Source organism: Almyronema sp. (genome assembly GCF_052168255.1).
Taxonomy (GTDB): domain Bacteria; phylum Cyanobacteriota; class Cyanobacteriia; order Phormidesmidales; family Phormidesmidaceae; genus Sphaerothrix; species Sphaerothrix epifaneia.
Genome location: NZ_JBQLZL010000074.1, coordinates 1 through 57,002 on the forward strand (window position 1 = coordinate 1; position 57,002 = coordinate 57,002).

The 57,002-nt window shown below is 51.2% G+C and carries 52 protein-coding genes (1 of these 52 running past the window's edge); 27 read left to right on the forward strand and 25 right to left on the reverse strand.

The window, feature by feature from the left end; genetic code table 11:
• Window positions 1-650 precede the first annotated feature (650 nt).
• From ACTS3T_RS16390 to ACTS3T_RS16405, 4 genes are all read left to right on the forward strand, one after another.
• Complete coding sequence (locus ACTS3T_RS16390) at window positions 651-932, forward strand: 4a-hydroxytetrahydrobiopterin dehydratase (protein ID WP_462935276.1); 282 nt, start codon at window positions 651-653, stop codon at window positions 930-932.
• A 300-nt stretch (window positions 933-1,232) separates the two neighbouring features.
• Window positions 1,233-2,750 (forward strand): iron uptake porin, encoded by a 1,518-nt coding sequence (locus ACTS3T_RS16395; RefSeq protein WP_462935263.1) that lies wholly within the window; start codon window positions 1,233-1,235, stop codon window positions 2,748-2,750.
• Window positions 2,751-3,066: 316 nt separating this feature from the next.
• Entirely contained in the window at window positions 3,067-4,611 is a 1,545-nt protein-coding gene (locus ACTS3T_RS16400) for an iron uptake porin (protein WP_462935264.1), read from the forward strand.
• Window positions 4,612-4,792: 181 nt separating this feature from the next.
• Window positions 4,793-6,853, forward strand: coding sequence for an FAD-dependent oxidoreductase (locus ACTS3T_RS16405; RefSeq protein WP_377964943.1), 2,061 nt, complete (start codon window positions 4,793-4,795; stop codon window positions 6,851-6,853).
• 57 nt (window positions 6,854-6,910) lie between these two features.
• Here ACTS3T_RS16405 and ACTS3T_RS16410 read toward each other — a convergent pair whose 3' ends face one another.
• Both ACTS3T_RS16410 and ACTS3T_RS16415 read right to left on the reverse strand, forming a co-directional pair.
• Window positions 6,911-8,200, reverse strand: a complete 1,290-nt coding sequence (locus ACTS3T_RS16410; RefSeq protein ID WP_377964941.1) for a glucose-1-phosphate adenylyltransferase — start codon at window positions 8,198-8,200, stop codon at window positions 6,911-6,913.
• Between the two features lie 171 nt (window positions 8,201-8,371).
• On the reverse strand, window positions 8,372-9,721 hold the full coding sequence (locus ACTS3T_RS16415; protein WP_377964939.1) for a serine hydrolase: 1,350 nt from the start codon (window positions 9,719-9,721) through the stop codon (window positions 8,372-8,374).
• Between the two features lie 296 nt (window positions 9,722-10,017).
• Here ACTS3T_RS16415 and gatA point away from each other — a divergent pair, with 296 nt between their 5' ends.
• Together gatA and ACTS3T_RS16425 are read left to right on the forward strand one after the other, a co-directional pair.
• Complete coding sequence (gene gatA / locus ACTS3T_RS16420) at window positions 10,018-11,478, forward strand: Asp-tRNA(Asn)/Glu-tRNA(Gln) amidotransferase subunit GatA (protein ID WP_377964937.1); 1,461 nt, start codon at window positions 10,018-10,020, stop codon at window positions 11,476-11,478.
• 60 nt (window positions 11,479-11,538) lie between these two features.
• Window positions 11,539-12,381 carry an alpha/beta hydrolase gene (locus ACTS3T_RS16425; protein ID WP_377964935.1) on the forward strand — a complete coding sequence of 281 codons (843 nt, stop codon included), beginning with the start codon at window positions 11,539-11,541 and terminating at the stop codon, window positions 12,379-12,381.
• A gap of 26 nt (window positions 12,382-12,407) precedes the next feature.
• Here ACTS3T_RS16425 and ACTS3T_RS16430 read toward each other — a convergent pair whose 3' ends face one another.
• The 4 genes from ACTS3T_RS16430 to ACTS3T_RS16445 form a co-directional block, all read right to left on the reverse strand.
• Window positions 12,408-12,713, reverse strand: coding sequence for an urease subunit beta (locus ACTS3T_RS16430; RefSeq protein ID WP_377964933.1), 306 nt, complete (start codon window positions 12,711-12,713; stop codon window positions 12,408-12,410).
• Entirely contained in the window at window positions 12,710-13,777 is a 1,068-nt protein-coding gene (locus tag ACTS3T_RS16435) for a S41 family peptidase (RefSeq protein ID WP_462935265.1), read from the reverse strand. Before ACTS3T_RS16435 ends, ACTS3T_RS16430 begins: the two co-directional genes overlap by 4 nt.
• Window positions 13,778-13,782: 5 nt before the next feature.
• A complete protein-coding gene (ureA, locus tag ACTS3T_RS16440) occupies window positions 13,783-14,085 on the reverse strand; it encodes an urease subunit gamma (protein ID WP_377964929.1) in 303 nt (100 codons plus the stop codon).
• Window positions 14,086-14,192: 107 nt separating this feature from the next.
• Complete coding sequence (locus ACTS3T_RS16445) at window positions 14,193-16,172, reverse strand: protein kinase domain-containing protein (RefSeq protein ID WP_377964927.1); 1,980 nt, start codon at window positions 16,170-16,172, stop codon at window positions 14,193-14,195.
• A 289-nt stretch (window positions 16,173-16,461) separates the two neighbouring features.
• Between ACTS3T_RS16445 and ACTS3T_RS16450 the strand changes: the two genes are divergently transcribed.
• Together ACTS3T_RS16450 and rppA are read left to right on the forward strand one after the other, a co-directional pair.
• Complete coding sequence (locus tag ACTS3T_RS16450; RefSeq protein WP_377964925.1) at window positions 16,462-17,664, forward strand: Coenzyme F420 hydrogenase/dehydrogenase, beta subunit C-terminal domain; 1,203 nt, start codon at window positions 16,462-16,464, stop codon at window positions 17,662-17,664.
• Window positions 17,664-18,371, forward strand: coding sequence for a two-component system response regulator RppA (gene rppA / locus ACTS3T_RS16455; RefSeq protein ID WP_377964923.1), 708 nt, complete (start codon window positions 17,664-17,666; stop codon window positions 18,369-18,371). The genes ACTS3T_RS16450 and rppA overlap by 1 nt, the downstream gene beginning before the upstream one ends.
• Here the strand turns inward: rppA and ACTS3T_RS16460 are convergent, their stop codons facing one another.
• Window positions 18,372-18,686, reverse strand: coding sequence for a hypothetical protein (locus ACTS3T_RS16460; RefSeq protein WP_377964921.1), 315 nt, complete (start codon window positions 18,684-18,686; stop codon window positions 18,372-18,374).
• A gap of 283 nt (window positions 18,687-18,969) precedes the next feature.
• Between ACTS3T_RS16460 and psb28 the strand changes: the two genes are divergently transcribed.
• Both psb28 and thyD read left to right on the forward strand, forming a co-directional pair.
• Window positions 18,970-19,353: a photosystem II reaction center protein Psb28 gene (gene psb28, locus ACTS3T_RS16465; protein WP_377964919.1), complete on the forward strand. Its 384-nt coding sequence runs from the start codon at window positions 18,970-18,972 to the stop codon at window positions 19,351-19,353.
• A gap of 41 nt (window positions 19,354-19,394) precedes the next feature.
• Window positions 19,395-20,321, forward strand: a complete 927-nt coding sequence (thyD, locus tag ACTS3T_RS16470) for a thylakoid membrane protein ThyD (protein WP_377964917.1) — start codon at window positions 19,395-19,397, stop codon at window positions 20,319-20,321.
• 96 nt (window positions 20,322-20,417) lie between these two features.
• Here thyD and ACTS3T_RS16475 read toward each other — a convergent pair whose 3' ends face one another.
• Window positions 20,418-21,530, reverse strand: coding sequence for an S-layer homology domain-containing protein (locus tag ACTS3T_RS16475; protein ID WP_377964961.1), 1,113 nt, complete (start codon window positions 21,528-21,530; stop codon window positions 20,418-20,420).
• Window positions 21,531-21,759: 229 nt separating this feature from the next.
• Window positions 21,760-23,196 carry an HTTM domain-containing protein gene (locus tag ACTS3T_RS16480; protein ID WP_377964915.1) on the reverse strand — a complete coding sequence of 479 codons (1,437 nt, stop codon included), beginning with the start codon at window positions 23,194-23,196 and terminating at the stop codon, window positions 21,760-21,762.
• A gap of 524 nt (window positions 23,197-23,720) precedes the next feature.
• On the opposite strand from ACTS3T_RS16480, the gene ACTS3T_RS16485 reads away from it, so the two are divergent.
• Window positions 23,721-23,948, forward strand: coding sequence for a hypothetical protein (locus tag ACTS3T_RS16485; protein ID WP_377964913.1), 228 nt, complete (start codon window positions 23,721-23,723; stop codon window positions 23,946-23,948).
• A gap of 33 nt (window positions 23,949-23,981) precedes the next feature.
• Here ACTS3T_RS16485 and ACTS3T_RS16490 read toward each other — a convergent pair whose 3' ends face one another.
• A complete protein-coding gene (locus ACTS3T_RS16490; protein WP_462935266.1) occupies window positions 23,982-25,418 on the reverse strand; it encodes an FAD-binding domain-containing protein in 1,437 nt (478 codons plus the stop codon).
• Between the two features lie 383 nt (window positions 25,419-25,801).
• Between ACTS3T_RS16490 and ACTS3T_RS16495 the strand changes: the two genes are divergently transcribed.
• The gene (locus ACTS3T_RS16495; RefSeq protein ID WP_377964909.1) at window positions 25,802-25,987 is read left to right on the forward strand and encodes a DUF4278 domain-containing protein; all 186 of its coding nucleotides are present in this window, start codon (window positions 25,802-25,804) and stop codon (window positions 25,985-25,987) included.
• Window positions 25,988-26,117: 130 nt separating this feature from the next.
• Window positions 26,118-26,276, forward strand: coding sequence for a hypothetical protein (locus ACTS3T_RS16500; protein WP_377964907.1), 159 nt, complete (start codon window positions 26,118-26,120; stop codon window positions 26,274-26,276).
• A gap of 90 nt (window positions 26,277-26,366) precedes the next feature.
• On the opposite strand, the gene ACTS3T_RS16505 is transcribed toward ACTS3T_RS16500, so the two are convergent.
• The 4 genes from ACTS3T_RS16505 to trxA are packed head-to-tail and all read right to left on the reverse strand — an operon-like array spanning window position 26,367 to window position 28,545.
• Window positions 26,367-26,912 (reverse strand): NUDIX hydrolase, encoded by a 546-nt coding sequence (locus tag ACTS3T_RS16505; protein WP_377964905.1) that lies wholly within the window; start codon window positions 26,910-26,912, stop codon window positions 26,367-26,369.
• A gap of 56 nt (window positions 26,913-26,968) precedes the next feature.
• Window positions 26,969-27,454 (reverse strand): 2-amino-4-hydroxy-6-hydroxymethyldihydropteridine diphosphokinase, encoded by a 486-nt coding sequence (folK, locus tag ACTS3T_RS16510; protein ID WP_377964959.1) that lies wholly within the window; start codon window positions 27,452-27,454, stop codon window positions 26,969-26,971.
• 17 nt (window positions 27,455-27,471) lie between these two features.
• Entirely contained in the window at window positions 27,472-28,188 is a 717-nt protein-coding gene (locus tag ACTS3T_RS16515; RefSeq protein WP_377964903.1) for a nucleotidyl cyclase domain-containing protein, read from the reverse strand.
• A 39-nt stretch (window positions 28,189-28,227) separates the two neighbouring features.
• A complete protein-coding gene (trxA, locus tag ACTS3T_RS16520; protein WP_377964901.1) occupies window positions 28,228-28,545 on the reverse strand; it encodes a thioredoxin in 318 nt (105 codons plus the stop codon).
• Between the two features lie 111 nt (window positions 28,546-28,656).
• Between trxA and fabG the strand changes: the two genes are divergently transcribed.
• The 5 genes from fabG to ACTS3T_RS16545 all read left to right on the forward strand — a co-directional run bounded on the left by fabG (window position 28,657) and on the right by ACTS3T_RS16545 (window position 34,530).
• Window positions 28,657-29,415: a 3-oxoacyl-[acyl-carrier-protein] reductase gene (fabG, locus tag ACTS3T_RS16525; protein ID WP_377964899.1), complete on the forward strand. Its 759-nt coding sequence runs from the start codon at window positions 28,657-28,659 to the stop codon at window positions 29,413-29,415.
• Between the two features lie 128 nt (window positions 29,416-29,543).
• Window positions 29,544-31,742, forward strand: a complete 2,199-nt coding sequence (locus ACTS3T_RS16530) for a PAS domain S-box protein (protein WP_462935267.1) — start codon at window positions 29,544-29,546, stop codon at window positions 31,740-31,742.
• A gap of 184 nt (window positions 31,743-31,926) precedes the next feature.
• Complete coding sequence (locus tag ACTS3T_RS16535) at window positions 31,927-32,463, forward strand: hypothetical protein (protein WP_377964895.1); 537 nt, start codon at window positions 31,927-31,929, stop codon at window positions 32,461-32,463.
• Window positions 32,450-33,130: an energy-coupling factor transporter transmembrane component T family protein gene (locus tag ACTS3T_RS16540; RefSeq protein ID WP_377964893.1), complete on the forward strand. Its 681-nt coding sequence runs from the start codon at window positions 32,450-32,452 to the stop codon at window positions 33,128-33,130. The genes ACTS3T_RS16535 and ACTS3T_RS16540 overlap by 14 nt, the downstream gene beginning before the upstream one ends.
• A 5-nt stretch (window positions 33,131-33,135) precedes the next feature.
• The gene (locus ACTS3T_RS16545) at window positions 33,136-34,530 is read left to right on the forward strand and encodes an ABC transporter ATP-binding protein (protein ID WP_462935268.1); all 1,395 of its coding nucleotides are present in this window, start codon (window positions 33,136-33,138) and stop codon (window positions 34,528-34,530) included.
• Between the two features lie 30 nt (window positions 34,531-34,560).
• On the opposite strand, the gene ACTS3T_RS16550 is transcribed toward ACTS3T_RS16545, so the two are convergent.
• The 8 genes from ACTS3T_RS16550 to ACTS3T_RS16585 form a co-directional block, all read right to left on the reverse strand.
• Entirely contained in the window at window positions 34,561-35,454 is an 894-nt protein-coding gene (locus ACTS3T_RS16550; RefSeq protein ID WP_462935269.1) for a DUF4349 domain-containing protein, read from the reverse strand.
• Window positions 35,455-35,810: 356 nt separating this feature from the next.
• Window positions 35,811-36,011: a hypothetical protein gene (locus ACTS3T_RS16555; protein ID WP_377964887.1), complete on the reverse strand. Its 201-nt coding sequence runs from the start codon at window positions 36,009-36,011 to the stop codon at window positions 35,811-35,813.
• 192 nt (window positions 36,012-36,203) lie between these two features.
• Entirely contained in the window at window positions 36,204-37,619 is a 1,416-nt protein-coding gene (locus ACTS3T_RS16560; protein ID WP_377964885.1) for a low-complexity tail membrane protein, read from the reverse strand.
• Window positions 37,620-37,625: 6 nt separating this feature from the next.
• On the reverse strand, window positions 37,626-40,670 hold the full coding sequence (infB, locus tag ACTS3T_RS16565; protein ID WP_377964883.1) for a translation initiation factor IF-2: 3,045 nt from the start codon (window positions 40,668-40,670) through the stop codon (window positions 37,626-37,628).
• A 338-nt stretch (window positions 40,671-41,008) separates the two neighbouring features.
• A complete protein-coding gene (locus ACTS3T_RS16570; protein ID WP_377964881.1) occupies window positions 41,009-41,272 on the reverse strand; it encodes a YlxR family protein in 264 nt (87 codons plus the stop codon).
• Window positions 41,262-42,746, reverse strand: coding sequence for a transcription termination factor NusA (gene nusA / locus ACTS3T_RS16575; protein ID WP_377964879.1), 1,485 nt, complete (start codon window positions 42,744-42,746; stop codon window positions 41,262-41,264). The genes ACTS3T_RS16570 and nusA overlap by 11 nt, the downstream gene beginning before the upstream one ends.
• Before the next feature lie 91 nt (window positions 42,747-42,837).
• Entirely contained in the window at window positions 42,838-43,305 is a 468-nt protein-coding gene (rimP, locus tag ACTS3T_RS16580; RefSeq protein WP_377964877.1) for a ribosome maturation factor RimP, read from the reverse strand.
• Window positions 43,306-43,459: 154 nt separating this feature from the next.
• On the reverse strand, window positions 43,460-44,902 hold the full coding sequence (locus ACTS3T_RS16585; protein WP_377964875.1) for a hypothetical protein: 1,443 nt from the start codon (window positions 44,900-44,902) through the stop codon (window positions 43,460-43,462).
• A 129-nt stretch (window positions 44,903-45,031) separates the two neighbouring features.
• Here ACTS3T_RS16585 and ACTS3T_RS16590 point away from each other — a divergent pair, with 129 nt between their 5' ends.
• A complete protein-coding gene (locus ACTS3T_RS16590; protein ID WP_377964873.1) occupies window positions 45,032-45,928 on the forward strand; it encodes an alpha/beta fold hydrolase in 897 nt (298 codons plus the stop codon).
• A gap of 309 nt (window positions 45,929-46,237) precedes the next feature.
• A complete protein-coding gene (locus tag ACTS3T_RS16595; protein ID WP_377964871.1) occupies window positions 46,238-46,417 on the forward strand; it encodes a hypothetical protein in 180 nt (59 codons plus the stop codon).
• Window positions 46,418-46,821: 404 nt separating this feature from the next.
• Here the strand turns inward: ACTS3T_RS16595 and ACTS3T_RS16600 are convergent, their stop codons facing one another.
• Window positions 46,822-47,313 (reverse strand): Spy/CpxP family protein refolding chaperone, encoded by a 492-nt coding sequence (locus ACTS3T_RS16600; RefSeq protein WP_377964870.1) that lies wholly within the window; start codon window positions 47,311-47,313, stop codon window positions 46,822-46,824.
• Window positions 47,314-47,530: 217 nt separating this feature from the next.
• On the opposite strand from ACTS3T_RS16600, the gene ACTS3T_RS16605 reads away from it, so the two are divergent.
• The 6 genes from ACTS3T_RS16605 (at window position 47,531) to ACTS3T_RS16630 (ending at window position 55,051) form a co-directional block, all read left to right on the forward strand.
• Entirely contained in the window at window positions 47,531-48,844 is a 1,314-nt protein-coding gene (locus ACTS3T_RS16605) for a sensor histidine kinase (RefSeq protein ID WP_377964868.1), read from the forward strand.
• Entirely contained in the window at window positions 48,841-49,479 is a 639-nt protein-coding gene (locus tag ACTS3T_RS16610) for a response regulator transcription factor (protein ID WP_377964866.1), read from the forward strand. The genes ACTS3T_RS16605 and ACTS3T_RS16610 overlap by 4 nt, the downstream gene beginning before the upstream one ends.
• Entirely contained in the window at window positions 49,476-50,747 is a 1,272-nt protein-coding gene (locus ACTS3T_RS16615; protein WP_377964864.1) for an efflux RND transporter periplasmic adaptor subunit, read from the forward strand. The genes ACTS3T_RS16610 and ACTS3T_RS16615 overlap by 4 nt, the downstream gene beginning before the upstream one ends.
• 10 nt (window positions 50,748-50,757) lie before the next feature.
• Window positions 50,758-54,003, forward strand: coding sequence for an efflux RND transporter permease subunit (locus ACTS3T_RS16620; protein ID WP_377964862.1), 3,246 nt, complete (start codon window positions 50,758-50,760; stop codon window positions 54,001-54,003).
• Window positions 54,004-54,069: 66 nt separating this feature from the next.
• Window positions 54,070-54,498 (forward strand): DUF4359 domain-containing protein, encoded by a 429-nt coding sequence (locus tag ACTS3T_RS16625; protein WP_377964860.1) that lies wholly within the window; start codon window positions 54,070-54,072, stop codon window positions 54,496-54,498.
• Window positions 54,499-54,856: 358 nt separating this feature from the next.
• Window positions 54,857-55,051, forward strand: coding sequence for a heavy-metal-associated domain-containing protein (locus tag ACTS3T_RS16630; protein WP_377964858.1), 195 nt, complete (start codon window positions 54,857-54,859; stop codon window positions 55,049-55,051).
• A 393-nt stretch (window positions 55,052-55,444) separates the two neighbouring features.
• Here the strand turns inward: ACTS3T_RS16630 and ACTS3T_RS16635 are convergent, their stop codons facing one another.
• Window positions 55,445-56,248 carry a tetratricopeptide repeat protein gene (locus tag ACTS3T_RS16635; RefSeq protein ID WP_377964856.1) on the reverse strand — a complete coding sequence of 268 codons (804 nt, stop codon included), beginning with the start codon at window positions 56,246-56,248 and terminating at the stop codon, window positions 55,445-55,447.
• A 175-nt stretch (window positions 56,249-56,423) separates the two neighbouring features.
• Window positions 56,424-56,750, reverse strand: a complete 327-nt coding sequence (petJ, locus tag ACTS3T_RS16640; RefSeq protein ID WP_377964854.1) for a cytochrome c6 PetJ — start codon at window positions 56,748-56,750, stop codon at window positions 56,424-56,426.
• 141 nt (window positions 56,751-56,891) lie between these two features.
• Between petJ and ACTS3T_RS16645 the strand changes: the two genes are divergently transcribed.
• Window positions 56,892-57,002 carry the 5' portion of a PCP reductase family protein gene (locus ACTS3T_RS16645; protein ID WP_377964852.1) on the forward strand. 63 nt of this gene lie beyond the right edge of the window, so only the first 111 of its 174 coding nucleotides appear in the window; it begins with the start codon at window positions 56,892-56,894; the stop codon falls past the right edge of the window.

The following is a 57,002-nucleotide window of genomic DNA, read 5'->3' on the forward strand; positions in this document are numbered from 1 at the left end:
TGGCACCGACCGACCAACCGCATGAGAAGTTTGTATTCCCCGAAGAGGTACTGCCTCGCGGTAATGCGCTCTAACGTAACAACGCTTTAGTAGAAAGCACGGCTAACGCCGTGCTTTTTTGCTTAATCGATAGATTAATTGGCGAATTTTGGGAATAAACTCCAATTTTTTCCTCTTTGCCCAGTCAAATCAAGGTTGGTTGTGTTACCTTAGCTTTAGTAGCTTAGCTGATAGATACTAAGCTGCTATAGAAGTTAAAAATAACCGTTTAGGGAATAAGGAGGTGATGCCCATGCAAGATAGTAGTAAACGCGTGGGTCTCCAGGTTGAGGTAAGCCGGCTGTGTGCCGGGGCTGTTCGCTAACAGTCAGTTCCTCGGATCTCTTCTGAGATCTTCTTGTGAAACTGGTTGTTGGAGATCCTTCCGGCAGTCTGGTTTCAACCTGAGACCCGCTACACCGCTCCCATTCTATGAAAGTGAGGATTTCCAAGCTTTCCCCGAATGGGAGCGGATAGTTTTTTAAATTACAGATAGCCAACCATTTAATAATTTATCAGTCAACCATCTTTGTACTTTAAAAACTACTGATACTACAGTTTTTTTGAGATTCTGGAATTTTAGTCGCTTTGGTTGTAGTTTGGCGAGCAAAATGACAACTGTACTGACAGAAGCCCAAGTCCAAGAGAAAGCAGCAAAACTTCAAAACTGGATTATTGAAGGTAAAACAATTAAGACCGTCAGAACGTTTAGTGACTTTGTCGAAGCTATCAACTTTATCAACAAGCTAGTAGAACCTGCTGAATCAGCTTGTCATCATCCCGATTTAGCTATTTCTTACAACCAAGTTACTATTACGCTGACGAGCCACGATGCGGGTGGCCTGACTGAAAAAGATTTTGAAATGGCAGATCTTATCTCACAACTCAAGTAGCCTCAGGCATCTTTAGGTTTAGTTGCAAATTTAATAGCTTACTAGGCAGCCGAGACGTTTAAGCAAGCGTCTCGGTTTTTTATTGCGGGTATATGCAGATAAAGCTTGGCTCTTCCACAGTAGGGACTCAGGTTAACGGCTACTTAACAACTTTTAGAGCAGTACTTAAACCAACTCTCAGCACAAGCTCATCTAAGTCAAAAGTACCTCTTTTACTATTCAGCTGAGCCGAAAGATTCGTCTGTATGGCGTGTTCTAAGGGCGAACTAGCTTGTCAATAAAGTGTGAGGAAAAGGGGACATGACTCAATGGATACGGACGTCTTTAATAGCTAACTCCACAGCAGCGAGTGTTGTACTTGCAGTGGTCGGTGCTGGTACTGCTGTTGAGACGGCTAATGCCTCGGTTCTTGATCAGGTTTCTGGTTACTCCAGTGAGTCCGTTCAGCTAGCTCAGGTAACCAGCGTTTCTGAACTTTCTGACGTGCGCCCGACTGATTGGGCTTACACTGCTCTGCAGCGCTTGGTTGAAGAGTATCGCTGTATTGAAGGTTATCCTAACCGCACGTTCCAAGGTAACCGGGCGATGACTCGTTATGAGTTTGCGGCTGGTTTAAATGCTTGCTTGGATACCATCGTGCAACTGATTGGTGGTGGCGACGTTGACACCAACGATTTAGCAACCATTCGCCGCTTGCAAGAGCAGTTCCAAGCTGAACTAGCCACGCTACGGGGTCGTGTAGATGCCTTAGAAGCTGATGTAGCTGAACTCGAAGCTAATCAGTTCTCTACCACCACAAAATTGCGTGGTGAGGTCAATGCTAATGTTGTTGTACCCTTTGATGATTTTGAGGATGTTGAAGACGCCACGATCTTCAATGCTCGCGCTCGCTTGAACTTCGATACTAGCTTCACGGGTGAAGACCGCTTGCGGATTCGCTTTCAAACAGGCACGGGAGCTGCTGGCTTGGGAAGTGAGGCGCTTGGCTTCCAGGGTACGGGGTTTGAAGATGCAGCTAGTAACAACAGCAACCAGTTCCGGGTTGATGACTTTTTCTATCAGTTTCCAGTAGGCGATCGCATTGAAGTTATTGTGGCTGCTAATAGTATTCGCGGTGACAACTTTGTGACCTCAACAATTGTTCCTTTCGATGGCCCCGGCGTTCTAGATGCCAATGAGCCTAATATCTATGAATTTGATATGGGCGGCAGCGCTGGAGCGGGGATTAGCATCTCGCTCACCGATAGCCTCTTCTTTGATGCAGGTTATTCTTATGACGAAGAAGAAGGCTCTAATCCTCAGATTGGTGCTTTTGCCGCAAATGAACAAAGTTATATCGGCCAGCTTAGCTTTCTAAGCGATGGCCTGCTCGATTTGGCTTTTGTCTTTATGCGAGGCAATGATGGCGACGACGACAATGGAGTGGGTGGAGCTGTTGGTGTTCAGAGCTTTACTAACACTTTTGGAGGTTTAGCCAGTCTAGACTTCGGCCGATTTATTCTGGCAGGCTACTTTGCTTACCATGAATCTGAAGAAGACTTGGGTGCAGGTTTTGATGATGACACGATCTCCTTTCAAGCAGGCGTTGCCTTACCTGATTTGTTCTTGGAAGGTGATTTGTTAGGTATTTATGGAGGATTAGCACCCACTTATGTAGATGATGCTGATCCAATCTATATCGAAGGCTTTTACGAAGTGCCTGTTAGTGACTACCTAACGATTACGCCTGCCGTCATCTATCTAGATGGTGATGGTGTCACTGATGCCGATGACCAAGAAGGTTTGTTTGGCGCTGTCCGAGCGACTTTCACTTTCTAAAACCTTGACTTTAGCAGGGAGCAATCCATTGCCCCTGCTAGAGTCCCTAAGGCTGCTGTTGAGCTAGGCTCAAGCCACAGATCTGTTTGTGGAACTCACGCTTTTGCAGTAACGTCCAATATTTCTAGCTGAGCATCTAGCTAGCCTTAGTTAGATCTGCTAATATCAGCTTGAGGGCAGTGAGCTATGCCTGAGGTAATAGCCTTGGGTCATATTTCTACTGCATAGGATAGGGATTAAGTTTCAAATCCTTCTGATACTCTTGTCCGAAGGATGTCAATTTTCCCCTTATTCAGGTGTGAGGAAAAAGGTAAAAATGTCTAAACTACTGTGGAAGTCTTTATTGGCTAGCCCAGCAGCAGTTGGTGCAGCACTTGTAATGTCTAGTGCTGGCTTTGCCGCTGAAACTGCTGAAGCAGCTCCTGTCTCTGTGGATGCCCAAGAAACCGCTTCGGTTCTCGATCAGGTTTCTGGTTACTCCAGTGAGTCCGTTCAGCTAGCTCAGGTAACCAGCGTTTCTGAACTTTCTGACGTGCGCCCGACTGATTGGGCTTACACTGCTCTGCAGCGCTTGGTTGAAGAGTATCGCTGTATTGAAGGTTATCCTAACCGCACGTTCCAAGGTAACCGGGCGATGACTCGTTATGAGTTTGCGGCTGGTTTAAATGCTTGCTTGGATACCATCGTGCAACTGATTGGTGGTGGCGACGTTGACACCAACGATTTAGCAACCATTCGCCGCTTGCAAGAGCAGTTCCAAGCTGAACTAGCCACGCTACGGGGTCGTGTAGATGCCTTAGAAGCTGATGTAGCTGAACTCGAAGCTAACCAGTTCTCCACCACCACCAAATTGCGTGGTGAAGTTTCGGCTAACGTTGTTGTTCCCTTCGATACTGCTGAAATCGGTGGAAACGACATTGAAGACTCTACTATCTTCAACGCCCGGGCACGCTTGAACTTCGATACCAGCTTCACGGGTGAAGACCGCTTGCGGATTCGCTTTGAAACCGGTACGGGTGATGATGGTTTAGGCCAAGACATTGGCTTCACTGGTTTTGAAGATGCGGCTGGTAACAATAGCAACCAGTTCCGTGTTAACGACTTCTACTATCTCTTCCCGGTTGGCAATCGTATTGATGTAATCGTCGCAGCCAACAGCATCAAGACCGATGACTTTGTTACCTCTACCATCGTTCCTTTTGACGGTGCTAGCGTAGCTGACATGGGTGGCCCTGTTCTCTACGACTATGACATGGGGGGTAATGCTGGTCTAGGCGTTAGCATCGCTTTGACTGATAGCATCGTATTTGATGCTGGTTATTCCTTTGATGATGCTCAAGGTTCTAACCCTGAAATTGGTATCTTTGGTGCAAATGATCAAAGCTACATCGGTCAGCTTAGCTTTTTGAGCGATGGCTTCCTGGATGCGGCTCTCGTTTACATGCACGGTAGCAACGAGGGTGGTGAAAACTACACCGATACCTATGGGGGTCTACTTAGCTTAGACTTCGGTCGCTTCATCTTAGGTGGTTACTTTGCTTATCACGAAGATGATGATAACAATGACGATACTTCCTTTATGGGTGGTATTGCTCTACCCGATCTCTTTGCTGAAGGCGATGAGTTAGGGGCTTACGCAGGCATCCTACCGGATAATGCGATTGGTGATGTCGGTCCTATTGCAGGGATACCCGATAGTGAAGATCCGTTTTATGCTGAGATCTACTATGGCATTCCTATCAGCGAGTACCTGACCATTACACCTGCTGTTATCTACCTAGACGGTGATTTGCAAGGTCTTGGTGGTGGCGACGATGATGAAGCTCTGTTTGGGGCTATTCGTGCGCTATTTACCTTCTAGAAATCTAGCTCAGTACTACTTAGCTGCATAAGCTGACAAAGCCCTGCCTAGTGCAGGGCTTTTTTGTATCAAAAATATGGCTTACAGCTTAGTTGAAATCTATTCCTTTTATAGAAAATCTTCACAGGCTACTAGCGGTTTCTATAGCTTAAGCTAGTCACAGCGTGTTTATGAGAGCTACATGACTCAGTATTCTTTCAGAAAGAAGCTGACGGGAGTATTGGCAATCGTCTTCGCTACAGCGTTTTGCCCAACCACTTCTGCTTCAGCCCAATCAACTAACCCCATTTTAGAAACCTTGCCTCGTCTGCCAGACGAGACGGTTGAGTGCGAGGTCTTGATTGTGGGGGGTGGCTTAGCGGGTACGGCGACGGCTTATGAAAGCTTACTGGCAGGGCGAACCGTATGTTTGACTGAAATTACCGACTGGGTCGGAGGGCAGCTAACTTCTCAAGGCACTTCTGCTTTAGATGAAGCGAGGCGACAGCGTCAACTGCTATTTTATTCTCGGGGATACAAAGAGCTACGCGATCGCATTGAGCGTTTCTATAAGATTCTCAATCCCGGTAGCTGTTGGGTGAGTGTCTCTTGTTTTATTCCTGAAGATGCTAATACAATTTTGTCGCGACAGCTAGCCGATGCAGCCCGCCGGGGTAAAGGTACCCTGAAGTGGTTTCCGGCGACTGTGGTTAAAGATTTGGATCTTAGCCTCGACGGCAGCATGATTGAAAGTGCGATCGCTATTCAGCACAGTCCGGCTGCGGCGTCGGTGCAGATGAATGTCAATCCACTTTCCTATGTCATAGAAGATGCCTATAGCTACGAAGATTCGTCGTTGCTCAGCAAAAAAATTATTCAGTTTGTTCCTCAAGTCACGGAAAGCAATGGCCCTGCGGATTGGTATGTGGTAGAAGCGACTGAAACGGGCGAAGTGATTGCCTTAGCTGATGTGCCTTGGCGCGTAGGGCTTGATCCGCGATCTTATCTCAATCCGTCTTCTCCGGTAACCAGCCAAGATCCTTACTGTACCCAAGGGTTTACCTACACGTTTGCAATGGAGCAGACGGCGGAGCCACAGCCGCAGACAATGCCGCCTTACTATCCGCAATACGAGCCTTACTATAGTTATGAGCGCGATCGCGGCGAAGACTTTAACTACTTTGATTTTGTTTTCACGTATCGTCGGATTTGGAGTCCTAAACCTCGACCTGAAGCCCAAATTTTTGGCGTTGCTGTGCCGCAACCTAATGACATCTCCATGCAAAACTGGACATGGGGTAATGACTATCGTCCGGGTACCGCCGCAGACAATTTGATTTATACCGAAGAGCAACTGCAAGAACTTGGCCAGCTCGAACCCGGTGGCTGGCTGGGGGGGCTACGCACCGAAACGCTACGCCGCGGAGAAGAAAATGCCTATGGCTATTACTACTGGCTGGTGGCGGGTACGACTGACTCTCAACTTGGTGATGGCGTCAAGCAACCCCATCCTAATCATCGTTTTCTAGCTGGTTTTGATTCGCCTATGGGCACAGCTCACGGCTTGTCGAAATACCCTTACATTCGAGAGGCGAGGCGAATTATTGGCCGACCAGCCTATGGCTATCGTGAAGGGTTTGCCATCAACGAAATTGATTTTTCTTGGGCAGATTTTCGTGCAGAGTATTATCAAAACTTGCCACCAGAGCTTTACCAAGATTTGTGGCGGGCGCTGGCTGGGTTAAATACGATTGCAGCCATTGAACAAAATCTTTCGCCAGAGCAAATTGAACGGCGATCGCGATCGCATATTTACCCCGACTCGGTTGGAATTGCTCAATACGCAATCGACTTTCATCCCTGCATGAGCGCTTCTCCACCCGAAGCCCCTGGTAACACCGAACGCGCTGGTGTGCGCCAAGCTCATGGGCAAGCTTACCCAGCTCAGATTCCGCTGCGATCGATGATTCCGCAAAATGTTGACAACCTGTTAGTAGCTGGTAAAAGTATTGCCACTAGCACAATTGCAGCCGCGGCTTATCGAGTACATTCCTTTGAATGGTCGGTAGGAGCTGCCGCCGGGACGACGATTGACTTTGTGCTTGATGAAGGCATTTTGCCTTATGAACTGGTCGATAACTTGCCTTTGGAAGAACCGCAGCTAGAGCGCTTACAGCAGCGTTTAAACCAAAACGGTAATCCCACTGCTTTCCCCAACACTTCAATCTTTAACGAAAATTGGGACGATTGGCGACCTTGGTAATTTGCCGCTGTCTGTAGTGGCGTGGTAAGTCATGCCACTACAGTTAACAGCTAACGCTTAGATAATCATGCCATCTGGAATAACGGCGTTTTTCAGCACCACAACGATACCGCTGCGGATATAAAACCCTAGATCTTCTCGCTCTGCTTCTTCAATATTTTCTTTATTGACGATTTTGACATTGCGACCAATCCGGGCATTTTTATCCACGATGGCGCGTCGCAAAATGGTTCCTTCGCCAATACCCATTGGAATTTTGCCGCGCGTTAGATGCTGGCTACTCTCTGACATGGGTTCGTAGTAGTCGGCACCCATAAGCAAAGAATTTTCAATCACACAGTCGGAGCTAATGCGCTGCCGTAGACCAATAACGGAGTGTTCAACTCGGCAGTTTTTTAGAATACAGCCTTCACCGATAATAGATTCAGTGACATGGCAATCTAGCAGCTTGCTGGGGGGAAGATACCGCGATCGCGTATAGATCGGAGCGTCTTCGTGATAGAAGCTGAAAGCGGGCTGGGGTTGATGAGTAAGCGCCAAATTGGCATCATAAAAAGCTTCGATGGTACCAATATCTTCCCAATAACCATCGAATAGATAAGCTTGAACGTTATAGTCTTTAGAAGAATTTGGAATAATTTCCTTACCGAAGTCCGTTTGCTCCATTGAGCGCTTCAGTAAATCAACCAGCACTTGCTTCTTGAACACATAGATCCCCATCGAAGCAATGTAGGGCTTCTCTCTGGCTTGCTCAGGGGTTAAACCCAACGTTGAGGTATCTACCTGCATTTGCCTCAAGGCATCTCCCTTAGGCTTTTCTGAAAAATCGACGACTCGTCCAGTCGAATCGATCTTCATGAGTCCAAAGCTAGAAGCTAGCTTTTCTCCGATTGGGACAACCGAAAGCGTCATATCGGCGTTGGTGCTGCGGTGGCGCTCAATAAAGAGGCGATAGTCCATCCGGTAAAGATGATCCCCAGAGAGGATGAGGTATTCATCGACATCCCACGCCTCAAACATCCATAGGTATTTACGGACGGCGTCAGCGGTTCCCTGAAACCAACCTGGATTTTCGGGGGTTTGCTGAGCGGCCAGTACTTCTACAAAACCGTCGCTAAACTGAGAGAAATTATAAGCTCTGGCGATATGCCGATTCAGCGATGCCGAGTTGAACTGGGTTAAAACATAAATTTTAAGAATTTCTGAGTTAATACAGTTGCTGACGGGTATGTCGATTAATCGATATTTACCAGCCAGAGAAACTGCGGGTTTTGCCCGATATTTTGTCAGGGGATAAAGGCGGGTGCCGGCACCTCCACCCAAGATGATCGATAATACTCTTTTCACAAAAAACCTCTCAAACTGCCAGTCATATCCCGACCCATTCATCTTAAGTGTGAAGCTGGGAGCGCCAGTTTGCAAGAGGTATTAGATATAAATCTTCAGACGGAGTTTTAAATGTCAGCCAAAACACATCGCCGGAGACAACAGGCGATGGTTTGGCATTCATGTGTACTATTAAGGGCTAAGTTGACGACCTGTTGGTACTAAGTGCCCTTTTTGCAAAATGTGGCTGATCACAGCTTTGATCGTGTCTCGCAACGCTCGCTGATTTGCGCTGTAGTCAATAGTAACGGTCATGATGTAGCGCTCGTCATCGACCTTGAAGGCCAGCACGGTACCAATAACCTTAGAATTTTGCCCTAGCTTTTCTCCAATCCAGTGGACGCGTTTGTTGTTGAGTTCATTGATGGCGGCGTAGCCAAACTCCCAATCATATTGACCCACCAGTGCGTCTAAAATTTCTTCGTCGCCGGGATGCTGAAATAGGTAAATTTGCCGCATCATCTCGGTCAGCTCGTTGGCGGTCATGCGGTTAGGAATAGAACCCGCGTTGGCAGGATAAGTAGAATCGCCTACGAGTTTGTAGTCTACAAACAAGGTATTAAAACCGCGATCGCGAAAGGTTTGGTTAATAGCGTCTCGTCCGATGTAGTCGATTAGCTGGTTAGTGGCAATGTTGTTGCTTTCTTTGATCATGCGAGCCATGACTTCTCGCAAGGGGTACTCGCGATCGACAAAGATTTTGGCTCCGTTGGCATTTTCGGTAAAATTGCCGGGATCAATATAAATTTTGCTATCCAAATCAATGTTTTCTTGAGTGACCTTTTGCATTAAGGCCACTGCAATAGGAAGCTTAATCAGACTAGCCGGACTAGCCGGGGGTACGTCGCCCTGAAAATCGCGACATTCGCCATCGATGTGGCAAAGCGTAATGCGAATAGCTTCTGGGCGGTCTGTTGCTGCGGCAATCTCTTGGAGAAAACCGGACTCGGCTTGATCGACCTTGTCGGCAACAACCTCAACAATCTGCTGATACTCTTGCGCTTTGGCGGTAGCCTGCTCAGTGATGACTGAATCGGCTGGAATACTGTTAAGCTGGGCGATCGCTGCTTGCCAGAGAAATTCTTCTTGCTGTAAAGCCTGCCGGGTTGCCTGCCCTGTTTGGCGAGTTTGAAGAGCCTGCTCAGCTAGCTCAAGGGCGCGGCGGTAATCAGCCTCGGCTTCTTCTTCTAGGCGAATGCGACGAGAAAGGCGCTGGGTCAATTGGGCGATCGCGACGTAAGGTGACAGCGCCCCTGTTTCTTGAGGGCGCTGTAGTTTGGGCAACGCCGTCAATTCAACATTGAGGCGATCGCGCATTTGATAGAGCTGATCGAGTGAGTCTACTTGTTTGATTCGATCTAGCAGCGGGTGAGAAGACAATTCATTAGGAGCCAGTGCGGTTGATGAGCGTAGGGTAACTAAACCGAGGGTCAGGGCTACAGTATTGGCAATCACAGCAATGGAAAACCAGGCAGCTCGCATACACTACCTCAGGGGGCAAAGGGAACAGCAATAAAACTTAAACTCGACTCTACACTAATTCTTAGTAACTGCATCGTGATGTTTGGATGGATACGAATTGTGAATCTAACCTATTTTTTAATCTCAGTTCTACTCTCTTGGGGATGAATAGTAACGACTTCTGTGGGTTCAAAACAGAGAGAGTTGTGTAGGGCGGCAACGAGGGGTTTGCTAAGGACTGCCCATTTCTGACGTGGGAACCTATACTGATAGCTTGAGGTCAAACGCCGCCTGTTAAGTCTAGCTAAGGAGATTGCATGTCATCTATCCGCGAGTTGCATCAACAGCTCACGAATAAGGAGCGCTCTGCTGTCGAAATTACCCAGTCTTATTTGGAGCGGCTGCAAGCACTAGAACCCCAGCTTCACAGCTTTTTAGCGGTGACCGCTGACAAAGCCTTAACGCAGGCTCATCAGGTTGATGCCAGGATTGCCGCTGGTGAAGCAATTAGTCCTTTAGCGGGCATTCCGATTGGACTCAAAGATAACCTGTGTACCCAAGGCGTTCGCACAACCTGCGGCTCCAAAATCTTGCAAAATTTTGTGCCGCCTTATGAATCGACAGTGACCCAGCGACTTGCCGCAGCGGGGGCTATCTGCCTCGGTAAAACAAATTTAGACGAGTTTGCCATGGGCAGCTCGACCGAAAATTCTGCCTATCAGCTCACAGCCAACCCGTGGGATCTAGCAAGGGTACCGGGGGGGTCGTCGGGGGGGTCAGCCGCAGCAGTGGCGGCTGAACAATGTGTGGTTGCGCTTGGCTCAGATACGGGTGGTTCGATCCGGCAGCCAGCCGCCTTTTGTGGGGTCGTCGGTTTGAAGCCAACTTATGGTTTGGTTTCTCGCTACGGACTGGTGGCTTATGCGTCTTCGCTTGACCAAATTGGCCCTTTGTCGCGCACGGTTGAAGACTCTGCTATTTTGCTGCAGGCGATCGCTGGCTATGACCCTAAAGACTCTACCAGCCTCAAAGTTGAAATTCCTGACTATGTCAAAGCGCTCAAGCCGACCCTCGATCGTCGGAGCCGTCGTCGGATTGGCGTGATTAAAGAAACCTTTGGCAGTGGGCTAGATCCCGTGGTAGAGGCAGCTGTCAAACAGGCGATTGAACAGCTACAAGAACTCGGTGCTGAAATTCAGGTGATTTCTTGCCCGCAGTTTCGCTACGGATTGCCGACCTACTACATCATTGCTCCTTCAGAAGCGTCTTCTAACCTGGCACGCTACGACGGCGTCAAGTATGGGCTGCGGGCAGACGATACCAATTTGCTCTCGATGTATACCAAAACCCGGGCTGAGGGCTTTGGTAGCGAAGTTAAACGCCGCATTATGATTGGTACCTACGCGCTCTCAGCCGGCTACTACGATGCTTACTACCTCAAAGCTCAAAAGGTGCGGACGCTCATTAAGCAAGACTTTGAGAAAGCTTTTAGTCAGGTAGATGTGCTGGTGTGCCCTACCACGCCGACAACCGCCTTCAAAGCGGGGGAAAAAACAGACGACCCCCTCAGCATGTACCTTTCGGACTTGATGACGATTCCTGTCAATTTGGCTGGATTGCCCGGTTTAAGCCTTCCCTGTGGATTTGACGCGCAAGGTTTGCCGATTGGTTTGCAGCTGATCAGTAACGTGCTGAGAGAAGATTTGCTGTTTGAAGTGGCCTATGCATACGAGCAGGCAACCGAGTGGCATAAACAGAGTCCCAAATTAGACATTTGAAAGGTGGCTCGGTAGAAGCTCTGCTGCAGTCTTTGGCTTTCTGAGTTTTGATAAAAGCGCGTGATTGTTAACTGGCGTACTTTATTGATTGGCCTGGGGATAGGGGCGATCGCCTATGGCTTAGCGGCTACGCTGCTGTGGTGGCGACAATCGCGCTATATTTTCTTTCCGGTGCAAGAACTCGAGGTTACGCCAGCTGCGCTCGCGCTCGCATTTGAAGAAGTCTGGCTGACGGTAGATAGCCTTGAGGATACAAAAATTCATGGCTGGTGGATCCCGACAACAGCCCCTTTGCCATTAGGAACCCTGCTTTATCTGCATGGCAACGGTGAAAATATTGGCGCTAATTTAGGCTTAGCCCATCGGTTTCAGCAACTGGGCTTTTCAGTATTTTTGTTTGACTACCGGGGTTACGGACTCAGCCAGGGGGCATTTCCGAGCGAACAGCGGCTCTATCAAGATGCAGAGGTCGCATGGCAATATGTGACGCAGGTTCGCCAGGTACCGCCTGAACAAGTGTATCTGTTTGGCCATTCGCTCGGGGGGGCGATCGCAATTGAACTTGCCACCCGCCAGCCCCAGGCAGCCGCCTTGATTGTGCAAAGCTCCTTTACTTCCATCCCAGCAATGGCTCAGCGTACTTTTTACGCCAAGCTATTTCCGGTTGATTTTTTGCTCAGTCAACGCTTTGATTCGCTGAGTAAAGTTGCCAAACTACAAATGCCGGTTTTCTTTATTCATGGCCTAGCAGATGTTAGCGTTCCACCAGAAATGAGCCAGCTTTTGTATCAGGCGGCGGCTGAGCCTAAACAGCTTTGGCTGGTACCCCAAGCCACCCACAACAACGTCGCTGAGGTGGCAGGAGAAACGTACGAGCAAAAGATTCGACAGTTTTTGCCATAGCGGTTTGGCCTGTAGGCGCAAAGGGGCTACAGAGGGCCTTCGATTTGGGCGTTGAGGCCGTAGACTTCGCGACTGCCCGCCAAGGCTACAAGGGTGACTGTTCGTTCGTCGCCCGGTTCAAAACGAACGGCGGTTCCGGCTGGGATGTCAAGCCGCATTCCTCTCGCTTGCTGCCGTTCAAAGGCAAGCGCAGCGTTAACTTCATAAAAATGAAAATGAGAACCGACCTGAATGGGGCGATCGCCTGTGTTGGCCACCGTTAAGGTGACGGTGTCGCGCCCCGCATTGAGTTCAATCTCACCTGTTTCTACCCACAATTCACCCGGAATCATGCCCGACCTCCTATTCGAGTAATTAAAGCTTGACGTTGCTCGTTTAGCTCTCGCTCAACCCGATAGAGCGACTGCCTGAGTTCTCGTTCGTAGCTGCCTGTTGGCTGTGTCTCTAACAGCTTTTGCAAAGCGAGTAAGTGAGCCGTTTTAGGAGCCAATTCACTGGGAACTTTGACATCCGGCAGTATTCCTGTTCCTTCCCAATTGGTTTGGGTGACAGGGTTAATAGCGCGACCCGTAGGCACAAATAGCCAGAAATGGTCGTTGATTCGCTGGCCGACGCCGGGGTTAGCACCGCCACGGGTTGTTTCTCCTACAACGGTAATTCGCTCTAGAACTTTGAGATTGTAAGTAAACTCTTCGGCTGCTGAAAACGTTGTTTGGCTGGTGAGGACGTAGACGGGCTTTTGCAGGTAGCGTTTGCTGGGCAAATAGGGAATTGTCCACCATTGCTGGGTTTTGTTGTCGGTGCGCCAGTACAAATCGTTGAGGTGAAGGGGGGGATATTCCGGCAGCAGATAGCTACACAGCAGGGCAACCATGGCGGGTGAACCGCCGCTGTTGTGCCGCAGATCGATAATTAGCGCATAGGTGTGGCTTAAAAACTGCATCGCCGCGATCGCCGTTTCGCCCGCAAATTCGGGTGGCTCAAAGCCGTAGAGTTCTAAATAGCCGACGTTACCTGCTAGCCGCTCTACTCGATTGAAGTCAAAATTGCGCAGACTGCTGAGGTGTCGCTGCTGGGCTAGTTCTGCCGGAGTTGGTTCTGTATTTGGCGCTAAGTGAGGCAGCGGTTCGGGGCTGTAGTAAAGGCGCAAATGGCGATCGCCGCTGAGTTCTTGTAGTTGAGTTGTCAATATCTCAGCTAGCTGGCTAGCACTTTGAATTTCGCTATAGTTGCCTGTCGCTAAGCGATCGCGGATGGCTTGCTGTAGCGTTACTGCTACCGTCTCAAACACATAGGTTTCTAGCTGGGTAAGAACACCCTGGAGAACCTCGTGACATAGGGCTGGATTGAGAGGCTGATCGCCCTCATTTGGCAGATCTGGGGAAAGATCGCTCATCATGTTCACTGAATCGGGTTATGCACAGTCACTAGCTTAGTGCCATCGGGGAACGTCGCTTCTACCTGTACTTCATGAATCATTTCAGCCACCCCCTCCATGACGTCGGCACGGCTAAGTAGCGTCGTCCCGTAGCTCATCAGCGCTGCAACTGTCTGCCCGTCTCTAGCGCCTTCTAAAATAGCGGCTGAGATATAGGCAACAGCTTCAGGATGATTGAGTTTGAGTCCCCGGTTTTTACGGCGTTCTGCTAACAGAGCAGCGGTAAAAATCAGTAGCTTGTCTTTCTCCTGGGGCGTTAACTGCATAGCGGCTCAGCGTGGATGAACAGCAACTAGATTAGCGGCAATTCGCCCGTTGCCGACGTAATTGCGGATAGCTTTTAGCTTTGCTTCGGGTTTGCCTGACATCCGCCTCAAATGTTTTGCCAAATTTTGACGGTTTTGTCTGCACTAGCGCTAGCAATGTACTGACCACTGCGATGAATCGCGACGGCAGTAACGGCTCCGGTGTGGGCAGACAAGCTATGTTTGAGGTTGCCTGTTTGGGCATCCCAAATTTTGACTGTACCATCGCGGCTACCGCTGACAACCGTAACGCTATCAGGGGCGATCGCGACGGCATTAACCTCCTGGGTATGGTCGCTCAGGGTGTGAATCAGCCCACCTGAAGCCATACTCCACAACCGCACTGTTTTGTCTTTGCTGGCGCTGGCAATCAGCTTGCCGTTGGGGGCGATCGCTACCTGGCTCACCGAGTTGAAATGCCCCGAAAAAGCCCGCACCATTACCCCTTGCTGTAAATTCCAAAGGCGCACCTTATTGTCTAAGCCACCGCTGACTAGAAAGCGTTCATCTGGGGTAATCACCACCGACTTGATCATGCCTGCTGATCCCGTCAAGCTTTTGATCAGCGTGCCTCTATCTAACTTCCAGAGTTTGATGGTGCGATCGTCACTGCCACTGGCTAGCAGCCAACCGTTAGCCCCAATGGCGACGGCATTAACGTCTCGAATGTGGCCCTTAATGGTTTGCAGCAGTTCCCCTGTCGCTAAATTCCACACTTTGATAGTATCGTCATCGCCACAGCTAGCTAAGACCTGTCCTCCCGGACTGATGACCACTTCGTTGACACCGCGAGCATGACCCGCCAGGTTTTCTAGCATGGCTCCTGTTTGCAAGTTCCACAGCCGAATGGTGTCATCCAAGCTGCCACTTGCCAGAATCGGGGTTTTAGGATTAAACGCAATTGTCGTTACCCAAGAGCTATGACCGCTCAGCGTCCGGACACAGCGCCAACCACGAGGCGCTAAAGGGCGTTTGCCCACCGACTGACTGGCGGGCGTACCGCCGCTATAGGCGGGCGAAATGCTAGGGGGTTGGCTGGGAGGACGTGAGGAGGTGCCGCCTGGTCTAGAAGGGGGGGCACTAGGAGGTGAAGAAGTGGAGATTTTGCCTTCAGGATGCTGTCTGACCCAGCCCGGAACAGCCCCTTCTAAGGAAGGTAGCCCCCGTAAATCCGTCAGCACGTCTTGGGCAGAAGCATAGCGATCGCTGATGAGATCTTTAACCAGCCGATCTAAAACGTTGCCAAGCTGCGGACTCACCTTCAAATTGTTTTGTTGCAAGGCTTCTCGCCACATCCAGCGGCCTTCTAGCGGGCTGTAAAGCCTTTCCGGCTTAACGCCAGTGAGCAAGTGCAGGCAGGTCGCACCCAGGCTGTAAAGGTCGCTGCTGGGATAGGCTTGGCCGCCGCGAAGTTGCTCAATAGGGGCGTAGCCTTCAGTGCCGATGCGGGTACCCGGTTCGTGCAAAATGGTTTCGCTAAACTGTTTGGCAACGCCAAAATCGATTAAAACCAGCTTGTTATCGACCTGACGGCGAATAATGTTGGAGGGCGTAATATCCCGGTGAATAATGTTGCGTTCGTGGACAAACTGTAGCACCGGGAGCAAGTCTTCTAATAGCGATCGCACGCCAGCTTCGTCTAAGGTGCCGCGACGGCGCATTTCTTGCAGCAGCGTTTTGCCATCAATCATCTGCTGCACCAAATACAAATATTGATCTTGCTCAAAATAAGCCATCAGCGTTGGGATTTGCGGATGCTCACCCAAATCATGCAGGCGTTCGGCTTCTTGCTGAAAAAGCTGAATGGCTTTGTCTAGAGATTTAGTGCCCTGAGCCTGGGGCGCAAACTGCTTCAGCACACAGTAACTATTCAGGCGATCGCGATCTTGAGCCAGATAAGTCCGTCCAAAACCGCCTCGACCAATTAGCTTAATGGGGCGGTAGCGGCCTCTGAGATCGGTAATGATGGGTGTGTTGCAGCACTGACAGTTCCCAGCCGCATCTGGGTTTATCGGTTGAGCACAGTTAGGATTTAGGCAGCAAATCATCTCTGGCAGTGCAAAGAAAGGAATGTTGGCGAAGTTTATTAAATTTCTTTTTAGTTTATGGACTAACCGCTATGGGTTCATTGATTTCGAGTGATTGCCAGACTGTTTGTCGTCACGCTAGAGGACGAGATAGATCACACCTTCAGGCTAGGCTCAAAGTCTGGCGATTCAGCGCTCAAATCCCAACCTCAATGCTCAGCATTTCTTTACAAAAAGTAGAAGTCGAACACTCAGGAAAACGCTTGCGGTAAGGTGATCATAAACTGATTTTGAGAAAGCTCTGCATAAGATGACCTTGGCGCACCCCCATCCCTCCCATCAAAAGGCTAAAGCTCTTCGTCCGGGGGCCAGACGCCCCGCAAAGGAACTCTGTAGTGAATGTGGCCTTTGTGATACTTACTATATTCATTACGTCAAAGAAGCCTGCGCTTTTCTAAATCAGCAGGTGGCTGAACTTGAAGCTGTCACCCACGGTCGTAGCCGCAATTTAGAGGTGTCCGACGATCTTTATTTCGGCGTCCATCAAGACATGATGGCCGCGCGTAAACAGCAGCCGATTGCCGGGGCGCAGTGGACTGGCATTGTCAGCGCGATCGCGATTGAAATGTTAACGCAGGGGTTAGTAGAAGGCGTCGTCTGTGTGCAGAATACAGCGGCTGATCGCTTCCAGCCCCTGCCCGTTATTGCCAAAACTCCCGAAGAAATCTTGGCTGCCCGGGTTAACAAGCCCACGCTGTCGCCTAACCTTTCGGTGCTAGAGCAAATTGAGCAGTCGGGTCTGAAGCGCCTGCTGGTGATTGGTGTAGGTTGCCAAATTCAAGCCTTGCGGGCTGTTGAGCAAAAGCTAGGTTTAGAAAAGCTCTATGTGTTGGGTACGCCCTGCGTAGACAACGTCACCCGGCAGGGGCTACAAAAGTTTTTAGAAACTACCAGCCGTTCGCCCGAAACCGTCGTCCATTACGAGTTTATGCAAGATTTTCGGGTGCATTTCAAGCATGAAGATGGCTCTACCGAGACTGTCCCCTTCTTTGGGCTAAAAACCAATCAGCTCAAAGACGTTTTTGCCCCTTCTTGCATGAGCTGCTTTGACTACGTCAATTCTCTGGCTGACTTGGTGGTGGGCTATATGGGTGCCCCCTTTGGCTGGCAGTGGATTGTTGTGCGCAACGATCGCGGTCGAGAAATGTTAGAACAGGTGCAAAATCAGCTTGATACTCAGCCTGTTTCATCACAGGGCGATCGCCGTCAGGCTGTGCAGCAGAGCATCCCCGCTTACGACAAGGGCGTTACGCTACCGATGTGGGCGGCGAAACTCATGGGCATCGTCATCGAAAAAATTGGGCCAAAGGGGTTGGAATATGCGCGTTTTTCGATCGATTCTCACTTTACCCGTAACTATCTCTACGTCAAACGTCACCATCCTGAAAAGCTAGAAGCGCATGTGCCTGCTTATGCTAAGCGGATTGTGGAGCAATATCAGTTGCCTGACTAATGCGTATCTTGTTGGTTGACGATGAAGCTGAGCTAACTGAGCCGCTGAGCCGTTTGCTGCAAAGAGAAGGCTATCAGGTTGACGTGGCGACTGACGGTGGGGTCGGCAGCCAGCTAGCGGCTGAGCATGCTTATGACTTGCTGATTTTAGACTGGATGCTGCCAATTAAAACTGGGCTGGAAATTTGCCAGCAGCGGCGATCGCAGGGCGATGCAACCCCTGTGCTGTTTCTGACCGCCAAAGATACGTTAGACGATCGCGTGGCTGGGCTAGATGCGGGGGCTGACGACTACCTGATCAAACCTTTTGAGCTACGAGAGCTACTGGCGCGGGTACGGGCGTTGCTGCGTCGCCCTCCCACGTTAGAGCGGCCTCTATTGGCTGCACGGCTGCAATATCAAGACTTAGCGCTAGATATGGAAAATCAACTGGCTTATCGCGGCGATCGCCCGATTGATCTCTCTGAAAAAGAAACTCAGCTTTTAGCCTATCTGATTCAGCATCCTGAGCAACTGCTGACCCATGCTCAAATTTATGAAGCCGTTTGGGGAGAGGCTCATAAACCCAGCAGCAACGTTTTGGCGGCTCAAATGCGGCTATTGCGCCGCAAGCTAGAGCAAGAACACGAACCAGCACTTATTCATACCATTTATGGCAAAGGCTACCGCCTTGGCACAGGGCTGCTTGAGAACCCAGCCGAGCGCTAATTAGCGGCGTTTTAACTCAATGCTATAGGTAGTTTGTCCTTCTGAAGTTCGCCCCCGAAAGCAACGAACTTGATAAATCCCATCTGCTAGACTCAGCAGTTTGCCGTCATCTTCCGGCAGCAAAAAGTCAACCAGTTGCAAATCGGTAGAGGTGGCAAGTCGCGGCTCGGATTCGTAGTCGCTTTCGTTCACTGCTTCTAAACGGCCATCAGCCGATTGAACAAAATCGGGGGGTTGGTGAAAGCTCAAAACGGTTTCTCCGGTGGCGCGCACCAGAGCGTAGACGGGAATGGCTTCTGAATCAAGAGTATTCATACCGTTACTTAATCCTCAATTAGGGATATAAAACTGATTCAAGCTCAAATCTAAGCCTCTAGCCAATGGGCTGTTGATAGATATTTAGCTAACCCGGCGATCGCTGTCGCCACCAGCGTGGAGACATTTCAATGGCTGCAAGCCGCTGATAGAAAAGCTTTTCTGCTAGCCGCTACCCTCAGCCTTCTACCGCTAGCTATAAATCATTTCCCGCAACTGAGAGATTATTAGAACAATCCTGAAGTTTTGTATACTGGGAACCTAAAGCCCCAGGCAAAAGATTATGGATTCACAGGTTCCTACCATTCAGTTTTATGAAGGCATTTCAGAGCAGCTTAGCAATGTTAGCTTGCGTCGCGATCGCGCTACAGGCGCAAAACTTGCGATTTTAATTTTTGAGCAATTAAAGTCTATTGAGCAGTTCAACAGCTTTCGTAATCGCTTCTCTGGCAGTTTGCAACTAATCGACGACGAAGGCACGATTAGCATTGAACCAGCCGGAGTTAAGTTTATTTTTGGGGGGCCTGAGGGTGACGATCTAGAGCGAGTCGAATGTACGCTAGAAATTGATCGAGACGACTACTGGGAACGCTTCATGCGCTTTATGCACCGTTACGCAGATGCCAACGGCATGGCCTACGGAGATGCTAGCCCAAGGGGTGAGTAAATCTCAAAATTAGCGTGCCGAAAAGGGAGAAAAAAGAACGCATGAAAGTTGCCATAACCGGAGCTACAGGATTTGTCGGCAGTCGCTTGGTAGAGCGCTTGCACCAAGAGGGACATAGCATTAAAGTGCTGACCCGCCAGCGAGAAAAAGGCCAGCGGCTGTTTCCAGCGTCGGCTTTTCCTAGGGTTGAAGTGATTGCCTATTCGCCGCTAACCACTGGCGACTGGCAAGCGGCGATCGCTGGCTGTGACGGTGTGGTTAACTTGGCGGGCGAACCCATTTCAGAGCGCTGGACGCCAGCCCACAAACAAGCCATTTTAGAAAGTCGTCAGGTAGGTACCGAAAAACTTGTCGAAGCGATCGCCAAAGCTGACCCTAAGCCGACTGTGCTGGTGAGTGCGTCAGCCGTTGGCTACTACGGTACGAGCGAAACGGCTCGTTTTGATGAAACCAGTCAGCCAGTTGAAACCGATTTTCTGTCTCAGGTTTGTCAGGCTTGGGAAGCTGCGGCTGAGCCAGTACAGTCTCTTGGCGTTCGCTTGGCCATTGTGCGGGTAGGCATTGTTTTGGGTATGGGGGGCGCGATCGCCCGCATGATTACCCCGTTCAAACTTTATGCGGGTGGCCCCATCGGTAGCGGTCGGCAGTGGTTTTCCTGGATTCATCGAGAAGACCTAGTTAGCTTACTGAGCAAAGCCCTCACCGATGCTCAAATGCAAGGGGTTTACAACGCCACAGCTCCCCAGCCAGTACGGATGAACGAGCTATGTCAAGCCTTAGGCGAAGCGATGAACCGTCCTTCCTGGCTACCTGTACCTGACTTTGTGATTGAAGCCTTGTTGGGCGATGGCGCTAAAGTCGTTTTAGAAGGCCAGCAGGTATTGCCCAAGCGAACCCAAGCCACCGGATTTCAGTATCAATATCCTCAAGTCAAAGCGGCCTTAAAAGACATTGTCAGCCCGCTATAGGCGCGATCGCCGAAGATGCTGTCCTCCCCCAAAATGACGCCAGCTACCTAGGCGTTTAAGCTAGCAATGGGGGAGTTAGCGCCACCCGTTTAGTAACTAGCGGTTGCCCGGTGTGCGGCCACCTTCATCGTTACTCCCCCCTCGCGGGCTAGAATTACCTGGATCGCAGCCTTCAGCCCCATTGCCAATGCCTTGGTTGCAGTTACGGCGATCGCCATCGTCATCGTCGTCGCCATCGTCGTCGTCGCCATCATCGTCATCATCCCCTGAGATGACGGTGGTATTAGTGTTGGTTTCAACCGTTGTTTCAGTATCGGTTTCAACCGTTGTTTCGGTTGTCGCCCCCTGCAGAATACTGGCTAAATTGACAATGTAGCTAGAAGAAACCGATTCAGCCGCCCCTAAGCTTACCAATGCCTGATAGACATACGCGCAAGCTTCGCCGCGAGTCACAAATTCAGTCAATTTTAGCTCACGCACATTGGGGTAGTTGACCAGCACTTGCCTTTCCACCAGCGCTGCAATTGTGACTCGGTATTGACTGGGAATTGTGTCAGCATCGACAAAAACACTCAAAATTTCATCAACGCTTCTACCTGAGGTAACTTCGGTATAGCCTAACGCTCTAGCTAGCATCACCAGCATTTCTAACTTAGTCATGCGGGTTTCGGGTTCAAAAGCATTATTCGAACCCAAGTTGAGAAACCCCATTGTGTAGGCTTGCCGAATGGCGCTAAATGCCCAAAATCGGCTAGAAACCCCTTGAACCGAAACGCTCTGGCGCACTGGCTGTAGACTAAATGCCTTGCTGACAATGGCGGCATACTGAGCCCTTGTCAGGTAAGCCGTGGGTAAAAACTGGCCATTGGGAAAACCGCTGACCACGTTGAGCGTCGAGAGTCTATAGACGAATGTGCTAGCCCAGTAGGTACTGGTAATGTCGGTATAGCTGACGGTGGTGGTTGTGGTGGTCGTGGTTGTGGTTGTGGTGGTATTGCTGCTGCTGCCGCTACTGCTGCTACCACCGTCATCATCGTCATCCCCGCCGTCATCGTCGTCATCCCCGTCGTCGTCATCGTCTTTGAGCTGAGACTGCGGTAAGGAATTGGTTTGCTCTGCTGTGGCTTTATCTGAGGTTGGAGCGACTTCCGTTTGCTGAGCAGAGGCAGTTAACGCCGAAGAAATCAAAAGTAAAGCGATCGCAAGCACAGTTGCCAAAGAAGTGGCTTGAGGCAGAATTCTTAACAGAAAGGGGCGCATCTCTAGTCCTACTTATTCAAAACATCACGCAGCACAGAACAGGCTTCTCGCTAAAAGCCCGTTGTTTAGTCTTTGATGGCGGCAAGCCGAACGCTAAATTCGGCTTATCCTTTCTAGGCAAGACTGTGATCTTAGACACAAGTTCCCCATATACTTGGTAACTTTATCTACCTGCTATTTAGGGAGAAGTCACGTCGTTTGATTGAGAAGTGGCTGGTTTTAATGGCTCCTCCAAAGGCAAAATCCAGTCGGCGGGACGCAGCGATCGCTGTTCTTGAGCCAAGTCCACCAGCGGATCGATCAGCAGTTGAGCGGGCCGACCGTTGAGCGAAACCCAAACCCGCGCCCGTACTTCTAGCGGTTGATCACCCTGAGTTGGCACTGTTTTAGCTAAGTAGTGCGCAAACTGCAGCACCATGTCAGGGCGGCCTGCCATTTTTCTGATCTGCCAGCTTGCCAAAAACTGCTCTGGCGGCAGACTTTTAACGACCTGCGTTGCCGGATCGCGTCCTAAAAATTCTGCTCGACCCTGTTTATCGCGTAGCTTCATATGCCAAGCAAAGCGGTGTCCTTCTTCGGTCCAGCTAACATTGCCAGGGTACAGATAGTGGCGCAATGGCAATAAACACTGCACGCTGACGTAGATTAGCAAACAGCTTGTGATTAAAGCCCGGTAGCGCTGAGGAGCGATCGCTGTGGTAGAAGCTTTAACCGGGATGTTTAATAAAACCGCCACGGCTTGCCGGGGCCAACTCGGTGGAAAAAAGAGAGCGGTCGCGGCAATCATGAACCAGGGAAAAATGCCAATGACAAAAAGTTTGGCATTTGTGAGATGAAACAAAACTGCAAAAACAAAGGCTATTAGCCGAGTTTGACGCCAAATTAATAGCGGTACGATCAGCAAATCCAATAGCAAACCGCTATAGCTAAGCAAATAAACCATCCATTCAGCCGTGAAAAAACGGCCAATCAGCGGCAGGTCGGTTGAACTCGAAAGCCACAGACGCATGGGTTCTCCCCGCAGCCAGTCACCGTTGAGCTTGGCAATGCCACCATAAAAGTAAGGCACGCCAATTTGAAAGCGCAGTAGCCAGAGCGTCCAGGCGGGGGCGGTTTGAGACAGCAGTTTGGGCTGGCGCAAAACATCGATTGAACAAAGCCGATGTGCTGGCAGACCTATGAGCAAAAAGCTCAGCAAACAAATTAGATAAAAGTGATTTAAGTAGCGAGCCTGCTCTAGCAAAAAGATATAGGTAAAGCCCAGAAAAAAGAGCAGCGTACTCAAACGGTAAAAGCAACCCAAAACAATAAACAAGGCCAGCACGCCGAGCAAGGCAAAATGCCAGATCAAACCATTTCCGGGCCAGGGTTGCACCCAGCCAAAGCCGGGATAGGTAAAGTTAAAGGCTGGGTTCATCCAATAGGCTTGGATCCAGCCGTGGTTGAAATAGCGCTGGACTTCCCACAGCAAAATGCTGCCAAAAGCGATACGAAAATAAACCAAAAAGGCAATATCGACAGGTTGCCAGAGCCAATCTTGAAGTTGTTTAAGCGGTTGCACCGATCGCCGTCTCACTAGTACGCTAAAAGTTCGATCGCGATCGCCCCGCTTCAAGTTCCCTGGCTAACTCGTTAAGATAGGCATAGTCTCGCTGTTTACAGCCGAGCTACCGTAGCGGCCAGTTTCTCAAATGGGGTTTGGGCACTTTTTAGGCGCGATCGCGTCTTCTTGCCCAGGCGCATCAACTGCTATAGCTATAGGCACCAGGGTTAAATCACTCAAATGGTTGAAAGTCTTTTGCCAAAGGGCTTTCATTCTGACCGCTGCCGTTAGCCTACCGCTTTTGGCAATAGATGTCTGGGCGAGTTGGCAAAAGTGAGTTTTGCTGCAAAAGTGTAATTGTTAGATAGAAGACATCTATCTTAAGGTTTATTCTGCGATGAATGTATAAAGCGGCTGATATAGCCGTGGTGTGAGTCGAGATTTAACAACCCATCCTTATGTTTCAGTTTGTGCGTTTTCCTGTCTTGCCTTTTATGCTTTTGCTGGCGGGGTTGGGAGCTTGTAGAGTCAGCCTAAATCAGTCATTTGATGCCCTTGGGCAAAGGCTAGAATCCCCAACGCCTCAGCCAATCAAAATGCAGCAACCTTCTGCAAATGTTCCTTCGTCTGTTTTACAAGGGTGCGTTGTGGAGGCTACCCATGTTGCGGACGACGCGATTGAAATTCAGCAAGCTCAACTGCTGCGAGATGGTACATTTTTGATTCAGTGGCAGGAGGGCAATCATATAGAAGGTTCTTGCCAGGTGGATGGGCAAGGTAACGTCATTGCGATCGCCTCTGCCAAACTGCCGCAAGCTCAATAAAGCCGCCTGTTTGTCTGCTGGCTTTGACTGAACTTAGCGAGCTGCCGCTTTTTGGGCGGTGTACTTTTCCTTAAAGAGAGCCTGCCGCTCTTTATGATTAACGATTGGGGCAGGATAACCACAGCGATCGCGATTTTCTGCTGAAATTGCGCCAGTAATCAGATCTGCCGTCTCTAAATCTTTGAGTTCAGGGAGCCACTGCCGGATATAGTCAGCTTCTGGGTCAAATTTCTGGGCTTGGCTGGCCGGATTAAAAATGCGAAGCGGCTTAGGATCCATGCCGCTAGAAGCGCTCCACTGCCAGCCGCCATTATTGGCAGAAAGGTCGCCATCAAACAGCTTTTGCAAAAAATACTTTTCGCCCCAGCGCCAGTCAACAATTAAATCCTTGGTTAAAAAACTAGCCACAATCATTCGACAGCGGTTGTGCATCCAGCCTGTTTGATTGAGCTGCCGCATCGCTGCATCCACAATCGGATAGCCTGTTTTACCCTCACACCAGGCTTGAAAGTGGTCTGGGTTGTTAATCCAGGGAAAGTCTTTGAGGGGTTCCCGGTAAGGGCCGTCAGCCAATTGGGGAAAAAAGTACATCACATGCTGATAAAATTCTCGCCACGCCAGTTCTTGCTGCCAGGTTTTAACGCTGTTGCGCGTCTCGTCGCTGCGGCAGCGGCTATAGGCGGTGTCTGCGGCAGCCCAAACGGTGCGAATGCCGATTGCGCCAAACTTGAGGGCTGCACTGAGTAGAGAAGTCCCTGGATGCCCCGGAAAATTTCGCTGCTCAGCGTATTCAGCAATGGCGCGGTCGTCTTCACAAAAAGTAGCGAGCTGCTCGTGAGCCGCTTGCTCTCCAGGCGCTAGGGGCAGCGGATTTGTCCACTCAAAGCCCAGATCGGAGGCGCTTGGCAGGTCAATCACCCCTGGGGCAGCTTGCTGCTCATCCGTTGAAAGGCTAGTAAAACCCTGCGGCGTTGGCGCGGGCGCGGCTTTGGGGCGATCGATCCAGTTTCGCCAAAAGGGCGTATAGACGGTGTAGGGATCGCCTGCATTTGTGCGAACTTCACCGGGGCCATGAAGCAACTGATCCCACGTTTGGTGAACGCCAATGCCGTAGTTTTTGAGCGCTTCGCGCACCTTCTGGTCGCGTTCTTGAGCATAAGGCTCTACATCCCAGTTCCAATAAACGGCTTGAGCAGACAAAGCCTGAGCCAGTTCTGGAATTTGATTTTCGGGGGTGCCTTTGAGAATAAGCAATTGACTGCCAGCAGCTTGATAGCGCTGTTGCAGGGCGGTTAAGCAACCGATTAGGTAGGTGACTCGAGCCGGGGCAACGGCATCGTTATTGAGTAGGGCTGGATCAAGGCAGAAAACCCCCACGACTTTAGCGCTGCGATCGCGAGCTGCAGCTAGCCCTAAGTTATCAGAGAGGCGCAGATCTCGGCGATGCCAGAACAAAATCAGATCACTCATATGCTCAGTCTAAAAAAGTCTTCACGTTGTTACCCTTGCAGGGCTTCAGTATGCCATGCCGCCCTAGCTGAGTGAACCTATCTCAAGTCAAGCATTGCTGGCTATGGCGACTGATGATGACAGCGATCGCTTTAGCTACCAAAATACTGAACTAGCTAAAAGCTGCTGCTAGAAAACCTTGCATTCTGCCCTCAGCCCTCAGAATTTTGCCTGTGGCTATTTCATCTGCTCACGCTTAACCAAAACTTTCAAAAGTCTTAATACACAGATTCCTGCGAAAAACTGTATATGTTGTTACAGTTATTAGTAAGAGGCAAGTTTTGCTGTCGCTATATCAGCAACAATCTGCTTTACATTCACCTTTTAGAGAGAAAATAACCATCATGCGACTTTTTTATCGTGGTGCTGAATACGAAACCCACTCTCCTCAGATTGAAGCAACTGAGGGTAAAGAAATTGGTACCTATCGCGGAGCGCCTTTAAAGGCCAAAAGCTATCGCGTAGCCCAACGTCATCATGACCAGGTTCAACTCATGTATCGGGGGGTTAAATATACCCACGAAATTTAGAGTTCGAGCCGTCGTGATGGCAATCACACCGCTAGGGCAAAAAGATCACGCTCCGGTTTCAGATATGAGTGCTTTAACTAAAGAAGCACTGAGCCGCGAGTATTTGCCAATTTTTCGGTAAGGTCTTTTTATGCCCACTTCCGACAGCTATAAATTTAGTCTGCCGCTCAAAACTTTAGCCCAGCAAGCTTTAATCACGGGTTTGCTAGACGTTCTTTTGGCTTTGGCTTTGATTCCGTTGCTAGGGGCTGCGCTGCTAGGGCTGCTGGCACGCTGGCAGATGCTTTAGGTTGAGGTTGTCGCTAAAGGCAAAAGTAGAACAAAAGGCTGTTGGCTAGCGGCTTGCAGTTGCTTAAGTACGTCAATGCTAATGACGCAGCTATAAATATGGACGAGCCAACAAAAAGCTAGCGATCGATTTAGCGTCAATAGCTTCGCCAGCCAAGATGGCTTTTTCTAGAGCCGTAGGCGTCATCAAAATGACTTCTAGGTCTTCGTCAGCATCAAGGGCTGGGGTTTCGTCTAGCTTTTCTAAGTCAGTTGCTAGAAACGCGTAAATGAACTCGTCGGAATACCCTGGTGCCAGCGGAAAGTTTCCGAGCGATCGCCAACTGTGTGCCCGGTACCCGGTTTCTTCTTCAAGTTCGCGGTAAATTGTCGTAGCAGGCTGCTCACCGGGTTCTACCGTGCCAGCGGGAAACTCTAGCAGACGACCCTGGAGGGCAAAGCGATACTGCCTGACCAGCACCAGTTCGCCGCTAGCGGTTACGGGCACGGCTAAAGCCCCCCCCGGATGCCGAATACACTCCCAATCGCCAATCGCTTTGTTGGGCAAACGTAGCTGATTGACTTCAAAATTAAATTTGCGCCCTTCGTAGAAAAGGCGCTGCTTGAGCAGTTGGGGCGGCTCTTGACCAAGTGGCATAAAAACTGAGAAGGCAATAAGTGAGGGCAGTATCCTCAGAATGCTGCTGGGGTGGGTTAATTGTCAATTTCAAACTGCCATGCTGTAGGTTGTACCCCAGAGCGATCAACCTGTTGTAGCAGTTCCGCAACCGTCTGACCCGAAATTGGCTCAATCCAGTCGGCAGCAATTTCGGCGAGGGGGGCTAAAACAAAGGCTCGCTCGTTCATGCGCGGGTGCGGCACTTGCAGCGTTGAGGAGTGCCAGATTTGCTGACCAAACAAAAGTAAATCGAGGTCTAGCAGCCGGGGCCCCCACCGTTCTTGGCGGATGCGGCCAAAGCCAGCTTCAATTTTGAGCAAAACTGCCAGTAAAGCTTCTGGGGAAAGTTGGGTAGTGATTAAGGCACAAGCGTTCCAGTAGTCGGGCTGGGGTGGCCCCACCGGAGCAGTTTTATAAGCGCTTGAGCAAGCTTGTACGGTAATATCGGCAGTGGCTGCTAAGGCCGCGATCGCCCCTTGCAAAATAGCCAAAGAGTCTCCCAGGTTGCTGCCTAAGGCGATCGCGCAGAGGGTGCTTTCTAGGGCAGGGGTGGCTGAAGGCGATAGGTTCTTAGCCTCAAGCCCGAAATCTCCATCATCAGCAGATCGGTGTTGAGTGTATGCGGGGGTAAGCTGCAAAAGGCGGCCTCCGTCAGTAAAATTTCATCGCGTCCTGCCAGGTCTTCTCCCAATTTAGAAGCCAGGTTAAGCTCTTCGCCAAAAATATCAGTGTTAGCAATCACTAAAACTTCGCCATAGCCAATGCCGATACTGGCGTGCATACCTTCGACGTTGAGCTGGCTAATTAAAGCTTGGGCAGCGGCAACAGCCGCTTCAGCATTGGGGAAATAGGCGTAGACATTGTCAGCATCTAGCTTGAACACGCTGCCCCCGGAACCTTCAATCGCGGGCACAGCGATTGCCTGTAAACGCTGAATCTCAGCTAAGGCTGCAATAATTCCAGACTGCTGGGCGCTGCGCGAAAAACCGACTGCATCAAGCACCATAACAGCCAGATGTTGACCAAAGAGGCTCTGAATTTGCTGATCAATGGCAGGTGCCGCTTCGGGATACTGGTTGCGCTGTTGCAGCAGTTGTTGAAAAAGGCTTGCGGTATTTCGTTCCCAATCTGGCTGAGACATCCCAGTTTGACTGACGGCTAGTGGAGTAGGCTGAGGACAGTTCTCGGCAGATGCAAATAATGGCGAAGCAGCGGTGGTTGCTTGCCCACTGATAATAGCTGCAAATGTCCACATAGCGACAATCATGTGATCCCAAGTCGGTCAGCGGTACGGCTAGAGGTTGGCTCGCAGACGCTGGACGAGCTGTTCGACGGCTAACACGCCTTCTATGCGATCGGTGGGTTGCCCTTGCTTAAAGAGGACGAGCGTAGGTAAGGCGTGAATGCTATAGTCGGATGCCAGTTGCGGATAGCGCTCTGTATCAATCTTAACAATTTTGACTTTGCCTTTGATTTGAGCGTTCACCTGCTCAAGAATACCCGCCATCATCTGACAAGGGCCACACCAGTTGGCATAAAAATCAACCAGGACAGGGATTTCAGAGTTTTGAATCAGATCTGCAAAGCTTTTGAATTGTTGTTTAACTGCCATAGAATTGCTTGAAATAGCCACTGTCTTTGATCTTATCGTCGCTTTTCCAGAGATTCCGTCTCTCGCTGGAATGACTTAAGATATGAAAGCATTTCAGGAGGTTTAAGTTGAATGACTGCGCCATCTCAAGCCCTGCAGGACAAAGTTGCGATCGTTACCGGGGCGTCTCGGGGGATTGGGCGAGCGATCGCACAGGCACTCGCCAGTGAGGGGGCAAAGGTCGTCGTCAACTATGCCAGTTCCAGTCAGGCTGCTGACGAAGTCGTTGCTCAGATCAATGAACAAGGCGGCAGCGCGATCGCCCTACAAGCAGACGTGTCTAAAGCCGATCAGGTAGACGCTTTGATTAGCACCACCCTGGAAAAGTGGAGCCGGGTAGATATTTTGGTGAACAACGCTGGGATCACCCGCGATACGCTGCTGCTGCGGATGAAGCCAGAAGACTGGCAAGCCGTCATTGACCTGAACTTAACGGGGGTCTTTCTCTGCACGCGAGCGGTGAGCAAAGTTATGTTGAAACAGCGCTCAGGTCGAATTGTAAATGTGGCCTCAGTATCGGGCCTGATGGGTAATCCTGGGCAGGCCAATTACAGCGCTGCCAAAGCAGGTGTGATTGGCTTTACCAAAACCGTGGCTAAAGAGTTAGCCAGTCGCGGGGTAACCGTGAACGCAGTCGCGCCCGGTTTTATTGCTACCGACATGACCGCCGATCTATCCAATACGGCAGAAATTCTTAAGTTTATTCCCCTCAATCGCTACGGCACCCCAGAAGAAGTTGCAGGATTGGTGCGTTTTCTGGCGGCTGATCCGGCAGCCGCCTACATCACGGGGCAGGTGATGAATGTCGATGGCGGTATGGTCATGGCTTAGCTGACAAATCTTTAAAGCTCGCAAAAAATCTGGAAAAGTTGCTTTTTGCTATACATCCACTAGCCACCCGTGAAAAGTCCAGTAAAATTCCCCAAAGTACCTAATCTTGCGCTTTGGAGATAAGTCGAGTGGCTATCAAGCGCCAAGCCCTGTTCGATCTATATAAGGCACGTCTGTCGCGGCGGATTGTCTTTTGGGTCTTTGCCAGCATCATTTTGATTGAAGGCATTATTTTAATCCCCTCCGTCTATCGACGCGAACAGGAACTGCTCAATTACAAGCAGGCGCTAGCCGCCGCTAAAGCTTCAGGGTTGCTGACGCGCACCGCTCTACCGCCATCGGCTACAGAATTACTCTCGCTGTTGCAAATTACCCAAGGCGATGTTGCGGTGGGGGGTGCCCTTTATCGGGCAGATGGCACGTTAGTGGGTACCTTTGGCGATCCCCCTGCTTTGACGTTTGCGGCGGTGGTAGCGGGGCAGGAAAGCCTGCTCAATCGCCGTCAGCAACGCTACGATGCGCTTTGGCGAATGTCGCCGCTAGAAGGTCGGTACCTCTTTATTGTTCGTCACGACACAGCCGAGGTGCGGCAAGAACTGTTGGCTTTTGTGGGACGGATTGCGGGGCTGGTGATAATTATTTCTTTTTTTGTCACCGGGGCAACGATGATTGTGCTAGAGCGGCTGCTGATTACGCCTGTTTTACGTTTGCGCCGAGACTTGCTGCTGGCTGGACAGGCTATCAGTGCCGACCAAGATGCGCGGCTGATCCCATTTGAAGCGGCCAAAACCTATCGTCAAGACGAGTTGGGCGATGTTGTTACCGCTTTTGAACAGATGCTGCTGCAGATTTCGCGGGCGATCGCCAATCGCAAACAAGCTGAGGCAGAACTGCGTCTGTCTGAAGAAAAATTTTCTAAGGCTTTTCGCGCCAGCCCTAACCCTGTAACCATCAGCACAATGGCTAATGGGCAACTGATTGAAGCTAACGACAGCTTTTTGCAACTCCACGGCAGCACGCTTGAGCAGGTGCTAGGGCAAACAGCTTTGGATTTGAAGCTTTGGGCCGATCCTCGCGATCGCCAGCAGATGATTCAAACTATTCGCGATCGCGGCTTTATTCGCGATCAGGAATACTGCTTTCGCACCCGCACCCAAGCGGCTCGTACCGTTTTGTATTCGGCAGAGCAAATTAGCATTAACGGTCAAGACTGTATTTTGTCGGTTGTTAACGACATTAGCGAACGCAAACAGGCAGAAGAAGCCCTGCGAGAAAGTGAGCAGCGCTTTCGCACGCTGGTCGAGCAAGCGGCAGACGCCATTTTTGTGGTCAATCAGCAGGGTCGCTTTGTGGATGTTAATCAGCAAGCCTGTCGCAGCTTGGGCTATAGTCGCAGCGAGTTGCTGCAACGCTCGGTGCTAGAGGTGCAGCAGAGTTTGACCCCGGCGCGTTTTTCTCAAGTCTGGAACACTGTTTTATCAACCAACAAGTCTTTGACGATAGAAGGGGTGCATCGTCGCCGATCGGGTAGCCAGTTTCCGGTAGAGGTGCGGCTAGGGCTACTAGAGTTTGGCAGCGATCGCCTGATTCTGGCCTTAGCCCGCGACATTAGCGAACGCAAACAGGCAGAAGCGGCGCTAGCGCGTCTGGCCGAAATTGGCGAATTAGCTGCCATGATTGTGCATGAAGTGCGCAACCCCCTAACAACGGTACTGATGGGGTTGAGTTCTTTCAAACGGCTCGATTTGCCAGAGCGGGCTAAAATGCGCTTGGCCTTTGCCCTAGAAGAGTCAGAACGGTTGCAGCGCTTGCTCAATGAAATTTTGCTCTATGCCAAGCAGCAAACCCTAACGCTGGTTGAACTCGATGTCTATGCCCTCTTGCAAGAACTGCTAACCGCTTTGCAAGCGATGCCCGCTGCCTGCGATCGCCAAATTCAGCTCAAGCACTTTGACCGAGCCGCCGTCATTTTAGGCGACATCGACAAGCTCAAGCAGGTTTTTATTAATTTAGTCAGCAATGCTTGTGAAGCGATCGCCGTAGGAGATCAGGTCACCTGTCAAATTGAAGTTGAGCCGTCCCCCCATCAGGTGGTGATTCGGGTACATAACGGCGGCGAGCCGATTCCGCCAGAGGTGCTACCCAAGCTCACCCAACCCTTTTTCACCACCAAGTCTTCGGGTAATGGTTTGGGCTTAGCCATCACCAAACGCATTATTGAAGCTCACGGCGGTCAGCTAGCGATCGCTTCGACATCTGCCGCCGGAACAACCGTTACCGTCACGCTGCCGCTCAAATCGGCTGACGCTTCAGCCCAGATCCCTTAGCCGCCCCTCCATACTAAACTCAACTAGCCAGCCAGTCTTGACCAGCTAGATCCATTGGGCATCTAGCTTTGACGCTATAAACTACTAACAACAGCTAGAGAACCTGTTGGCAAGGCAAGCAGCGGTTTAGGACAAAGCCGCAGTGCCTGTTTTCAGCCTAGCCCCATCAACACCCCCGCAAGCTATGAAGACTTCTTGGCACTTACGAGACTATGTCTTTGCCGCTTTTATGACCATTGGCATGGTTGCGTCTGTTTTTGTGATTGGGCCACTGGTACCTCCTTTCTTGCAATTGGTTGCCTGGGCACCCATCGGCGGCATCTTCTTAACCCTGGGCATGGCAAGGCTGCAACGTCGCGGTAGCGTCGCGCTAATGATTTTGCCGCTAGCGCTTTTGCTTGCCCCGATTTCTCCGGCGATTACGCTTTATCTGGCACTGACAACGCTGGTTACCGAAGCGGCAGTGTTTTGGCGCGGTAACTATCGTACTAAGGGCAATCGCTTGCTGGGGACGGTCGTTTTCTTTGTGAGCGCGGTTGTGATTGGTTTGGTCAGTGCGGGTTTGATGCTGGGAGCTGAGTTTGCCAACCTGTTAACGCAGCCCTGGTTGTTGGGAGGGCTGGCGATCGCGGCTGGCATAACAGGAGCCGTAGGGTGGTGGCTGGGCGAATCCATCGTGCGGCAGCTAAGACGAGCGGGCAAGTTAGATGCTGACCTCTAGGCGATCGCGGCTAACGCAGGTCAATCCCTATCTCAAAATGGCGCTGTGTGTTTTGCTGATAGGGCTAACCCTCTGGTTGCGGCAGAGCGAGGCCATGCTGATATTGGTGGGTGGGTTGCTGCTGCTGTTGCCCATGCCCATTCGCTGGGGCTGGCTGCTTTATGGGACGGTTTCTTTGGGGATGTTTACCCTCACTTCGGCTTGGCTACTGGGGGACTGGCCCAAAGCGCTCTTTAGCACGCTGCGATTGCTGTCGCTGCTGCTGCCAGCGCCTGTGCTGGTGCTAACAACCCCCCCTGCTGACTTAATTCGGGCCTTGCAAAGGTTGCGGTTACCCAGCTTTTTGACGTTGAGCCTGATGTTAATCTGGCGGTTTCTACCGCTCATGCAGCAAGAACTACAGCGGCTTTGGGAAGCGAATCAGTTGCGCGGCATCGATCTGCGACGGCAACCGGGCCAGTGGTTTTCAGGATTGATCGTGCCCCTGGTGTTTCAAATGGTGGCTTATGCAGATGAGGTGACTGTGGGTTTACAAACTCGTGGCTATTCGCCAACAGCGCCTCGCAGCAGTAGCAAACCCCTCCGTTGGCGCTGGCTAGATACTGGCTTTGGCTTGGGGGCAATTGCCTGGTTAAGTTTAATTAGCTACTGGGAGTGGGGACGCTAATCCACATGAGGGCGGCTGAAAGTTCTGCGAACGGCGAAAAACCACTGTTAACAGCGGTAGATCTGAGCTTTACCTACATCGGGCAAACCCAGCCCACCCTCAAAGCGGCTAACCTGACGCTGCAAGCGGGCGAACTGATCGTGATTGCAGGGGCGACGGGCAGCGGTAAAAGTACCTTGCTCAACTGTCTGACGGGCATTGCTCCTGAATATACGGGCGGACAGCTTACCGGAGAGGTGTTTTACCGCCAGTGTGAGATTACGTCTTGGTCAATTCGGCAGCGATCGCAGTTTATGGGAATTTTGCTGCAAAATGTGGAAGTTCAGCTTTTTACCGATCGCGTTTGGGACGAAATTGTTTTCGGTTTAGAAAACTGGAACCTGCCCCCTGGCGAAATGCAGACGTTAACCCAAACTGCCCTGCATCAGTTTGATCTGGTCGCTCAGCAAAACTGGGCTATTCGCCAACTTTCTGCAGGACAAAAGCAACGCCTCTTGTTGGCCTGTTTACTCACCCGTCAGCAAAGCGTTTTATTGCTAGATGAACCCTTTGCTTATTTAGATACGGCGGGTGTTGATCGCTTGCTAGCGTTGCTAAAGCACTGCCGCGATCGCGGTCAGGCTATTTTGGTAATTGAGCATCGGCTAGAGTTGCTGCAACCTATCTGCGATCGCGCTTACCGTATTCAATCTGGCGAGATTGCTCCCTGGCACTGGCCTCGTTCGTTAGCCACCGCTATGCCGCCGCCACCGGCGCCAGCCCGTCGCTTGGCAACCCATACCGCCGCCACCAACCAACTTTTACAAACCCAAAATTTGAGCTGGGGAGGTTATCCGGCGTTTCCTGACTTGCAGGCCGGAGCGGGAGCAGTAATTTTGCTAAAAGGGCCAAATGGCTGTGGTAAAACCACGCTGCTGCGGCTGCTCAGCGGCCTGCTTAAGCCCACCACTGGCCTGATCAAAATATTAGGGCAAGATACCCGGCGGCAAAGCGTTGTGCAGATTGCTCAGACGGTGGGGTTTGTCTTACAAAATCCGAACCATCAGCTTTTTGCCGAAAGCGTTTGGGCCGAAGTCAAGCAACCGGGCGTTGCCGCTAACCAGGCAAACACCCTGCTCGAACAGCTCAACCTTAGCCCTTGTTTAGAACAGCATCCGCAGGCTCTTTCACAAGGACAAAAGCGACGTTTGGCGTTAGCTGCCGTTTTAAGCCGTCAGCCTCGCATCTGCCTGCTAGACGAAATTATGGTTGGGCAAGACGCGGCTTCTTTAGCGCTGATGCTACAAGCCCTCAAAACCTTTACCCAGCAGGGCGGAGCGCTTATTTTTACCTCTCACGATCCGGGGGTGGCTGAAATTCTACAGCCGCAAATTGTTGCTATTGGCGGCAGTCAGTTGTAGGGGGGCAGGGCAAAGCGGGGTGTGCGCTGCCTAAGGTTTGGCCGACGTTTCAGAGCGGTAGTAGAAACGATAGCCGAGAACCGCCGCGATCGCAATCACGACGACATAAGGGCTGTAGGCCAACAACCAGAGGCCAATTTGCAGCAGACCAACGGTAAAGCCACTCACTGAACGGGTGGCTGTTTGCCAGGTGGTACCCAGCTTTTCGGGGAGCGGTCGTGAGGTGGGCGTAGCTGGAACCGCTTCAATCAGGCTGAGATCGACAATGGCATAAGCAACGCGATTTTGCAGCGCTTTTTGCTGAGCGTCTATTTGCTCAATCGACTGACGCACTGTACTGAGTTCGCGCGATACTTCCAGCACTTCGGCAATCGACCCGGTGCGCTCCATAATTTTTAGCAGCGATTCTTCAGACTTACGCAAGTTGCGTAGCCGCGCCGCCAAATCTACCAACTGATTCGAGACATCTTCTGCCGCGATCGCCTGATTTTCTACGGTACCCAGCGCTTTAAGGGCGTTGAGGGTCGTGTCTAGCTGAGCCTGAGGCACCCGCAATTGAATAAAAACTTGATGGCGATCGCCTAAACTTTGGGGCTGCTGGTCTTGGAGTGAAAGCAAATCGCCTTGCTGCGTTTGCATAATTTGCGATACTTTTTCGGCGGTTTGCTCAGCCGAATCGACGGTCAGCGATAGGTTGGCCCGCTTGGCGAGGCGCGGTTGGGCGGCTGGGGCAGCGGTGGTATCTGCTAGCAGGGCAGCCGACCCTTCTGCTGGCGCGGCTTGTGACGCTGCGGGGGCATCAGCGGCCATTTCTTCAGAGGCGATTTCACTGGTCACGTTGGCTGCACTACAGCTCACCAGCGCCAGCAGGCTGAGAACAGGAACCAGTAGACGGGTGGATTTAGCGCTAAAACTTAACGGCATAAGCGTAAAGACTCAGTTCGACATCCTCAGTCTGGCAACTCTACCGGAGGTTGTCACCCAAGTTGCAAAATCTGAAACCAGCTCGTGCTAGCTTGTTTGATAGACAAGGGTTATAGCTTTAGCTCCTCAAGTTGAGACGCTTGAAGGGCTAAAAACCACTGGTAGCAAACCTTTGATTTTGTCTTCTGATTTTTGCTTTAGCGATAGACGCCGTCGATCAAAACGCTAGCAGATCGGCTGGCTCGTCATAAGTTTTTGTGGCGAAGATTCAGAGTACCTGCTCGATCTCATAACCCGATGCTAAAAGCGCTAAAAAGAGAGCGGCTCTTTTGCAGAACCGCCCTGTTGCTGAGCTTTTAATAAGCCAGCGTTTCTAATGTCTCACGTAGATAGCGACGTACCTGCTGATCTAGCGGCAGACGCTGAAAGGTTTGAGTGTTTTGCTCAGATTGCCATCGCTGAAAGCCAGAACTGTTGGCGATCGCCTGCTTGAGGCTCTGCCAAATTTGTGCATCCTCTGCAAAGGATTCTTGTAGGGAAAAGGATGAACCTGCCATAGAATTTCTCAGTGCTTACTCAGCACTCCTTATAATTGGAACAACTCAATTCAGACATGCCCCTCGGCAGAAAATGGTCTGAAAACAGGCGATCGCCCGCTTGACACCCCTAGCTTAACGCAGACTCCAAACTGAGACTGTGACACTCACCACAGAATCTTAAGCAACTGATTAACTTTTTAGCCGCAGCAACTAAGCCTCAGTCGTTTCGGTATCTGCGGCGTCAGCTTTGTCTTCTAAATCAACCGTTTCCACCTCTGCTTGCCCCTCAGAAGGAGATAGAACCACCGGATTTTCATCATCGACAACGTCTGCCACCGTTGGGGTTGCTTCTGTCTCCGGCGTTGCCTCGCCAGCCTCCGGTTCAGGGGGGTCTGCTAGCTTTACAGACGCTTCTGGTGCCTCTTCAGCGACAGCGTCTTCGGCTGCTGCTTCTAGGTCAACCGCTTCCACTTCTGCCTGACCTTCAGAAGGCGACAACACTACCGAATTATCTGCTGACGTTGCCGCCGCTGTAACGTCAGGCTCAGGGGCATCAGCCGCCGTCTCTTCCAGCGCTGCTGGTGTATCTGCTGGCGGCTGGCTACTGGTTGCAGCCAAGTCAGAAACGTTGGTGTCGGCGGCGAGGGGAACGGCTTCCGCCTCAGCTTGCCCTTCAGAAGGTGATAAAACCACCGGATCGGCCACGGCGTCAGCGTCCGCCGCCTCAGCGCTTAGATCGGCGTCCGCCCCTGCTTTTTCTGCCAATTCGTCTGTTTCCGTTTCGGCCAGGTCGGGGTCGGCCTCAGGGGTATCTATAACCCCAGTCTCCGCTTCTGCCTGCCCTTCGGTGGACGACACCCCTTCAGCGGCTTCTAAGGTTGCGTCGGTTGCTTCATCCTCAAGGGTTAAAGCTGCCTGTTCACTGGCTGTTTTAGGGGCTTGCTCATCGGTTGGGGGGGCTGCGCCTGCCTCTACAGTGGCGAGATCGGGAGAGTCGTCTGCGATCGCTGGCTGGGGTGGCGCGGCGATCGCAGCAGATTGAGGCTGCAACTCTGGCAAGATTTGCTTAAGGCGTAGACCTAAGATAGTGAAATTTTGGGCGATCGCCGCTGCTGGTAAAGGCGTCACACTGGCTAGCTTTTGCTCGCTCACCCACAACACGCGTAAAACGCTCAGTGGCACCTGTAAAAACAGATTGCTCCCCAAAAAAGCAACAGCCGCTACTCCTAAACCTGTCAGGTGATTGTTAAAAGGCGTGATCGTTGCGGCGATCGGGGCGAGGCAGTACACCTGCCACAAAACCCAACCCCAGACAATCGCGCCCAAGCCCGTCAAAAGCTTAACTTGAGGAGATTGAAACAGCGGCAGCATTCGTCGTCTTTCTTCGCTAAGCTGCTCTGGCTTAACCGCCACCGCTAGCAAGCTAAAGATGTAAAACGGACGCTGCCACTGCATCCATAAAACTGGAAGAATGCCGATTCCTAACAACAGTGCCATCTCTAACCAAACGGGCATCACCGGATAGCCTGCCGCCAGTCCTAGCAAGCAAATGTCTAAGAATAGCGGCAACGCTGCTAATCCGGCGAAGTGTACCCACAGGTAAGGATCGCGTCGAAAGGAACCCATCGTGCTTTAAGCCATTGCTAGAGTGCGACGCTTCGACACCAGGCGGAAGGCTTCAATTGTGTCTCCTTCTTCCCAGCCGTTGAAGCTATCGACACCAATACCACACTCAAAGCCCGCATTAACCTCCTTGACATCTTCCTTCATCCGCTTGAGCGAGTCGAGGTTGCCTTCAAAGATGACCTCACCCCTTCTCATCACCCGGATGCGACAGTTACGCGTTACCTTACCTGACTGCACATAAGAACCTGCCACTGTGCCCTTACGCAGCGGAAAGACAGCCCGTACTTCCACTTGACCCAACGGTTCTTCGACGAGTTCTGGTTCGAGCAAACCTTCCATCGCCCCTTGAACGTCGTCAAGCAGCTTGTAGATCACTTCATAGTCGCGGACATCTACCCCCGCGCGATCGGCGGCTTGACGCGCACCTGGAGCCAGGGTCGTGTTGAAGCCGATAATGACAGCGCCACTCGCTGCGGCCAGATCCACATCGGTTTCGCTAATTTCACCTGGAGCCGCTAGCAAGACGCGGATTTGCACCTCATCTTGGGGTAGCTGCTGTAGAGCGCCCAAAATGGCTTCTAGAGACCCTTGTACGTCTGCCTTCAGCAAGAGGTTTAGCTCTTTGAGGTCGCCTTCTTGAGCTTGGGCAGACAAACTGTTGAGGGTAATCCGGCGAGATGCCATTGCCTGTTGTAGGCGTGACTGGCGCTGGGTATCGGCACGGCTGTTGGCAGTAGCACGGGCTACTTTCTCATCCTTAAAGACGTCAAACTCGTCTCCGGCTGCTGGGACGTCGTTTAGACCCAACACCTCAACCGCAAAAGAAGGCGTTGCTGCCTCGACTCGGTTGCCGCGATCGTCAATCATGGCGCGCACTTTACCAAAGACGGAACCAACGACGATAGAATCGCCGACTCGCAAGGTACCGTTTTGTACCAGCAGCGTTGCCACTGGGCCACGAGCCTTGTCTAGGTTGGCTTCAATCACCGTGCCCTTAGCAGGCCGATTAGGATTGGCGTGGAGATCTTCAACCTCGGCCACCAGCAGAATCATTTCCAACAGGTCGTCTAGGTGTTCTCCCTGCAAAGCACTGACGGGCACCATAATCGTGTCACCGCCCCATTCTTCAGGGACTAGGCCGTGTTCCATGAGTTCTTGCTTCACCCGGTCGGGCTGGGCGGCCTCTTTGTCGATCTTGTTGATAGCCACCAACAGCGGTACTTCGGCAGCTTTGGCGTGGCTGATGGCTTCAATCGTCTGCGGTCTGACGCCATCATCTGCCGCGACGACCAAGATAGCAATATCGGTTACTCGGGTTCCCCTAGCCCGCATAGCGGTGAAGGCTTCGTGACCGGGGGTGTCTAAAAAGACGATTTGCTGAGAATCGCCGTTGTGGTCGATATCGACGTGGTAGGCACCAATATGCTGGGTAATCCCCCCGGCTTCACCCTGAGCGACTTTGGTTTTACGAATGGAGTCTAAAAGCGTGGTTTTGCCGTGGTCTACGTGCCCCATGATGGTTACCACGGGAGGACGGCGCTCTAGATTTTCGAGGTCTTCCACAGCGAGCATTTCTGTTACCTTGCGGGCTTCAGATTCGACTTCAGCCGTTTCTACCTCGACTTCGTACTCTTCAGCCACCATTTCGATAGTGGGGATGTCGAGAGTCTGGTTGACATTGGTGGCAATGCCTTTGATAAACAAGAACCGAATAATTTCGGTATCGGCCACCATAATTTTGTCGGCTAGTTCGTTAACCGTGAGTCCAGTCGTGACGACAATGCGCTCAGGCCGTTGGGGTTGGTTATCTTGCTGGCGATCGCGCCGCTGATTGCGACTGGATTCTTTTGAAAACGTGGGTTTGCGATTTTTCGCCGCTGCTGGCTTGGGTTGGCTGGTAGGCCGCGCCGACTTGGGCTTGGGCGGACGCGCTAAGGACACGCTTAGCTGAGAAGGAGCCATATCAGCCGCTGCCTGACCCGCATCGATCACCTCAGCGAGGTCTTCGTCTTCGTCGTCAAGCACAGGCTGCGATCGCCGTTTGGCCTTAGTGACTTTACTGGCGCGACGCATTTCTTGCTCATCGTCTTCTTCGCGTTCTTTGCGCTTACTCGTGCGCGGTGGCGTGGGCCGACGCAGAATGGGCTGATCAGCGTCGTCTTTGATTTCTGTCGGCGAACTGGTTTCTTCAGAATCAGAATCAGTTTCTACATCAGCATCTTCAGAACGACTGGGTCGCTTCGGCTTGGGCCGTTTCAGCTCAGGCTTGGGTTTGAGCTGGGCAGTTTCTCTATCTGGACTGCCTTCTGAGCGGCTGTCTTCATCAACAGGCGTAGGACGGCTAGGAGCCTCTACCCGTTTGGGCCGTTGGGGTCGAGGTGGCGTCAGCAGTTCGACAGAAGACTCTGGCTGCTTGGCGGCTGGTTCGACGGGCGCTTCAGGGATAGACTCAGCAGCCTCATTGGCAGAACGACTTGGCGGTCTGACTAGCTGAGGCCGCTGCTTTGGAGCCTGCTCAGGTCTAGCGGGCGCTGATGCGGTTGGTTTGCTGGGAGGGGGGGTAGGCGGCGAACTTAACGCGGTTGCCTCAGTTTCTCGATTGTCGGGCTGTTTAGGTTTGGGGGAAATGGGACGAGCCACCGGACGACTGGGTGACGAGGCTACAGCTTCTACTCGTTCGGCTGCATTTGAACTAACGGGTGCCGTTGGTTTGGGCCGTTCAGGAGGACGCATATCATCAGTCGCTTTAGGGGGTATGGGGCCAGAACGGCTGTGGCGAATTTCTAAAATTTGCTGCTTGCGCACAGGTCGTTGGGCACCATTTTTTTGTCGGGTAGGCTTGCTCAGTTTTGCTGAGCTTTGCCCTGATGTGACTGCACTGGGTGAATATTTACTAGCAGCCGAGCGAATTTGACTCGCTTCTTCTTCAGTAATGGTGCTGCTATGGCTTTTCGCCGATATGTTGAGGCGATCGCATATCGCCAAAATGTCTTTATTATCTAGGTTAAGCTCCTTTGACAACTCGTATATCCTAACCTTGGCGTTGTTCATCCAATTCCCTCTCAATAATCTTGTTATCGCATCATGGTTTACCGCTCTCTGAGTCCTACAATTGCGAACTAAAAGCTAATTGTCATTCAACTCCTTATTCCGTTTTAAGGACCTTCAGCATAACAGGCCAGAAGCTCGTAAGGTAATGTCTCCCCTCGCCTCTGCCCTAATAATGAGTTTAGCGGGGGATTCAAAATTCGTTTTAGACAGCTAGTTTAGAAGAAAACGACACCTGTGAAATAGAACCAGACATCGCGCCGCTGGGCTTGCTCAAACAGCAAGGCATTCAGGCTGCGTTTATCTCCTCAAATAGTAAACGCTTTTTTTGCCTAACGAACCTATACAGCCCCTACTGGCGACGCTAATCTTTGCTGCAGAGTGACATAAATTTCCGGAGGAACGGATGTTCGCAGCGATCGCCCTAAGCGATTTTTTTTCTGGGCGGCTTGGAGGCAAGACGCCTGGGGGCAAAGATAGGCTGAACGACCCATACCCTGATCTAATTGTACCTGGCGAGTGGGATGCACTCGCACGATGCGCCAAAGGTTGTCACGATGGTCAACTCGACGACAGCTTAGGCAGCGTCGATAATTAGGTTTCATCGTCGTCGTCGCTGTCTTCGTCAACAAAATCGGCCTCAGTAGATTCGCTATCAGAAGGGGCTAAATTTGCTGCCGCTTCTACCTCCTCAGTTTCATCGTCGCCATCATCGTCGTCGACGATCTCCGTTTCCATTGCTTGATCCGTAGCTACGGCGATCGCTGATTCTTCGCTCATCTCTGCTTCTATCTCGTCATCAGCTATCTCGTCATCAGCTTCAGCCGCAAGTTCTGCTTCAAGGGCCGCCGCCTCTGCCGCTTCTGCGGCTTGTCTGGCTTCCTCTTCGGCGCGTTTGGCGGCGGCGATCGCAGCTTGTTCTTCTAGCTTGCGGGCTTCTGCTTCATAGTCATACTTAGCAGAATCTTTAATATCAATTTTCCAGCCTGTCAGCCGAGCCGCTAGGCGTACATTTTGCCCCTCGCGGCCAATTGCTAGGCTGAGCTGATCTTCCGGTACTAAGACATGAGCTTGCCGCTCTTCGGGGTTAACCAGGCGAACTTCGTCTACACGGGCTGGGCTAAGCGCATTAGAAATATAGGTGGCCGGATCAGGCGACCAGCGAATTACGTCAATTTTTTCGCCTCGCAGTTCGTTGACAACTACCTGAATCCGCGAACCCCTAGCACCAATGCAAGCTCCCACCGGATCGACATCGCGCTCTAACGTGTCTACTGCGATCTTAGTACGTGGCCCGACTGAGCGAGAAGGGGGGTTTGCCTCACGAGCAACGGCGACAATCCGTACCACTTCGTCTTCAATTTCGGGTACTTCGGTGGAGAAAAGTTCAACGACTAGACCTGCATCGGCTCTAGAAACTAGTAGCTGAGGGCCACGGTGAGAACCTTCAGACACCCGCTTAAGTAACACCCGAAAGGTGGCGTTAGCCCGGTAATTGTCGTTAGGTAGCTGATCGCGCTTGAGCAACTCAGCTTCTACATCTGGCTGGCCGTAGCCGCTGCTGACCGCCATAATCACAGATTGGCGCTCAAATCGCAGCACCCGCGCTTGCAGTACCGTGCCTTCTAAGTCTTTGAATTCTTCCTGGATCATTTTGCGCTGTTGATCGCGCAGCTTTTGAGCCAGTACCTGCTTGGTTTGAATCGCCGCCATTCGGCCAAAGTCACGCTGTTCGGGGGTGACATCTAGCAGTACGGTTTCGCCAATTTGGGCTTCGGGGGCAACTTCTTGAACTTCAGAGAGGGCAATTTGATGATCGGCGTCTTCAACCGCTTCCACGATGGTTTTGGTGGCAATTACCCGGAAACCTTCGCCTTCGGGATCTAGCTCAACGTCAAAGTTTTCAAAATACTCTTCGTCAAACTGAGAGCTATCCATTTTGAGGGTACGGCGATAGCGCTCGTAGCCTTTGAGCAGAGCTTCGCGCAAAGCATTTTGCACGGCATGTTTAGGAAGATTCTTGCTGCGACTGATCTCGTCGATCATCACTTGCAAGTTTGGTAAGCTGACCATTGACATAGCTAAGGACCTCCAAAAAATTGACGATTTCAGTGTGTGTGAGCCGTCAGTTAGGGTGTAAATGTGTAGCTAGATAAAGTTAAAAAATGAATTAAACCTCTGAGCGATCGCTGAGTTTAACCCACTCAACTAAAGGTCGCGGTAGAGCGATCGCTTTACCTTTTTGATTAAGGTAGATAGAGTCTTGATCCCGTCCGGCGAGCTTACCCACCCATGTTTGCTTGCCACGATGGGGTTCGCTCAACTGCACTTCAACCGGAAACCCTTTAAAAACAGAAAAGTCGCGATCGCTAGCGAGCGTTTCTGAGACGCCTGGGCTAGAAACTTCTAACACGTAAGCATCAGGGATAATGTCGGCTGCATCTAAAACTGCTTCCAAAGCCGTACTCATGCGCTCACAATCTTCTAATCCGGTATCATGCTGCGGATTTCGCACGTCAATTCGCAAGACAGGCGGAGACTGATTGGTTTTGAAGACTGCACTGACAACTTCTAAACCAAGGTCTTCTGCAATCGGCTGGGTTAGATCGATAATTTGAGGAACTAAAGGATGAACCATGACGCCATTAACAATAAAAAAAGTGGGTCTCAGACGCCCACTTCCCACGAAATCATGTTGACTTGGGTCGATTAATGCTCTGCATTAACCGCAATGTCAGTTTAGCGTACGAATTGAGCCGATGTACGCAATGTTTATTGGTTTTTAATTGTGGCTATTTCTGCCCCAGTCGGCGGGTTGTTTCATACAATTCGTAATTGCGCTGCTGCATCGCTTCTACGTCTTCAGCCGCAATTCGTTGTACGTAGTTGACCTTGACTTCGTCTAGCAGCGCAATTGTCAGCGCTTCAATATCGGCTAATGTGCTGTCTTTTTGCAGCTCCTCTTGAGCCGTAGCAACCAGATGGGTAATTAGTTTTTGGGTGAGGGCCGCTCCAGCTTCGTCTTCAAGTGCGCCTGTGAGGGCACCGTAGGCATTTTTAGAAATTTCTGCGGCGATCTGGCGCGTTAGTTGACTGGGTAGCTGAGACATCCCCGGTATAGCCTGTAGCCCCTGATAGACAGGGGTTTGATCGACTGCATTCGTAATGCTGTGCTGAATCAGGTTGTCAATTTCGGGTTTGATCTGGGGTAAAACTCGGTAAACTAGCAGCGATGTCAAGCGGCTGGAAATGGCCTGCACTTCATCGACATCGTTGAGGTCAATATATTTTTGGCCTGAATCGGGTTTGACCAGCCACTTTGCTACTTCGCCCTCGCGAATCAGGTTTTGGGCTTGGCTAATGATGCGTAGCACAATAATTTCGGTTAGCTCAACGGCGATGTTGCTAATGACTAGCCGATTGATGCGGCTGCGTAGCGGATCGAGGTCAATCAGGTTTGACTGATTGATGCGCACAATCACCGGAATAATCCGCAGCCACCGCCAGAACGGTAAGAGCAAAAAGAGGTCATACCAGCGCAGAAGAATGGCATCGAGCCAGCTAGTGCCTTGATAGCGGCGCGAAATTAGCAGCGTTCTCAGGGCTAGCTCAATGGCAAAAAGGTAAATAAACCACTGATCAAGTAACCAAAACTGATCGAGGGGTTCGCCGTCTTCCCATACTGGGCGGTAATAGTTGGTTTCAATTAGCGGGCGAACTTCGCTATTAAAAAAGCCAATAGAATTTCCCCAGTTGGCAGATTCTAAATAGGACTGACTCCAAAAGGTGTTAAATGCGTCTTTGGCGGAATCGGTGCCGACTTGTTCCCGTACCAAGTTTTTGATTCGTTCGAGGGTGCCTGTTTTGTCGGCAATTTGAAAGGGGTTTTCGTCAATGATTTCGCTACTGCGATCGCGCAGTTCTTGTAGCAGGGTTCGAGCTTCTGCCGATTGCAACCCGGTTTGAGAGACTTGTTCTTCTAACTGATCGACAATTTCTAAGTAAGCGGTGGTTGTGCGTTCTGGCTCAATCCCTTTGAACGCGGCTCCGTACCACTGGGTCAGGGCTGGAAACTCTCGCAGGTAAAAGTCGCGAAAGCGAATGTAGCTGAGATCAAAAGCCACCAACACCAGGTTGAGCAGCGCCAAACTAGCCATAAGCCGCTCAAACCACTGATTGCGTCTAGCGACAGGCTTTTGGGTACGAATTTTACGCGGACGAGAAAGAGCGGCCATAACTCCAGCGGAAACCCATTAGCAATGAATCTACTACATTTGCCCGATCAAACCAGTGCGGACAGCCGTTAATGAGAGAATTTACGTCAGGTTTTACAATTGTTTACAGAAGAGTTTGAGGGCTGAGTGATGACCACAGCGATCGCTTCCGAGTCGGGTACCTACTGGCAGTGGCAAGATTACCCTATTTACTATGTTCGAGCAGGTGAGCCACAGCCGCAGCATCCACCTGTATTGCTGGTACACGGCTTTGGCGCTTCGACCGACCACTGGCGCAAAACGATTGCCGGACTGAGCCATGAGTTTGAGGTGTGGGCGATTGACCTGCTAGGCTTTGGTCGCTCTGCCAAACCCAATATTGCTTATAGCGGCAGTTTGTGGCGCGATCAGCTAGATGCTTTTATTGGGCAGGTCATTGGCCGTCCGGCGGTTTTGGCGGGTAATTCTTTAGGTGGCTATGCCAGCTTGTGTACGGCAGCGCAGCGATCGCAATCGGTAGCGGGTGTGGTGTTGCTCAACAGCGCTGGGCCTTTTTCTGAAGACAGCACCCAGCCTAAAGCGAATGCGATGCAGCAGGCGATCGCCAATATTTCTCGCACGTTGCTACTTCAGCCTTTACCGAGCTGGCTGCTGTTTCAGTACGTGCGGCGGCGATCGATGATTCGCAAAACCCTAGAGCAGGTTTATCTCGATAAGTCAGCCATTACCGACCAGTTGGTTGAAGATATTTACCGACCAGCTTGTGATGCGGGCGCGGCGCAGGTGTTTGCGTCGGTGTTTAAGTCTCCTCAAGGAGACACGGTTGATGCGCTGCTAGCCCAGATGGACTGTCCGCTGTTGCTGCTGTGGGGCGAAGGCGATCCCTGGATGAATACACGGGAGCGAGGCGCTAAGTTTCGCCAGCATTATTCGCAGCTTAAGGAAGTGTATTTACAGGCAGGTCACTGCCCCCACGATGAAGTGCCTGATCAGGTGAATCACTTGATGCAGCAATGGATACGCCAAAACTGGGCGTTGGCTGTCTGAGGCTATCGCTAAGGGTAGAAGGCTGAGGCAGAAGAAAAGTTTTTCTGTTAGCAACTTGCAGCCGTTGAAGTGTTCTCCCGTCTGGGTCTGGGCTATAGCGCCCTTTGTTTTAACTGGGGTCAAAGCTGGAGGCGTTGTAGGCTGAAATGTCGTAAGTACGTTCAAATTTTCTAAAGTCATGGCGGCGCAGTAGTATCGATTTTTTTCATAGGGGTCATGAAAATTAGTTTTTGTAAATTTGAATACATTTTCTTACGCTATAAGCAGATTCAACCCGTTAGTTGATTAGTTAAGGAGCAAATTATTTTTATGAAACGTCAAAATGGCTGGACTTCGCAACAGTTAGCCCACTTCAGCCAAGACTTTGCTAATGCCTTTTATCCCGGCAGCGATCGCACGCCATCGCCTCAACAGCAGCGCGGCTGGAACTCAGAGAAGCTGTGTGCGCTGGGTGAAATTTTGGCGCAGGCTTATGGCCTTGGTTTTTAGGCTAAGCGTGTCAGCCAATTGAGCCATGGGGTACGTCTGGTAGTGAGGCTAGTTGCTAATCAAGAGATAGCCTGAAATAGGCCGTAAATTTGGCTTTATTCAGGTCTATCAGACAAGATTTAGGTGAGCGATCGCCAGCGTTTGCCCTCATCTGCTGTTTCCGCCAAAGGTAACAGCTAGAGGACGGAAAAAAAGCTTTTCTGTTAGCAGCTTGCTGTAGTTGAAGTGCCTGATCGCTTGGAGTTATAGCTATAAACTCTGGCAGTTGTGATCGTAATTTTTCGACTCAAAACCTGAATAGTTAGCCTTAAGAGTGAGGCAATAAAGATCTAAAAGAGCCTGGAACTTAGTTCCAGGCTCTTTTTTTACTCAGTCTCTACAGGGAAAAAATCGGCCTAGCGGTTTTATCGAGAGCCACGGGGACCCGGACGATTTGAGGTTAGGGTTGCCAGTTCTGCCCGCTGATCGGGGGTCAGCACTTCCCGGATGGCAAGCATCATTTCAAAGCGTTGGGTGGCTAGCTGGTTTTTTAAGGTTTGAACCTGCTGGTGTTGCTGGCGAAGCTGGTCGGAGCTGGCATCGCTAGCCATCAGCGATTGCAGTTCTTCGTGAGCTTGCTGCAACTGTTGACGAAGTCCAGCGTTATTAGTTCTGGCTTGCTCTTTGATCGTTTGAATTTGTGCAGTTTGGGCGTCAGTTAGATCAAGCTGCTCTAGCCAGCGATCGCCTCTGCGTCCTTCACCCCGGCCAGCGCCAGGGCCAAAATCCTCGTCGGCTTCAATAGGCTGTTGGGCTAAGCGAGTCGCCCCTGAATTCATTTGGGCAAAGGCAAAGGTACCGCCACTCAACAGCGACAACGACAGCATCGAGAGCAAAACGGTGCGACGTAATGACATAGGCATATCTCACTTCAACTTGCAAACACTCTCATATCGTAATGTTCAGCCGCGATCGCCACCTGAGTCTAAGCTCACAACCGCCATGCATCGGCGGTACCAAGGCAACTTAGTCCCAAAGTACTAGGTCGGCTGGTCTAATTCGTGACTTTTGATCCTATTGTGTTGGCAGACTCCGCTTTATAGTTAGCCCAGCTTGGTGCCGTCATCATTATTTATGCAGCAGTTGGTTCGCGATCGCCATCCTTTTCGCCTGTTGCTTTATCTAGAGTGGATTTTGCTAAGCATTGCTGTGCTGGCCGCTTTTTCGCCGCTGCTGTTTGCCCATCCTCCCAAACCTTTTCCGGGGCCTTTTCACCCGGCCTCAAAACATGCACCTGTGCCCTTTGCAATTCCGCTGCAGGTGGGTGCTTTGCTCAGTATGGCAGGGCTAGGCGCGATGGGGCTGCGGTTGCCAACCCAGTCTAGAGTGCAGCAAGGACTCTACAGCGCCGCTGGGTTGGGGCTAAGTTGGCTGGCGGTGTTGATGATCGGCCATGGGCAGAGTGTGTTTCCGCCGTTGCTGCTGATTGTGGTCATTCGGGCTTGCCTGCTGTTTCCCTGGGGGGGACGGCTCTTGGTCGCAGGCATAGCCTACGGCTCGTTTATTTTGATGCTGCTGCTGGCATTTTTGGGCATTCGGCCTTTGGGCGTGCCGCTAGGGCGATCGCTGCCAGCAATTCTGCGGCGTATTCCGCCTGAATCTTTGCACAATGTGCTGTTAGGGCTAACCCTCAATACCGCTTTGCTGTTTGGCTTGGTGTTGGGTTTTGTGCTGCTGCTGGTAGGGGCAGTGCTGGCAGAAACCCGCAGTCGTCAGCAATTGAGCGAGGCAAATCATCGGCTACGTCAATATGCGTTGCTGATTGAAAACCAGGCTACTTTGCAAGAGCGTAACCGCATTGCCCGCGAAATTCATGACTCGGTAGGGCATTCGCTGGTGGCTCAAAGCATTCAACTCGAAAACGTGGCGATGTTACTACCTGCTAATAGCGGTTCATTGGCTGACCATTTGCACAAGGCCAGAGAGCTGGGTAAAGAGGCGTTGCAGCATGTGCGCCACTCAGTCGCCACGCTGCGCCACCATCCGCTACAGGGCAAAACACTCAAGGCCGCGATCGCTGTGCTGTTGCAAGACTTTCAGCATAACTGTGCGATTCCCATTACGGCTGAGGTGCAAATTGAGACGGAACCGTCTGTCGAAGTGGCGACAGCCCTTTATCGAATTGTGCAAGAGGCGTTGACTAATATTTCTAAACACAGTGAAGCTGACTGGGTAAATCTGAGTTTGGGTGATCGCCGCTCAGACTTAACCCTGCAAATCGAAGATAACGGTCAGGGCTTTGATCCCAGCCAAAATACGACTGGCTTTGGCCTCCAGAGTATGCGAGAGCGGACAACGGCGCTAGGCGGCAGTTTTTATCTCCACAGTCAGCCAGGACATGGCTGCCAGATCCAGGTGGTGATGCCGCGACAGGGGGCAGTGGCGTGATCAAACTTTTACTGGTCGATGACCAGAGTATTGTGCGGGAAGGACTGCGCAGCCTGCTGCAGGCCAAACCTGATTTGGAAGTCATTGGTACGGCTGAGAATGGCAAAATTGCCGTCGAGCAAGCGCTGAGGCTGCAACCCGATGTGGTGCTGATGGATGTGCGTATGCCTGTGATGGACGGTGTCGCCGCTACGCGTCAATTACGAACCCAGGCTCCTCAGATCAAAGTGCTGGTGCTAACAACTTTTGATGACGATGATTATGTCTCACGGGCGATGCAGTGTGGCGCTAAGGGGTATTTGCTCAAAGATACTCCTTCTGAAGAGTTAGCCCAAGCTATTCGAGCTATTCAAAAAGGCTACACCCAACTGGGGCCAGGACTGTTTGAAAAAGCGATCGCTTCGGCACCGACAACGGCTACGCCGCCCCCGGAACTTAACCAACTAACCCCGCGCGAACGCGAGGTACTACAGCTAATTGCGGCGGGCCGCAGTAACCGCGAGATTGCCCAAACCTTGTTTATTTCAGAGCGGACGGTAAAAAACCATGTCAATAGCCTGCTGGGTCGGCTTAACCTCCGCGATCGCACCCAGGCTGCCATTTTAGCGACCACCCTTTATAGAGATCAGCTATGACCACTCTTTCTGGCTACAAGCTAGCGAGTCAGCTATTTTTAGTGGGCGTTTTGGGCTGTGCGACAGGCTGTAGCTGGCTACCCAGCAGCGAAGCGCAAACCCAACCCCCCAACGGCCAAGCCGCCGATGGCCCCGTGGCGGTAGAAACGGCGATCGCCCAAACTGGTTCAGTTGAAACGACGCTGGAATATACGGGTACGACTGAACCTTTGCAAGCGGTTTCTTTACGAGCGCAGGCGGAAGGCCAGTTGTTGAGCGCCAGCGTTGATACTGGTGATGGCATTGCTATCGGCCAGCCTTTAGCCCGCTTAGACGGGGCACTGCTTCAGGCAGAACTCAATGAAGCCGAAGCCGAACTTGCAGCGCGTCAGTCTGAGGTGGCGCAAGCGCGATCGCAGGTCAGTGATGCCCAAACCCAGGTAGAGCAGGCCAGAGTTGAACTACAGCAGGCGATCGCCGATGCCGACCGCCTACAGCGGCTGACCGATGCCGGTGCAATTTCTCAGCAAGAAGCCGAACTAGCTCAAACGGCTCGCAGTATTGCTGCCCAGGCGCTACGCTCAGCGCAAGAGCAGGTAGCCACCCAGCAGCAAGGCGTTGCTTCAGCCCAGCGGCGTGTGGCCTCGCAGCAGGCCATTGTTGAACAAGCTCGTCAGCGGCTAGCCTATACGACGCTGACATCACCCATTGATGGAGTAGTCTTGGCGCGAGCGGCTGAACCGGGCGATTTAGTGCAACCCGGAAATGAAGTTTTTAGCTTAGGAGACTTCAGCGCTGTCAAAGTGATTGTGCAAGTTTCTGAATTGGTGCTGAGTGAGATTAGCCTGGGGCAAGCCGTGCAGGTTCGCCTAGATGCTTTTCCTGATACCTCGTTGACCGGGCGGGTCACGCGCATTTCACCTGTTGCAGATCCCACCGCCCGTCTGATTCCGGTTGAGGTGACGATTCCCAATGCCAATGGTCAAATCGGCAGCGGTTTGCTGGCGCGGGTTAACTTCGCCGCTGCTAGCCAAACTGTCGTCGTGCCCCAAAGTGCCCTAGAAATTGGCGAAAACCAAACTGATTCGGCCACTGCCACCCTCTTTGTGGCGATGGGTGAGGCTCCTGAAGCCCAAGTGCAAACTCGCTCGGTACAGGTGGGCGATCGCGCCAATGGTCAAGTCGAAATCCGTTCAGGCTTAGAACCTGGAGAGGCCGTGGTGGTTCGCAGTGGCGGCCCGCTCAGTGCCGGACAGGTGGTTCGATTAAGTATTCTTTCGGAGTCGTAGCAGGTTACTTATGGCAGCTTCTCATCCCGCTGGGCCAAGTGTCAGCCGTCTAGCAATTCGGCGTCACATTGGCACCCTCATGCTCACGATCGCGGTGATTGTGCTGGGTCTCTTTTTTATCGCCCGTTTACCTGTCGATTTATTACCCTCGATTACCTATCCGCGCATTGGCTTACGGCTAGATGCGCCTGGGGTTTCGCCTGAGGTGGCCGTTGACGAGGTGACTCGACCGCTAGAGCAAGCCCTGTCTGCGACCGAAGGGGTGGAGCAGGTCTTTTCGCAGACTCGCGAAGGGCGCATTAGTCTCGATCTGTTTTTTCGCCCTGGCGGCGATATTGACCAGGCTCTTAACGACGCTACGGCTACGCTTAACCGGGCCCGCGATAGCTTGCCGGATACGGTGGGCGAACCCCGGCTGTTTAAGTTTGATCCCTCGCAGTTGCCTGTTTACGAACTGGCGCTTACGTCTCAACGGTATCAGGGGGTTGACCTGCGAGTATTTGCCGAAGAAGAACTGGCGCGGGAGTTGGGGGTTATTCCGGGTGTAGCCAGCGTTGATGTTTCAGGTGGCGTGCAGGAAGAAGTGCTGATCAACTTGAATCTCAGTCGTTTGCAGGCGCTGGGACTCAATTTACCCGAAGTGTTAGCGGCTTTAGAGGCTCGCAACCAGGATACTGCTGGGGGACGGCTGCGCGGTAGCGAAGCTGAATCGCTAACCCGGCTGCGGGGTAAGTTTCAATCGGCTGACGAAGTTCGTAATTTGATTTTTGAGGTGGGTGACAGCAGCCCGCCTCAGCAGGTTTATCTGCGAGACTTTGCCGAAATAATTGACGGGACGGAAGAACAGCGAATTTTCGTAACGCTCAACGGTGAACCAGCCGTTAAAGTAAGCGTGCAAAAGCAGCCGGACGCGAATACGGTAGCGGTCGTGGCGGATGTCAAGCAGCGGCTAGAGACGTTGAGAGCTTCTGGGCTAATTCCGGCAGATATGACGCTGACGGCCACCCTCGACGAATCGCGTTTTATTCGTAATTCTATTAGCAATGTGGCGATCGCTGGTTTGTCGGGTTCAGCTTTAGCTGCGATCGCTGTTTTGCTCTTTTTGGGTTCGCTGCGGCAAACGTTGATCATTGTTTTGGCAATTCCGCTAGCCACGCTGACGGCTATTTTGATGATCAAACTGTTTGGCCTATCGCTGAACGTTTTTAGCCTGGGGGGATTGGCTCTGGGCGTGGGCATTGTGGTGGATAACTCCATCGTGATGCTCGAAAACATTGCCAAAGGGGCAGAAACCCACGCGGCGCAAACCAATGGGTCGCGTAACGGCCATAACGGTCATAACGGCAGTCGGCGATCGCTGATTCAACAAGCTGAGCAAAGCAGCCAGGAGCTAGAGTCTGCCTTGATTGCTTCCACCACTACCAACTTGGTGGCGGTGCTGCCCTTTTTGCTCATTGGCGGTTTTGTCTCGCTATTGTTTAGCGAACTGATTTTGACCATTAGCTTTGCGGTGGCGTCGTCGCTGGTGGTGGCTTTAACCGTAGTTCCTTCTTTGGCTGCTCGTCTGCTAGCGATTCGCGGCTCTAGTGGCTTGCAGCGGTTTTGGCTAATTCGCCAGTTTGATCGCCGCCTAGAAGCCGCAACCGTTCGCTATACCCAGTTTTTGCGCTGGATTTTGCAGCGGCGTTTGAGCGTCATTGCGATCGCCTTTTTGGTTCTCGGCGGTGGCAGCCTGCTGATGGTCGGTCGGGTACCCCAAGAAATTTTGCCGCGAATTGATACCGGACAAGCCCAACTGTTTGCCCAGTTTCCGCCGGGGACGCCTCTGTCTGATAACCGTCAGGTGATGGCGGCGATCGACCAGCTACTGCGAGAGCAACCTGAGACGGAGTATACGTTTACTACCTCTGGCGGTGCCCTCTTTGCCAGTATCACCAGCGAAAATGCGCTGCGGGGTTCTAGCACTATTACGCTAAAGCCGGGGGTTGACATTACAGCTTTTGTCGATCGCATGAGCCAAGCGTTTGAGCAGTTCAATCTGGTCGATACGTTGATTCGCATTAGCCCAGAATCGGTGCGGGGCTTGGTCTTGAGCAATTCTCCGGTACGCTCTGAAATTGATGTCATGCTACAGGGAAGCGATACTGAGGCACTCCAGCAGGCGGGGCGGCAGGTGTTGGCCGCTTTGGGGGAACAGGCTACCCTGGCTCGTTTTCGACCCGATGCGGAAGAACCCCAGCCTGAGGTGCAGATTCGGCCTGATTGGGAACGAGCAGCCGACCTGGGCTTGACGGCTGAAGATCTGGGTAACACGGTGCAGACCATTTTGAATGGTTCGGTGCCGACGCAGTTGCAGCGAGGCGATCGCCTGGTTGATATTCGAGTGCGGGTCAACCCAGAAGAAATTCAGCGTCCTGAGCAGCTCAGGCTAATTCCGCTGTTTACTGACGCGGGGCAACTGGTGCGCTTGGGCGATGTGGCTAGCATTGAGTCGGGGCAAGCGCCCGGTGAAATTCAGCGGATTAATCAACGGCAGGTCTTTCTGGTGGCGGGTAGTTTAGCCGAAGGAGCCAGCCTAGGAGAGGCGCTCGAAGAAGTTGACACGGTGCTGTCTACCCTGGAACTGCCGGAAGGGGTGAATATTTTGCCTAGCTCTAGTGCTGAAACGAATCAGCAGTTGCAGGCTTCGCTTGCCATTTTGGGAGGGCTAGCCGCCTTTTTGGTGTTTGTGGTGATGGCCGTGCAGTATAACTCGCTGGTTGATCCGCTGGTGATTATGCTGACGGTGCCGCTGGCGCTGGCAGGCGGTATTTTGGGGCTATTTGTCACCCAGACGGCGATCGGGGCGACGGTGATTGTTGGGGCGGTACTGCTGGTGGGGATCGTAGTCAACAACGCCATTATTTTGGTGGAGTTGGCTAACCAAATTCGCGATCGCGCCGAACAGTCTTTTGACCCTGTTAGTCCTCAAACTGCAATTTTGCAGGCAGCACCTCAACGCCTTCGCCCCATTTTAATGACCACCATTACCACGGTTTTAGGTCTGTTTCCTCTGGCTTTGGGCATCGGAGAAGGCTCCGAATTTTTGCAGCCTTTGGGGGTGGTTGTGTTTTCGGGTTTGTCGCTGGCAACCCTTTTGACGCTGTTCATCATCCCCTGTTTTTATAGCCTGCTACACGATCCTTACTGGCAGCGCTGGCGTCGTCGCCTGACACGCAAAACTAAGGTTCTGGTCATGTCTAAGAGCGATCGCTAAGTTTGCGGAAACGGGGTCGTCTGATATGAAGCTAAAACAATCAGACTATCCCTTTCCTGAAAAACAATGCGTTCATCTCCAGACTCTAATCCTCTAAGCAACCGCTTCAGACCGCTAGCCCAAAAACGGTTGATGCAGATTTCGCTAGGCAGTTTGCTGCTTCTAGGTTCTGTTTTGGCCTTGACTAACCCCAGCAAAGAAGACTACCTCAACTACACGGCTGAGCAAATTCATCTTTCATCCAAACAAGGCTGCACCGAATTCGATCGCGACATTGATGTAACGGTTTTCTCAATGCCGACGAGCGATCTGTGTAAGTCTTTTGTGCAAGGTGCTGATTTTCTTGGGCGAGGGGTTTTGAAACAGCTCATTAGCTTGTCAACATCCGAACCCAAAAACTACCTGATTTTGAGTGTTTACACCACAAAAGTACCGGGACGTGTGTACAAAACAGTGGGGATTGGGGGGCATTTTTTCACTTTGACAGAAAAATGAAGTTTGCTCTCTCCTGACTGTCTTAACTCAATAACGACGACACAAGCACCGCTAGCGTTTTCTTAAGGTTGGATTGCCGCGCCCGCTAGAACGCTTGCAAAGATATTGCTCAAGGCACAAAACAGAAGGCAAAAGGAAAGCGTTTCTGTTAGCAGCTTTTAGCATTAGCAATTGAAGCGTCTTAACCTTAGGAGCCTATACCCTGTACAATAAATATCTGGAACATAGCTAAAAGCAAAGATAGAGGCCAGAAAGCGGAAGCAAAGCTTTTTGTCAGTAGCGGCTTTTAGCAATTGAGTGCCTCAACTTTTGTGGCTACCGCTATACCTGTTTGTCAAGCGTAAATTCAGGGGGATCAATGGCGATTGAACTAACTGTCCCGTCTATGGTTTGCGAAGGTTGTGTTGAAACCGTAACCGAGGCGATTACCCAAGTAGATAGCGAAGCCGAGGTCAATATTGACCTCCAGACTAAAGCAGTCGTCGCTAAAACTGAAGCCAGCGAAGCTTCTATTCGGCAGGCGATTGAAGCTACCGGACATACCGTTGCTTGATACAGTTAGTTTGCAGCTAATGGCTTTAGCCTTTATCGCTAATAGCAAACGCCAGAATGACAGGTTTCTGTCAAAAACTGTTAACCATTCAGTGGCTCAGAGGGTGTTTGAAAAGCCAATGGTTGTGATTTTAGGCACTCATCTGATCTCCCCTACTTTTAAGGTGGATTTAGGGGGATCTAAACCGTTTGGCGACGCAGCAGATATCTTTTCAAACATCCTCTTAACGTAGGGCAACTACTCTATCTGCTTAGCTATTGCTAAAAAACGCTAAAGTCCCAGCAAAAGTTGCTTCCATACTGGCTAAATGGCTTGATGATTCAATCAGTAGCTGCCGCAAAAGTTCAGCTTTGGCTGAGGTTTGTTTAGCCTGACAAACCGATTTAGGGAAATTTATCCAAATACAGAAGGTTCGGTTTGCAGCTGATGCAGAATCCGCGTAACCTGCTGATAAGCAGCTTGGCTGCCTTGCTGCTGAAGATAGTGGGCAGCTTGGTGCAAGTCGGCGATCGCCTGCTGTTTTTTGCCTATTTGGCTGTAGATTAAACCTCGGTTCAGATAAGTCTGAGCTTGGTGAGAATCCATTCCCAATACTTGACTAAAATACTCGATTGCTGCTAGTTCATAGCCCTGTTGGTGGCAAGCACAGGCTAAATTAAAAAAAGCGCTTGAATCAGAAGCATCGTAGTTGATTGCTTGCAAAAAGTCCCTCACAGCGGCGGCAGGCTTTTGTATTAGCAGATAGGCCGCACCGCGATCGTCATAAATAGCTGCCATGCGAGCTGCTGATAGCTGAGGTGTGCGTTGCAGCGAACGGTTATAGTCTGCGATCGCGGCTGAATAATGAGCCAAACCAAATTCAGCCAAACCGCGATTATAAAAAGCTCGATAATCGTCAGGCTTTAAACTCAAAACCTGATTGTAGTTATCGATTGCAGCCGTATACAGACCCAAGCGATAGTTAGCTAACCCTCGGTTTAAGTAAAACTCGGCGTTGCTAAAATCACGCTCTAAAGCTTGAGTACAGTCGGCAATGGCTAGCGAGTTTTGGTTAAGTTTTAGATAGGCCAAACAGCGATTGCCATAAGCAGCCGCTCGATTAGGGTTTTGTCGAATAGCTTGCGTGAAAGCCGCGATTGCCTGCTCATACCGCTGTGATTGAAACGCGTCTACTCCTTGCTGGAAACTATCTTGCAAGGAAGGAGTAAACGCCCAGGCTGGTAAAGCCAATAGCGCTGAACTTAAAAAAATAAAAAGAGCTAAAAGCCACGCTCGTTGGTTGGCTAAGATCATTTGCTAATTTACTCAATAGGCTAAGACCACCCCTCAGGGGCGCAGACTTTACACCCCTGTCACGCCGCTTAAAATCGATCTACCAGCCTTTTTCAGCTTGATCTAGCACATAGGCAGCTACGTTTTCAATTTGTTCGGCTGTCAAGCGACCTTTAAAAGCAGGCATGGCATTTTTGCCATTCGTTACCTGAGTTTGAATCGCTGCCAGCGAAGCCATCTCATACTGTTCTAAGTCGCTTTGTTTGAGCGTTTTTGCCGCGTTGACCACATTGCCACCCCCCATATGGCAAGCAGCGCAGTTAGCTGAAAACACTCTAGCACCCGCCGCTACATCAGCCATTGCCGAGGGCACAAACACAAGCAAGCTAATAGCGATCGCCCCAAAAGCTAGCAAAACTCGTTTCATCTTTAGTTGTCTCCCAAAGCCAGTTTTTCTAGCTGATTATGCAAGCGCTAAAAAGCGGCGTCAAAAGACAAAGCGTCAAAGATTTCTATTTATGAACTTCAGCTATCCCTTATGATGCAAAAAGCTTTTTTAGAGGTTTAAATGAGTCAGCCCGTTACCTGGACAGCCGCAGCCGAAGCCCGGTTAAAAGAAATTCCTTTTTTTGTGCGCCCTGCCGCCCGCAAAAAAATTGAAAAATTCGCTCAAGCTGAT

Excerpts from the sequence above, each read along its gene's own strand:
- ACTS3T_RS16400 (WP_462935264.1), top strand. The coding sequence starts at position 3,067 with ATGTCTAAACTACTGTGGAAGTCTTTATTGGCTAGCCCAGCAGCAGTT.
- ACTS3T_RS16450 (WP_377964925.1), top strand. The coding sequence starts at position 16,462 with ATGACCTTGGCGCACCCCCATCCCTCCCATCAAAAGGCTAAAGCTCTT.
- rimP (WP_377964877.1), bottom strand. The coding sequence starts at position 43,305 with ATGGTTCATCCTTTAGTTCCTCAAATTATCGATCTAACCCAGCCGATT.
- ureA (WP_377964929.1), bottom strand. The coding sequence starts at position 14,085 with ATGCAGTTAACGCCCCAGGAGAAAGACAAGCTACTGATTTTTACCGCT.
- ACTS3T_RS16445 (WP_377964927.1), bottom strand. The coding sequence starts at position 16,172 with ATGATTTGCTGCCTAAATCCTAACTGTGCTCAACCGATAAACCCAGAT.
- ACTS3T_RS16545 (WP_462935268.1), top strand. The coding sequence starts at position 33,136 with ATGAGGGCGGCTGAAAGTTCTGCGAACGGCGAAAAACCACTGTTAACA.
- ACTS3T_RS16535 (WP_377964895.1), top strand. The coding sequence starts at position 31,927 with ATGAAGACTTCTTGGCACTTACGAGACTATGTCTTTGCCGCTTTTATG.
- ACTS3T_RS16625 (WP_377964860.1), top strand. The coding sequence starts at position 54,070 with ATGCGTTCATCTCCAGACTCTAATCCTCTAAGCAACCGCTTCAGACCG.
- ACTS3T_RS16555 (WP_377964887.1), bottom strand. The coding sequence starts at position 36,011 with ATGGCAGGTTCATCCTTTTCCCTACAAGAATCCTTTGCAGAGGATGCA.
- ACTS3T_RS16430 (WP_377964933.1), bottom strand. The coding sequence starts at position 12,713 with ATGATTCCGGGTGAATTGTGGGTAGAAACAGGTGAGATTGAACTCAAT.
- ACTS3T_RS16460 (WP_377964921.1), bottom strand. The coding sequence starts at position 18,686 with ATGAATACTCTTGATTCAGAAGCCATTCCCGTCTACGCTCTGGTGCGC.
- ACTS3T_RS16390 (WP_462935276.1), top strand. The coding sequence starts at position 651 with ATGACAACTGTACTGACAGAAGCCCAAGTCCAAGAGAAAGCAGCAAAA.
- ACTS3T_RS16540 (WP_377964893.1), top strand. The coding sequence starts at position 32,450 with ATGCTGACCTCTAGGCGATCGCGGCTAACGCAGGTCAATCCCTATCTC.
- ACTS3T_RS16560 (WP_377964885.1), bottom strand. The coding sequence starts at position 37,619 with ATGGGTTCCTTTCGACGCGATCCTTACCTGTGGGTACACTTCGCCGGA.
- rppA (WP_377964923.1), top strand. The coding sequence starts at position 17,664 with ATGCGTATCTTGTTGGTTGACGATGAAGCTGAGCTAACTGAGCCGCTG.
- ACTS3T_RS16595 (WP_377964871.1), top strand. The coding sequence starts at position 46,238 with ATGAAACGTCAAAATGGCTGGACTTCGCAACAGTTAGCCCACTTCAGC.
- ACTS3T_RS16405 (WP_377964943.1), top strand. The coding sequence starts at position 4,793 with ATGACTCAGTATTCTTTCAGAAAGAAGCTGACGGGAGTATTGGCAATC.
- ACTS3T_RS16630 (WP_377964858.1), top strand. The coding sequence starts at position 54,857 with ATGGCGATTGAACTAACTGTCCCGTCTATGGTTTGCGAAGGTTGTGTT.
- ACTS3T_RS16615 (WP_377964864.1), top strand. The coding sequence starts at position 49,476 with ATGACCACTCTTTCTGGCTACAAGCTAGCGAGTCAGCTATTTTTAGTG.
- ACTS3T_RS16620 (WP_377964862.1), top strand. The coding sequence starts at position 50,758 with ATGGCAGCTTCTCATCCCGCTGGGCCAAGTGTCAGCCGTCTAGCAATT.
- petJ (WP_377964854.1), bottom strand. The coding sequence starts at position 56,750 with ATGAAACGAGTTTTGCTAGCTTTTGGGGCGATCGCTATTAGCTTGCTT.
- ACTS3T_RS16570 (WP_377964881.1), bottom strand. The coding sequence starts at position 41,272 with ATGAAACCTAATTATCGACGCTGCCTAAGCTGTCGTCGAGTTGACCAT.
- ACTS3T_RS16435 (WP_462935265.1), bottom strand. The coding sequence starts at position 13,777 with ATGAGCGATCTTTCCCCAGATCTGCCAAATGAGGGCGATCAGCCTCTC.
- ACTS3T_RS16600 (WP_377964870.1), bottom strand. The coding sequence starts at position 47,313 with ATGTCATTACGTCGCACCGTTTTGCTCTCGATGCTGTCGTTGTCGCTG.
- ACTS3T_RS16495 (WP_377964909.1), top strand. The coding sequence starts at position 25,802 with ATGCGACTTTTTTATCGTGGTGCTGAATACGAAACCCACTCTCCTCAG.
- ACTS3T_RS16550 (WP_462935269.1), bottom strand. The coding sequence starts at position 35,454 with ATGCCGTTAAGTTTTAGCGCTAAATCCACCCGTCTACTGGTTCCTGTT.
- ACTS3T_RS16485 (WP_377964913.1), top strand. The coding sequence starts at position 23,721 with ATGCAGCAACCTTCTGCAAATGTTCCTTCGTCTGTTTTACAAGGGTGC.
- ACTS3T_RS16395 (WP_462935263.1), top strand. The coding sequence starts at position 1,233 with ATGACTCAATGGATACGGACGTCTTTAATAGCTAACTCCACAGCAGCG.
- psb28 (WP_377964919.1), top strand. The coding sequence starts at position 18,970 with ATGGATTCACAGGTTCCTACCATTCAGTTTTATGAAGGCATTTCAGAG.
- ACTS3T_RS16585 (WP_377964875.1), bottom strand. The coding sequence starts at position 44,902 with ATGGCCGCTCTTTCTCGTCCGCGTAAAATTCGTACCCAAAAGCCTGTC.
- ACTS3T_RS16505 (WP_377964905.1), bottom strand. The coding sequence starts at position 26,912 with ATGCCACTTGGTCAAGAGCCGCCCCAACTGCTCAAGCAGCGCCTTTTC.
- infB (WP_377964883.1), bottom strand. The coding sequence starts at position 40,670 with ATGAACAACGCCAAGGTTAGGATATACGAGTTGTCAAAGGAGCTTAAC.
- ACTS3T_RS16415 (WP_377964939.1), bottom strand. The coding sequence starts at position 9,721 with ATGCGAGCTGCCTGGTTTTCCATTGCTGTGATTGCCAATACTGTAGCC.
- fabG (WP_377964899.1), top strand. The coding sequence starts at position 28,657 with ATGACTGCGCCATCTCAAGCCCTGCAGGACAAAGTTGCGATCGTTACC.
- gatA (WP_377964937.1), top strand. The coding sequence starts at position 10,018 with ATGTCATCTATCCGCGAGTTGCATCAACAGCTCACGAATAAGGAGCGC.
- thyD (WP_377964917.1), top strand. The coding sequence starts at position 19,395 with ATGAAAGTTGCCATAACCGGAGCTACAGGATTTGTCGGCAGTCGCTTG.
- ACTS3T_RS16605 (WP_377964868.1), top strand. The coding sequence starts at position 47,531 with ATGCAGCAGTTGGTTCGCGATCGCCATCCTTTTCGCCTGTTGCTTTAT.
- ACTS3T_RS16515 (WP_377964903.1), bottom strand. The coding sequence starts at position 28,188 with ATGTGGACATTTGCAGCTATTATCAGTGGGCAAGCAACCACCGCTGCT.
- ACTS3T_RS16590 (WP_377964873.1), top strand. The coding sequence starts at position 45,032 with ATGACCACAGCGATCGCTTCCGAGTCGGGTACCTACTGGCAGTGGCAA.
- nusA (WP_377964879.1), bottom strand. The coding sequence starts at position 42,746 with ATGTCAATGGTCAGCTTACCAAACTTGCAAGTGATGATCGACGAGATC.
- ACTS3T_RS16500 (WP_377964907.1), top strand. The coding sequence starts at position 26,118 with ATGCCCACTTCCGACAGCTATAAATTTAGTCTGCCGCTCAAAACTTTA.
- trxA (WP_377964901.1), bottom strand. The coding sequence starts at position 28,545 with ATGGCAGTTAAACAACAATTCAAAAGCTTTGCAGATCTGATTCAAAAC.
- ACTS3T_RS16490 (WP_462935266.1), bottom strand. The coding sequence starts at position 25,418 with ATGAGTGATCTGATTTTGTTCTGGCATCGCCGAGATCTGCGCCTCTCT.